Raw genomic sequence first — 50,375 nt, forward strand, 5'->3', positions numbered from 1 at the left:
TTCCCCCTGCTCGTCGTCGTCGCGCTCCTCGTGCAGTCGGTGGCCGAGTCGCGGCTGCTCTACCAGGGCAACTGGATCCTGTTCGCGCTCATCGCGATCAAGTCCCGGATCGTCCTCGTCGGCGACGAACCGGTGTCCGTCGGGGACGGCCCGCGCACCCCGCCGACGCGCCGCGAGTTCCGCTGGGCGTCGACGGACGAGCGCGCGCTCCGCGACTGACCCGCCGATCCGCCGGTCCCCGCAGCGTGACCGACGAGGGCGCAGCACGGCCCGCACCCTCACCGCAGCCGGGCGCAGTCGATCCGGGTCCCCCACGGCGCCGTCTCGACCCGCACCGACGCGAGCGCCGGATCGGCACGGCACGACGCCGCTGCGCGGGCGACCTGCGGAGCCCACTCGGGTCCGTCCGCCCGCCGTGACGGCTGCGGCTCGTGGTCCAGGGCGACCGGCGCTGTCCCGGCGACCGCCGAGCCGACGACCACCGCGACCGCGCACCAGCCGAGGGCGGTCCCGGTGAGCCGCACCGCGCCTCCCGGCCGGGTCGTGACGGGCCGACGAGCGCCGCCCCACGTGATGAGGACGCCCGCTGCCGTCGCGATCGCGGACAGCAGCAGGAGGCCGCTGGCGGCCCCGTAGCGCAGGGGCGGCGCGTCGACCATGCCCGGCGCGGGTCCGGACCACGGCCGGTCCGCCCCGTTCACCCAGAGGGCACCCGCCCACACGACGACCGAGCCGACGGTCAACGCGACGACGAGGACGCGTGCCCGCCACGGCCCGACGGCGACCGCCGCGACGAGGAGCACGCCGACGGCCGCCGCGGGGACGAGCACGACGGCCCAGCCGTGGTCGAGCACGGCACGGACCACCTCGCCGACCCGGGCGTGCAGGAGTCCGCCGAACGGCTGCAGGAACCACCCGGCGACGACGTCGCGCCACGACGCGACACCCGGGTCGAGGCGCCGGGGCGTGACGGCCGACACGGCGACCTGCGCGGCCACGCCGAGCACCGCGACGACCGTGACGGGCAGTGGCCGGAGGCCCACGCGACGCTCACCGACGGGTCCGTCGGGCACCCATGCGAGGAGCAGCAACGGCAGGAAGAGCGCGGTCTGCGGCTCGGTGAGCGTCACCGCCGCGGTGACGGCCGCGAGCCCCACGGCGGACCACCAACGGCGCGGACGGTACGCGAACACCCACGGTGCGAGGGCGAGCAGGTACCAGTGCAGGTTCGCCGCGTTGCCGGCGATCTCGACCGGCGCGAGCGGCAGGAGCGCCGGGACCGCGGCGAGCAGCGCGCGGAGCGGCCAGGGGTGGACCACGTCGCGCGCGAGGACCGAGACGAGCGCGGCCGCCCCGCCGACGACGAGGCAGGACCCCAGGGAGAGCACGACGGCGTAGTGGGCCACCGGGAACACCCAGGCGACGTCGACGAGCAGGCGCGGCACGAGGTGGAGGTAGCCGGCGTACGGCTCGAGGAGGTCGAGGGGGCCGTCCGCGGCACGGTCGCGCCAGAACACCCCGCCGTCCTCGGCCCACACCGTCCGGGCAGCGACGGGCCCGAGACGCCACCAGCCGACGAACGTCACCACGACCCCGACGAGCCCGGCGGCGCCGACCGTCCGGACCGAGCGCCAGCGCTGCACGACTGGATGGTACGGCGATATCGCGTTTCGTGGATGGAGGGCGCGACCAGAGCGGAGCGTGCCCTCGGCCGAGGTACGACAAGATGGACGGGTGACGGACAGCCGGGTGACGAGACGCGTGCTCGCGCGCCGCTACCTCTCGGCCTGGATCGGGTTCTCCGCCGGCGGTCGCTTCAGCCAGGCGCTCGCGACCGTGATCGTCCTCTTCGCGTTCGGGGAACCGACGGTCACGGCGCTCGTCGGTGACGCCGGGACCTGGGCCGTGCTCGTCACCCTCGTCGTGCTCGCCGGCCTCAGCCTGCTGGGGCAGCGCTACCGCATCGAGTGGCACGGCGTGCTCCCCCTGTCCCTGCTGGCGTTCGTCGGGTACTGCGCGCTCAGCGTCCTGTGGAGCGAGTACTCCTGGGTCGCGCTGCGGGGCCTCACCGCCACGGTGTGCTTCGTCGGGCTCGGGCTCTACCTGGCGCTCGGCCGCGACCTCGTGCAGGTCATCCGCGCCTCCGGGGACGCCTTCCGCATCCTGCTCGTCGTCGCCCTCGGTCTCGAGGTCCTCTCCGGGCTGGTGCTCGACGTCCCCTTCCCGGCCTTCGGCATCCGCGGCGACATCGCCTACGGCGGTCCGATCCAGGGCATCGGCGGCACCCGCAACTTCATGGGGTTCATCGCGGCCATGGCACTCGTGACCTTCGTCGTCGAGTTCCTGACGCGGTCGGTCTCCGTCTGGCGGGCGGTCGCGTCCACCGCGCTCGCGGTCATCGCGCTCATGCTCGTGCAGTCCCCCATCACCGGCCTCGCGATGATCGCCCTCGCCGTGACCGCGCTGGCCCTGTGGTCCCTGCGGCACGCCCGACCCGGCGCACGGCCGGTCGTGAACGCCGTGCTCGGTGTGGTGGTGCTCGCGATGCTCGTCGTCGGCGTCGTCGCCCGGCACCGGGTGCTCGCCGAGATCGGCGCGGCCGGCGGCACCGCGACCCGGCTCGACCTCTGGGCGCAGATCCGGGCGCTCACCGCGCAGTTCCCGATCCAGGGCTGGGGCTGGGTGGGGACCTGGCCGCAGGAGGCGGTCGTCCCGTACGTCACCTTCATCGACCCCGCGGGGCAGCGCTTCACGTCCGGGCTCAACGCCTTCGTCGACGCGTGGCTGCAGATCGGGCTCGCGGGCACGATCCTCCTCGGGATCACCGCGCTCCTGGCCTTCGCCCGGGCCTGGGTCACGGCGACGACGTTCCCCGGGGTGGCGTACGTGTGGCCGGCGGCGGTGCTGGTGCTGCTCGCGGTGACGAGCACGGCCGAGAGCTACCTCCTGCACGGGGCCGGGCTGCTGTTCTTCGTGACCGTGCTCGTGGTCGCGGCACGTCGGCGGTCGTGGCGGCGACACCTCCCCCGCGTCTGACGCGGGCGCTGCGGTCCGGCCTGGAGGCGCGGCTCGGCTCCGTCCCGCCGGTGCGGCGCGGCAGGTCCTCGGTCGCGCACGGTCCTTCCCGTCGCGAGCGCGATCACCGGTCAGGACGAGCGTTCCCGGTCGTCCGGGAGGACCAGGGACGCCCGGAACAGCCAGGCGCGCCCGGGACGACCAGGCACGCGGTCGGCGTCGGTCAGGCCGTGCGGCGACGACCGAAGCGCCGCTGGACGCCCCACTGCGTGACGCGGAGCATCGCCTCGACCACGATGCCGCCGCTCATCTTCGAGACCCCGTGCACGCGGTCGCGGAAGCGGATCGGCACCTCGACGATCCGGCCGCCCTGTGCGTCGACCCGGAGCGTCATGTCGACCTGGAAGCAGTAGCCCTTCGAATCGATCGCGTCGAGGTCCATCGCGGCGACCGCTCCGGCGCGGTACACCCGGAAGCCCGCGGTGACGTCGCGCACGCCGATGCCGAGCACGATCCGTGCGTAGGTGTTCGCGCTCCGGCTCAGCACTTCGCGCCGCAGCGGCCAGTCGACGACCGAGCCGCCGGCGACCCACCGTGAGCCGATCGCGAGCAGGACGCGGTCGTCGGCGAGCACGGCGTCGATCATCGCCGGGAGGCGGTCGGCGGGGTGCGACCCGTCGGCGTCCATCTCGACGAGCAACGGGTAGCCACGCTCGAGCCCCCACCGGAAGCCCGCCACGTAGGCGGTGCCGAGTCCCAGCTTGCCCGACCGCTCGAGCAGGTGGACGCGGTCGTCCTCCGCGGCCAGGGCACGGACGACGTCGGCGGTTCCGTCCGGGCTGCCGTCGTCGACCACGAGCACGTGGGCCGACGGCACGGCGGCGACGACGGCGGCCAGGATGGCGCGGACGTTCTCCGCCTCGTCGTACGTCGGGATGACGACGAGGGCGGTCGGGGTCTCGAGCGTCACCGGTTCTGCAGGCGCCGCTTGATCTTGCCCGCGACGGCCCGCGGTCCCTCGGTGCGGAAGTAGTGCACCGCGCGGCCGAGGTCGTGCCGCACGCCGTAGGTCTTCTTCCGGTCCGGCACGCGCACGCGCATCTCGTGCGGGGTGACGGCGGTGCCGGCGTCGCGCACGGACTTGTCGGCGGCACGGATCGGGTTCCGGCAGAACTCGACGAGCGGCTCGAGCACGTTCTCCCACGTGAACTGCTCACGGATCCGGTCGACGTTGCCGATGAACTCGGCGCGGGCCTTCTTGTCGAACAGCGCCGTCTCGAGGGCGTCGGCGAGCCCGGCGACGTCCTGCTCGTGCACCGCGATGCCGAGGCGCTCCGCCGCGACCAGGTCGCCGAAGGAGTCCCCGGCGGTGGTGACGATCGGGAGACGTGCCCACAGGTAGTCGAGGATGCGGGTGCGGAACGAGAACGTGGTCTCGAGGTGCTCGTAGTGCGTGGAGACGCCGGCGTCGGCCTCGAGGAGGTACGCGCCGCGCTCCTCGTAGGGGATCCAGGTGTCGTTGAAGAACACGTTCGTGCCGGTGAGCCCGAGCGCGTCGGCCTCGGCCCGGACCTTCGCGACGATGTCCATCTCGGGCACGTCGGGGTTCGGGTGCTGCACGCCCATGAAGAACAGCTTCACGCTCGGCTTCTTCGCGGCCAGCTGCCCGATCGCCCGGACGAGCGTGATCGGGTCGAACCAGTCGTAGATGCCGCCGCCCCAGACGACGAGCTTGTCGTTCTTGCCGATGCCGGGCACGACCCCCTTGACCCGCTGCACGTCGTGCACGGGCGGGGTCGAGGAGAGGCCGAACGGCACGACACCGATGAGCGAGCGCAGGTCGGGGTCGCGCGAGTACGTGCGGGCGTTCACGCGACCGGAGCCGGCGAGCTGGCCGAGCCAGAACATGCGCTGGCGCTCCGAGGCGCAGATGAAGTAGTCGCCGAGCTCGAGCTGGTGGTTGAGCGTGTCCGAGGCGTCGAGGATCTGCCGGTTCCACTGGTCGACGTCGTCGCTGCGACCCTGCTCCAGCTGCTCGAGGTGCAGCGGGTCGTAGACGTCGACCACCAGGATCTTGCGCGTCGACTCGAGCACCGGGAACAGGCGGAGCGCGTGGCCCTGCACGACGATGACGTCGGCCCAGGCCTCGTGCTCGACCATCTGCCGCGGGTGGCGGTGCGGGACGGTCACGACCTCGTAGGCCGGGTCGACCGGCTCCGAACGGGTCAGGGACACCACGCGGACGTCGTGCTCCTTCGCGAGCTGCTTCGCCATCTGGGTGGCGCGGATCGCCGGACCGGCCATCTTCGCGCCGATCGAGTCCCCCGTGATGATGAGCACGCGGCGCCGGGTGCCCACCTCGAGCACGCCGAGCGAGTGCACGATCTTGTCGTATCCGGCGAGGTAGTTCTCGATCGGGTAGGCCGGCTCGTCGCGGTTGCCGAAGAGCCGCAGGAGCTCGCGGTCGCCGCGGACGCGCGTCGCCTGGACCTGCCGCCGCGACTCGGTCATCGACGGGAGCTGCTCGACGAACTGGTCGACACCGTAGATGCCCGCCATGCTCGTCTTCGGCACCGGGATCGTCGGGACGCTGTCGTCGCCGGGGTTGCGCAGGTCGAGTTCGGTCGAGTCGAGCTCGCCGCGGCCGACCGCACGCCGGACGACGAGGGCGAGCGAGCCGGGCAGCGCGGCCGCGAGCTGCTCGTCGCCGAGGTTCTTGTAGAGCGTGAAGAGCGCGTTCCGCTCGAGCAGGTAGGTCTCGCGGAAGTCGCCGAACTTGTTCATCGACGCGTGGTGCTTGTGGAACGCCACGGACTTCGGCTGGTACCGGAAGCGCCAGCCGAGCAGGTTGAGCCGCCACCCGAGGTCGACGTCCTCGTAGAACATGAAGTAGCGGTCGTCGAACCCGCCGAGCTGCTCGAACAGCTCCGCGCGGATGAACATCGCGGCGCCGGTGCCGAACAGGACGTCGGTCTCGCTCTCCCAGCGCCCGGTGTCCGGCGACCCGGCGAACGGCTTGTAGCCCATGCCGTACCAGGTCATCGCGGCCTCGGTGAAGTCGACGTTGACGCCCTCCCAGTCGAGGACCTTCGACGCCACGGCGCCGATGTCCGCGCCGGACGCGAACGTGGCCATCGCCTCGCGCACCCACCCGGTGTCCGGACGGGCGTCGTTGTTGAGGAACGCGACGACCTCGCCGGAGGACTTCGAGACGCCGAGGTTGCAGCCGCCGGTGAACCCGAGGTTCGCGCCGGCGTCGACGAGCGTGAAGTCGAGGTCCGACGCCTTGAGCCGGCCGAGGTGCTCCGGCCCGGACCCGTTCTCGACGACGATGACCTCGAGCTTGTCCTGCGGCCAGTCCTGCTTGCGGAGCTCCGCGATGCTCGTGAGGGTGTCGTCCGTGCCCTTGTAGTTCACCAGGACGACGGAGACGACTCCGGCCTTGCGCTCGCTCACGCGGTTCCTCCTGCAGCTCCCGCACTCGTCGCGCGGTCGTTCGGCGGCCGACAGCGGGGTGCCCACGGCCGATGACACCCTACAAGGCGCGCCCCGTGACTCCCGGGTCCGAACCTGTGCGTCGTGCAAGATGGACGCCGTGACTGCCGTGATCCCGACGACGCCCATCCCTGCTCCCCTGCGCGACGAGTACGTCGCCATCGCGGCAGGCGAGCACGCCACGGGCCCCCGCGGCACGGTCCGCTTCGCCGTCTCCACCGCCGACCCGGACGAGGGCAAGGGCGACCTCTTCGTCGCGCTCGGCCTGGCCCGTGCGCTCCGCGAGCAGGGCTGGGGCGTCGCGGTGTGGCCGCTCGAGCGGTGGGGCGAGTCGGTGCCGGACGACACCGCGGTCGTGGTCAGCATGATCGAGTCCTTCGTGCCCGGCCACGTCCCGACCGGCACCGCCCTCGTCGCCTGGGTGCGGAACTGGACGGAGCGCTGGGCGGCACTGCCCTACCTCGACGAGTTCGACGCCGTCTGGGCGTCCTCGCCGCTCGCCGCCGAGGCGGTGTCCGCGCAGTACGACGGCCCGGTCGAGGTCGTCCCGATCGGCGTCGACACCGACCTCTTCACCACCGCGCCCGACGAGCCGCGGTCGGACCGGGCGGTCACCACGGTCAACTTCTGGGGCGTCCGCCGCCACGTGCAGGACGTCCTCGCCGAGGTCGTCCCCGCCGAGCCGATCGTCTGGTTCGCGGCGAACGTCGACCACGTCGAGGCCTCGGCCGGGGTCGAGCTTCGTCCGATGGTGTCGTACTTCGCGCTCCCGCAGGTCTACCGCGCGGCGGCCTTCGTGGTCGACGACGTCATCGCGCCCGCCGCCGCCTACGGCACCCTCAACTCGCGCCTGTACGAGTCGCTCGCGGCCGGGGCTCTCCCGGTGACGGACTGCGTCACCGGGCTCGACGCCCTCGGCCTCGCCGACGTGCCGGTCTTCGAGGACGCCGCCGGCCTCGAGCGGGTGCTCGCGATGCCCGCGGCGGAACGGACCGCGCTCGTCGAACGGCTCCGCGCCGTCGTCGTCGAGCGCCACACGTTCCGTGCCCGTGCGGAGCAGGTCGGGCCGTCGCTCGACGCCGCCGTCTCCCGCGTCGCCGGCCGGACCGGGGCCCGGAGCGTCTTCCTGCGCTGGGCCACCGAGCAGCGGGAGGCCCTGCGCCGGGCGGAGCACGACCGCGACGTCCACCTCGCCGGCGTCCACGACATCAACGAGCGGCTGATCGCCTCCGAGCGGAAGGTCGGCGAGTACGACACCGCACGGCGTGCCGCCGAGGCGGAGCGCGACCAGATCGCGGCCCGCTTCGACGGGCTCACCCGCTCCCCCGAGTACCGCCTCCTGCACGGCGCGGGCCGGGTGGCGCGGCGCGCGCTGCGCCGCTGACCGGTCGCCGCCGGCACGGCCGGTGCGGTCGTCCGGCGCGGCCGGTGCGGTCGTCCGGCACGGCCGGTGCGGTCGTCCGGCGCGGCCGGTGCGGTCGTCCGGCACGGCCGGTGCGGTCGTCCGGCACGGCCACACGACGGACGGGAGGCGCGTCACCGGCTGGTGACGCGCCTCCCGTCCGTCACGGGTGACCGTCCCTACTTGACGGTCACCGTCTTGGTGCCGAAGCTCACCCAGGTGCCGCGCGGCAGGTCCTCGTAGTAGACGCGGACGGTGTGCTTGCCCGGGGTCAGCTCGGTCAGCGTGACGGCGAGCCCGACGTCCGAGCCCCAGTCCGGGTGCACCTTCTGCACGTCGGTCCGCACGGCGTTGGCGACCCCGGAGCCGGCGCGCACCCCGTCGACGTGCAGCAGGTACCGCACGGGGTCCCAGCGGTCGGGGTCGATCGCCCAGCCCGCCAGCCGGACCGTGCCGGTCCCGGCGGTCGCCGACTCGTACGCGCCCCGCACGGCGCCGGTCTTGCCGGTGGCGCCGGTCGTGGGCGGGTCGACGACGGTGACCGTCTTCGTGCCGAAGCTCTTCCACGTCCCGCTCGGCTTGTCCTGGAAGTAGACACGGACGGTGTGCGCCCCGGCCGTGAGGCCGGTGAGCTTCACCGACAGGCCGACGTCCGAGCCCCACCCGGGGTGCACGGCCTCGACGTCGGTCCGCACGGCGTTCGCCGTCCCCGTCGCGCCGCGCACGCCGTCGACGTGCAGCAGGTACTGCACCGGGTCCCACACGTCCGGGTCGATCGCCCAACCCCGCAGGGTCGCGCTGTGCACGCCACCGCTGACGGACTCGAACGCACCGGTCACGGTGCCCGAGTTGCCGGTCGTCCCGGTGTGACCGGAGGGCGCGGTCGACGTCGCCGACGTCACGGTGACCGTCTTCGTGCCGAAGCTGACCCACGTGGCGCTCGGGAGGTCCTGGTAGTAGACGCGGACGGTGTGCTTGCCCGCGCTGAGGCCGGTCAGCCGCACCGACAGCCCGACGTCGGAGCCCCAGTCCTTGTTCTTCGCCTCGATGTCGGTCCGGGTGGCGTCGGCGGTGCCGGTCTTGCGGGCGCCGTCGACGTGGAGCAGGTACTTGACCGGGTCCCACACGTCCGGGTCGATCGCCCAGCCCTTCAGCGTGATCGTGCCCGCGCCGCCGGTCGCCGACTCGTAGGCACCGCGGACCGCTCCTGTCCCGCCGGTCTTGCCCGTGCTGGGCGCGGTGACCGAGACGGTCTTCGACGCGACCTTCACGTAGCCGGTGCCGGGCGCGTCCACCACGTACAGCGCCACGGTGTGCGACCCGGGCTGGATGCCGGTGAGCTGCTGCGACCACCCGAGGGTGGTGCCCACGCCCGGGTAGACCGCGGCGACGTCCTTCCGGACGAGCGTCGTCTTCCCGGAGGCACGGCTGGTGCCGTCCACGAGGAGCTTGTACGACGCGGGCTTCGACGAGTCGGGGTCGAGCGCCCAGCCGACCGCGCTGATCGTCCCCGGTCCGCCGGTCGCCGTGTCGATGACGCCCTTCGGGGCCGCGCTCGTGATCGTGCGGGTGTAGCAGCCGAGCAGCGTGTTCGACCCGGACCCCTGGTTGATCGCGTAGGAGCAGACCGAGTGCGCGCCGGGGGCCACGCCGGTCAGCTCGGCCGAGAACCCGTGCTGGGTGTTGCCGGCGCCGAGCGAGCCGGCGAGGTCGGGGCGGGCGACGTTCGCGGTGACCGTCTTCCACCCGGCGCCGTCGATGTAGAAGGCGACGCGGAGGGCGTTGGTGGTGTCGGGGTCGACCGCCCAGCCGGTGACCGTGTACGACGAGGCCGAGGACGCGGTCACGGCGTCGACGTTGCCGTAGGGGCTCCCGTTGCCGGTCGGCGAGCCGAACCAGTCGGTGTACATGCGCCAGAAGTTCCGGTTGCCGTACGCCGAGCAGCTGTCACCCGTGCCGTAGAGGTTGTTCATGGCGGCGGTGTTCGGCGTGTACGGGGTGTAGATGTACAGCCCGGCCGTCGCCTGGTTCTTGATGTAGACCGTCTTCCGACCGCACGCCGAGTTCGGGTTGTACAGGATCGAGTTGTTCCGGCCCGCCTGGTACGCCCACGAGGTCGGCGACGCCTGGTACCGCTTGAACTGCAGCGCTGCCGCGTAGACCTGCTGCCCGAACCCGTAGTAGGCCGGGTCGCACGGGGCGGTGTCCGGGCACGCGAAGCCGGTGGCGTGCAGGTACATGTAGCTCGTCGGGCTCGACGTCGTGACGATGCCCTGCTCCTTCTGCAGCAGGACGAGCAGGACCTTCTGGCTGATGCCGCACGCCGAACCGACCTGCGCGATCATCGTCGCCGCCGTCTTCGTGCCGCTCGCGATCGCCGCGCACCGCCCGGAGACGGCCGGGATCGCGCTCATCGCCTGCGAGAAGTCCTTGAGGCACTTCGGGCCCCCGGAGGCCTGGCGGCACCCGGGAGCGACGCTGTTCAGGAACGACTGCACGCTCGACGCGCTCATGGCCGAGCCGTCGTAGAAGTTCGCGTCGCTGATGATGTTGCCCGGATCGAACGCACTCGCCGTCGCCGCGGAGGCGCTCTCGGTGGTCGTCTGCTCGGCGAGGACGGTGCCGAACGTCAGGCCGCTGACGGCGACCGCGAGGGCCGCGACGAGGGCGAGTGACGTGCGGAGCGGTCGCCGACGCGTCCCGCGGTCTCGGATGCTGGTCATCACGGCACCTCCGCCGTCATCGGGTCGGACGTGGTCGACGCGGACCCGACCGAGTACTGCAGGGTGACCGACCAGGTGCCCGAGGACACCTGTGCGGCGGGGAAGGAGACCTGTGCGCAGTTCACCGAGCTGGCGCTCGCCTGCGCGGCGGACTCCGCGGTCCGGGTCGTGCCGCCCTTCTTCGCGGTGAAGGTGCACGTGCCCGAGGTGTTTGTGGTGCCCGAGACGAGTCCACCGGCCTGCAGGGTCTTCGTCCCGGCGTCCCAGCCGGCGAACGTGACGACGGCGGTCGCGGGGAACGCGGAGGGGTCGGCGTCCGGCTGCACGGTCTCGCCGGTGCCGGGGAAGGCGCCGGGGGTGTCGTCGTCCGCGGGGTCGGTCGCCTCCGAGGCGGGAGCCTCCGACGCACCGGACTCCGTGCCGGCCGCCGACGTCGGTGTCGGGGAGGACGCGGACGACGACGACGCGCCCGTGGTGCGGGTGGCCGACGGGGTGGGGTCGCCGTCGCCGCCGGAGCAACCGGACACGAGGAGACTGAGCGCACCGACCACCGCGAACGCAGCGATCGGCCGTGATGCGAAGGGCATGCTGACGGGCCGTCCTGTGGGTGTTGACAAGGGTCCGGGTTGCGCCAACGGTAACCCGAAACTGGAGGTTGAGGGTTGATATCGCCGATATTCACCCCCACACGGGGTGCACGACGGCTGTCGGGGAGCGTGCAGCGGACCGCGACGCCGGACGGGTGCGCCCCAGCCGGTGTGCGAGGGCCGGCGAGTATGCTGTCCCGGTCCCGAACCCCACGAACGAAGAGACGAATGGTCGATCAGAACCGCATGGCCGCGCTCGCCGCCGAGCCCCTCGTCGTGGTCGGTGCCCCGACGAGCGCGATCCGGGGGACGTGGCGCGAGCTGCGTGACGTGTTCCGGCAGCGCGAGATGCTCGGCATGCTCGTCCGACGCGACCTCAAGGCCCGGTACAAGGACTCGGCGCTCGGGTTCGTGTGGACGCTCGTGCGACCGCTCACCCAGCTCCTCATCTACTACTTCGTCATCGGCAAGGTCCTCGGTGCCGCCCACGGCATCGACAACTTCGCGATCTACGTCTTCACCGGCCTGTCCGCCTACACCCTCTTCAGCGAGATCGTCGCCGGGTCGACCGGGTCGATCGTCGGCAACAGCGGTCTGATCAAGAAGGTCTACGTCCCCCGCGAGGTCTTCCCGCTCGCGAGCGTGGGCGCCGCGCTCGTGAACTTCGCGATCCAGTTCGGCATCCTGCTGGTGGCGACGCTCGTGCTCGGGCAGTTCCCGCTGCACGAGGGGCTCGTGTACCTCGTCCCGTCACTCGCCGTCATCGTCGTGTTCGGAGCGGCGATCGGCCTGGTGCTCGCGGCGCTCAACGTCTACCTGCGCGACGTGCAGTTCGTCATCGACGTCGGGCTCATGGTGCTCCTGTGGGGTTCCCCGATCGTCTACTCGTACTCGATGGTCGTGAAGGAGCTCACCGCGCCGTGGCTCCTGACGATCTACACGAACAACCCCCTGACCCTCGCCGTCCTCGGTCTCCAGAACGCCATCTGGCTGCACGACCCCGCGGCGGTCGTCTACCCGGACCACCTCATGCTCCGCCTCGGCATCGCCCTGGTCGTCGGCCTGGTCTGCCTCGTCGGAGCGCAGCGCGTCTTCTCGCGCCTGCAGGGCAACTTCGCGCAGGAGCTCTAGACCCATGGCCATCAGCACCCCCGTCACCCCGACGACCACGACCCCGGCCGCCGAGCGCCCGGACGTCATCGTCGTGGACCACGTCCGCAAGCGCTTCACCGTGCGCAAGGACAACACGATCCGCGAGCGCATCGTCACCCTCGGCCGCGCCGGTCGGAAGCACCGTCAGGACTTCTGGGCGCTCGACGACGTCAGCGTGACGATCCAGGCCGGGACCACCGTCGGGCTCATCGGCCAGAACGGGTCCGGCAAGTCCACACTCCTCAAGGCGATCGGCGGCATCATCCAGCCGACCTCGGGCACCGTGTCCCGACGCGGGCGGCTGGCGGCCCTGCTCGAGCTCGGCGCCGGGTTCCACCCGGACCTCTCCGGTCGCGAGAACGTCTACCTGAACGCGGCGCTCCTCGGGCTGAGCCGCAAGGAGACCGAGTCGCGGTTCGACGACATCCTGGCGTTCTCCGGCATCGGCGACTTCATCGACACCCAGGTGAAGTTCTACAGCTCCGGCATGTACGTGCGGCTCGCCTTCGCCGTCGCGGTGCACACCGACCCGGACGTGCTCCTCGTCGACGAGGTGCTCGCGGTCGGCGACGAGGCCTTCCAGCGCAAGTGCCTCGACCGCATCCGCACGTTCCAGGAGCAGGGCAAGACGATCATCATCGTCACGCACTCGCTCAGCCAGGTGCAGGAGATGTGCGACCGCGTCGTCCTCCTCAACAAGGGCACGGTCCTGCACGACGGCGAGGCGGTCGAGGCGGTCAGCAAGTTCCGCGACGTGCTCGAGGAGCGCCGCTCGGGCGAGCTGAGCGCCGACGTCCAGGTCGGGCGGGGCACGGTCCTCGGCGCGACCGTGCACGCGGAGGGCAAGGAGCGCCGCGAGGACGTCCTCCCCGGCGACGACCTCGTGGTCGACATGGAGTTCGAGCACCTCGACGGGGTCTCCGACTGGGAGGCCGCGGTCCAGATCAACAACACCGCGGGCCAGGTCGTCTACGGCACCACCACCGGCATCATGGGCGTCCACCTGACACCGCTGCACGGTCGCCGGAAGCTCCGCCTGCGGATCACGGACGCGAAGTTCGGCACCGGGAAGTACTTCATCAACGTGTCGATGATGGACTCCGCCGGCCGGCACCTGCACGACCTGCCCGAGTGCGACTCCTTCGAGGTGCCGTCGTTCGGCGACGCGGTCGGCACGGTCTACGCCAAGCCGTCCCTCGAAGAGCTCGACTGAGCGTGTCGGGACGGACCGATCCCGCGGGCGCCGCGTCGACCGCGGTCGTGATCGTCAACTGGGAGCGTGCCGACCTGACGATCCGTGCTGCGCGGGCGGTGCTCGACGACCCGTCCTCGGCCGCCCAGGTCGTCGTCGTGGACAACGGCTCGTCCGACGACTCCGTCCGGGCCCTCTGCGCCGCGCTGACCGACGCGACCGTCGTGGAGCGGGCCGACAACGGCGGCTTCGCGGCGGGTGCGAACACCGGGATCCGGGCCTCCGACGCCGAGGTCGTCGTCCTCCTCAACAACGACGCGGCGCCCGCGCCGGGGTTCGTCGCCGCGCTCCGCGACCACCTCGCGCACGCCGGTCCGGAGGTGGCGGCCGTGACGGGCCGCATCGTGCTCGCCGGACGCTGGACGCGCCTCCCGGCCGGGTCGCGGCCCGCACCCGACCAGCGCACGCTCCGGGACCACGCCGGCCGGTCGTGGACGCCGTCGCCGGACGGCGACGTCCGGCTCAACTCGACCGGCGTCCTGGTCGACCGCGACGGCAACGGCGCCGACCGCGACTGGTTCGCTCCGGCCGACCACGCGGCCGACGTCGACGTCTTCGGCTTCTCCGGGGGCGCGTCGGCGCTCCGCCGGGTCGCGCTCGACGACGTGGGCCTCCTCGACGAGTCGCTGTTCATGTACTACGAGGACACCGAGTACGCCTGGCGGCTCCGCCGCCGCGGATGGCGCGTCGAGCACGCGGCGGACGCCGTCGTCGAGCACGACCACTCGGCGTCGTCCGGGGTGCAGAGCGACCTGTTCGTGTTCCGGAACGCACGGAACCGCGTCCTCGTGGCGCTCTGGCACGCACCGTGGCCGACGGTGCTGCGGGCCGTGGCACGGACGCTGGTGCGCGGCCTCCGCGGTCTCGCGTCCACCGCGGACCGCCGGGAGGCGCGGCTCGTCCTGGCAGCGCTGGCGGACGTCGCGGGACACCTCCCCCGGCACCTCGCGCACCGGCTCGCGGAGGACCGCCGCGCGAGCGTGCCGCGCCGGGCCGTGGACCCGGGCGCATGAGCCACGAGCGCTATCCTGGACCCTCCCCCGACGACGGCCCCGGCCGAGACGACGGCCTCGGCCGAAAGGAACCACGCGTGCCGCACACCTCCGTCCTGATCGACGGGACGGCCGTACCGCGGAACCTCGGCGGCGTCGGACGCTACGTCGAGGGCGTCGTGTCCCACCTGACGGAGCCCGGCCTCGACGTGCACCTCGTCGTCCGCCCCGGCCACGTCGCACACTTCCGGACGATCGCGCCGACCGTCACCGTGCACGCCGCACCGGCCTGGACCGACTCGGTGCCCCTGCGCCTCGCGTGGGAGCAGACCGGACTCCCGGCGCTCGCCCGCCGCCTGCGTGTCGACGTGCTGCACTCGCCGCACTACACGTTCCCGGTCGCCTGGCGCGGCGGCTCGGTGGTCACGCTGCACGACGCGACGTTCTTCTCGAACCCGGAGTGGCACTCCAGGCTGAAGCGCACGTTCTTCACCTGGTGGAGCCGCCGCTCGCTCCGCACCCGTCCGGTCGTCATCGTGCCGAGCGCCGCGACGGCGACCGAGGCGGCCCGGGTCGTGCGGGGCATCCGCGCCGACGTCCGCGTGGCACCGCTCGGCGTCGACCGCTCCGTGTTCCACGCGCCGTCGACGGCCGAGGTCGAGGATGCCCGGATCGCCGCGACCCTCCACGAGGGCGCCCCGTGGATCGCGTTCCTCGGGACGATCGAGCCCCGGAAGAACGTCACGGCGCTGCTCGACGCGTACGCCGCGGTGCGGACGGCACGTGACGCGACCGGGTCCGCGACGCCGTGGCTCGTGCTCTCCGGGGCGCGCGGGTGGGACGCGGCCGCGATCGAACGGCTCGACGCCCTGCAGGAGACCGACCACGTCGTCGAGGCAGGCTACCTCCCGATCGAGGACCTCGCCGGGTTCCTCGGCGGCGCCGAGTTCGTCGTGTACCCGTCGCTCGGCGAGGGCTTCGGCCTGCCGGTGGTCGAGGCGATGGCCGCCGGCGCCTGCGTCGTGACCACCCGGCGGCTCTCGCTGCCCGAGGTCGGGGGCGACGCCGCGGTCTACACCGAACCGGACGCCGTCGACCTCGCCGCCACGATGGCCCGCCTGCTCGACGACGCCGAGCTGGTCTCGTCGCACCGGTCGGCCGCACTCCGACGTGCCGCCGACTTCACGTGGGACGCCACCGCAGCGGTGCACGCCGACGCCTACCGGGAGGTCGCCCGGTGACCGACACCCCCCGCGTGGCCGTCCTCACCGTCACGTACAACACGGGCGAGACGATCCGCCCCTTCCTCGCGAGCATCGCGGCCGCGTCGACGTCACCGGTCGCGGTGGTCATCGCCGACAACGGCTCGACCGACCTCGACGCGCTGCGGGCCGTCGGCGAGTCCTACGGGGCCACCGTGGTGTCCTCCGGGGGCAACCTCGGCTACGGCGGCGGGATCGACGCGGCGCTCGCAGCGCTCGACGACGTGCTGCCCGACATCCGCCCCGACTTCCTGCTCGTCACGAACCCCGACGTCGTGCTCGGCCCCGGGTCGATCGACGAGCTCGTCCGCGCTGCCGACCGACTGCCCGACGGCGGTGCGTTCGGGCCGCGGATCCTCGACGAGCAGGGCGAGACCTACCCGTCGGCACGGCAGCTGCCGTCGCTCCGCACCGGCCTCGGCCACGCCGCGTTCTCGCGGTTCTGGCCGGCGAACCCTTGGAGCCAGCGGTACTGGTCCACGACCGAGGTCGTCGAGCGCGAGGCCGGCTGGCTGTCGGGCGCGTGCTTCCTCATCCGGACGTCCCTGTTCCGGCAGCTCGGCGGCTTCGACGAGTCGTACTTCATGTACTTCGAGGACGTCGACCTCGGGCAGCGCGTCGGGCGTGCGGGGAAGGCGAACGTGTACGTGCCGGCCGCCGTGGTCACGCACACCGGGGCGCACTCGACGTCGTCGAACCGGCGCCGCATGGAGATCGAGCACCACCGGAGCGCGTACCGGTACCTGTCGCGGAAGTACCGGGCGTGGTGGCTGTGGCCGCTCCGGGTGGCGCTGCGTGCCGGGCTGTCGCTCCGTGCCCGCTGGGTGACCCGCAAGTAGCACCCGGTGCGCCGCGGCGGCCGGCGCGTCCCCCGTCCGCACGACCCTGCGCCGCGTTCTGCGTCCGCACGACGCCACGGTGCATTCTGCGTCCGCACAACCGAAGTCACCCGGAACCGCGTCGAGACGTGGTTCGGGGTGACTTCGGTTGTGCGCCGACGCGCCGAACCGGGAGTGCCTCGGCGGGCGGTGCCCCGAACCCGGGCCCCGCGCGCGGAGACCTCAGCCGAACAGCCGGGTGCGCTCGGCCCGGGCGGCGTCGAGCAGCACGCGGGCCCGAGCGTCGAACGAGTGCTCGGCGGCGATGCGGCTCGCGATCACCGCACGCTCCGACGCCGACGGCCACGGGTGCTCCGGTGCGAGCAGGCGCTCGAGCTCGTCGCGGGAACCGGCGACGGCCAGGGTGGGCACCGCGAGGACGTCGGCGAGCCCCTCGACCGGGTCGGTCACGACGACCCCGCCGGCGGCGAGCACGTCGAACACCCGGTTGGACACGAACCCTCCCGTCGCCATGCCCGGCCAGTGGTCGTTGAGCACGACCCGTGCGGACGCGTACGCCCGTGCGACCTCGGCACGCGACAGCCCCGGCTCGCCGAGCAGGTCCGACGGCACGATGTCCGTCCACCCCGGTCCGTGCACCCGGAGGTCGGCGCCGAGCGACACCGCGTCGGCGACGACCGGGCGGTCGGCCCCCCGCGTCGACCCGACGAAGACCACGTGGCCGGCATCTGGGTCCGTCGCGGACCGGTTCCCCGGGTGGAACACCGACGGATCGGTGGCCTGGAGCAGCGGGGTGACGGTGAGGCCGCTCCGCGCCGAGGCAGCCGCGGCCCAGGCGGGGCCGGCGGCGAAGGCACGGTCGAACGACCGGAGTTCGGTGTCAGCGACGTCGTCCGGGTGGCTGATGACCCAGAGCAGGTTCACCGACGCCGGGTTCGGCGGCACCCGGTCGAGCCCCCGGACGACGAGGGTGACGTCGTCGGCACCGTCGTCGCCGCGGACGTGGGCATCGCGCCGGTCGACCCGGACGCGCTGTCCGAGCCGCTCGAGCGCCGCCGCGAGCTCCCCGGCGAAGTGCACGTCGCCCCAGCCGTCGCCCTCGGATCCGGCCGGTGCGGCGATCTTGACGGACCAGGTCAGCCGGTCACCCGTCGTCCGGGAACGCGCCGCCGGCGTCACGGGGCGCGCGCCCCACGGCGGCAGCGGCGGCCCCGCCACGACGTCGGCGCCGGGTCGAGCGGACGGCCGGTCGCGCCAGCCGGCGACCACGTCCACCACGGCGGCGTCGACCGTGCGACCGGGTTCGACGGTGCGCACGACGGGCCCGACGGCCCGGCTGCGCACGGCTGTCTCCGCATGGTGCGCCGCGTCGGCGGTCCAGGAGGTCAGCACGGTGCGTTCGTCCGGGAGGCACGGGGCCGGGACCACCGCCCCCTGCGGCATCGAGACCACCGGTTGGTCCGCCCCGAGGAGGAGGTCGTCCGACGACGCGGCACGGTCGTCCGACCACGGCAGCGCCCCGGGCCGCACCAGGAGCGCACCGTTCCGGTGCTCCCCGGCGGCGGTCCGCACGACGGCCTGGACCGGACAGCCGACGTCGCGCGCGAGGGCGCGCAGGCCGTCGGCGTCGATCTGCACCGAGGTGTCGACGAGCACGAGCGTGCGGCCGACGCCCCCTGCGACGCCGGCGTTGATCGCCGACCCCAGTCCGTCCAGCTCCTGCCGACGCACCCACGGGAGCGCCGCGTCGAAGGCACCGCGCGGCGAGGCGTCCGCCACGTACGACAGCGCGCGGACGTCGGCGTCCGGTCCGAACGCCGACCGGGCAGCGGCGACCAGCCGCGGCACCTCCGCGTGCCGGTCGGAGCGCGTGGTGACGAGCACCGTCACCGGTGCGTCCAGGTGAGGGAGGTCGCCGTCCCAGCCGGTCACGCGGACGACGTCGGGCGGCGTCGCAGCCGCGCCACGGGCCTCCCGGCCGACGGGAGCGACCCCGTCGACACCGCGACGCGTCCGACGGAAGAGGCCCACGAGCGGCTCAGGAGGCGAGCAGGCGCTGCAGGTACACGCCGTACCCGCCCTTGACCAGCGGCGCGGCGAGCTCGGCGAGCTGCGCGTCGTCGATCCAGCCGTTGCGCCAGGCGATCTCCTCGATGCAGCCGATCTTGAAGCCCTGCCGGTCCTCGATCACCTTGACGTACTCCGACGCCTGCATCATCGACTCGAACGTGCCCGTGTCGAGCCAGGCCGTGCCGCGGTCGAGGACCTGCACACCGAGCTCGCCCGCCTCGAGGTAGCGCTCGTTCACGGTCGAGATCTCGAGCTCGCCGCGCGCGCTCGGCTCGATCGTCTTCGCGATCTCGATGACCTTGTTGTCGTAGAAGTACAGGCCGGGAACGGCGTAGTTCGACTTCGGCTGCGCCGGCTTCTCCTCGATGGAGACCGCGGTGAAGTCGTCGTCGAACTCGACCACGCCGTACGCGGTCGGGTCGGCCACGTGGTACGCGAAGATCGTGGCGCCCTGCACCGCGGTGTTCTTGCGGAGGTTCGTGCCGAGGCCGGTGCCGTGGAAGATGTTGTCGCCGAGGACGAGGGCGACGCTGTCGTCGCCGATGAAGTCCTCGCCGATGACGAACGCCTGTGCGAGCCCGTCCGGGCTCGGCTGCACCGCGTACTGGATGTCCATGCCGAGCGCCGAGCCGTCACCGAGCAGGGCCTTGAACTGCTCGTTGTACTCCGGCGTCGTGATGACGAGGACCTCACGGATGCCGGCCATCATGAGCGTCGACAGCGGGTAGTAGACCATCGGCTTGTCGTAGATCGGCATGAGCTGCTTGCTGATGCCCTTGGTGATCGGCCAGAGGCGCGTGCCGGAACCGCCGGCGAGGATGATGCCCTTCATCGGGTCTCCCTTACTTCTTCGTCCGGAGCGACTCGGTGTAGGCGACCGCTTCCTCGTAGGTCGGCAGGAGCCCCTGCTCCGCGGCCTGCTCGAGCGTCGGCGCCGCGGTGTCCTTCTCGGAGAGCACCGGCTCGCCGAGGCCCTCGGGCAGCGTCAGGCCGACCGTCGGGTCGAGGATCGTGATCCCCTTCTCGCGCTGCGGGTCGTAGTGGGCGCTGACGAGGTAGTTCACCGTCGAGCGGTCCTCGAGGGCGACGATGGCGTGGCCGAGGCCCTCCGACAGGTAGACGGCCTTGCGGTCGACGTCGTCGATGCGGACCGAGTCCCACTGGCCGAACGTGGGCGAACCGACCCGGATGTCCACGATGTAGTCGATGAACGCCCCACGGACGGCGGTGACGTACTTCGCCTGGCTCGGCGCCACGAGGGCGTAGTGGATGCCCCGGGCGACACCGGCCGAGGAGATCGACATGTTCACCTGGCGGAGGTCGAGCGGGTGCCCGACGGTCTCCTCGAGGACGTCCGCGCGGTACGCCTCGAGGAACGCGCCTCGGGCGTCGCCGTGCTGCACGGGCGTGAACTCCCACGCGCCGGGGATCTTGAGTTCGCGGATCTGCACCACGGCAGCCTAGCAAGGCGACTGGTACACCACGTTTCGCCACGACCTCGCAGGATCGCATTAGGCTGTTGAGGCCTCGCGCACCCGCCAGACATCGAAACGAGACCTGCATCCCCGTGAAGTTGTTCGTCCAGATCCCATGCCTCAACGAGGAGAACACCCTCGCCAGCGTCATCGACTCCATCCCGAAGGAGATCGACGGCATCGACGAGATCGAGATCCTCGTCATCAACGACGGCAGCACGGACCGCACCGTCGAGGTCGCGAAGGAGCACGGTGTCAAGCACTTCGTGCACCACACCACGAACATGGGCCTCGCCCGCTCGTTCCGCGACGGCGTCGACTACGCGCTGCTGCACGGCGCCGACATCGTCGTGAACACCGACGGCGACAACCAGTACCCGCAGTCGCAGATCGCCGAGCTCGTGCAGCCGATCCTCCGGAAGGAAGCCGAGATCGTCATCGGCGACCGGCAGACCCGCACGATCGAGCACTTCTCCGGGTTCAAGAAGCTCATGCAGCGCTTCGGCTCGTGGGTGGCGTCGCGCGCGGCCGGGCTCGACCTGCCCGACGCAGCGAGCGGCTTCCGCGCGTACTCGAAGTACTCGCTCATCCGGCTGAACATCGTGACCCGGTTCAGCTACTGCATGGAGACGATCGTCCAGGCCGGCTACAAGCGCCTCGCGATCGCCTCCGTCCCGATCACGACGAACCCGAAGACGCGTGAGTCGCGGCTGTTCAGCAACATCTGGCAGCACATGTTCCAGTCGGGCTCCGCCATCGCCCGCGTGTACCTCATGTACCGCCCGATGGCGCTGTTCGCCTGGGTCGCCGCCGTCCTCGGCGCGCTGGGCCTCTGGCCGCTCATCCGCTACCTGGTGCTCCTCGCGATGCACACCGACGGCAACCACCTGCAGTCGATCATCCTCGGCGTCGTCCTGCTCATCACCGCGGTGCTCGCGGTCGTGATCGGGGTCGTCGCCGACCTCACGCGGTTGAACCGCACGCTGGCCGAGGAGCAGCTCGACCTGCAGAAACTGCAGCGCTACGGTGACTGACGCGGGGACGCCGGTGCGGGGGGTGGGCCGCGCCGAACGCCTCGTGGTGCTCGCGGTCACCATCGCCTTCGCCGCAGTGCTCGCGGTGTGGGCGTTCGGGACCACCACCTTCAAGGCCCCCGACGAGCCGACCCACGTCGACGCGGTCGTGCACGTCGCGATCGGCGACGGGTGGGCGCCGCCGGGCACGCTGCCGTACCTCAACGCGACCGAGTCCGCGCAGCACGACAACCTCCGCGAGCGCTCCGCGCAGCACCCGACCTGGGGTGCGCTGCTCGACGAGTACCCCGGTGACCACGTCGGCAGCGTCGACCAGATGACGCAACACCCGCCGACGTACTACGTCATCGCCGCGGGCGTCCTGCACCTCGTGCACTTCGAGGACCTCCGGTGGGACCACGCCGTGCTGCCCCTCCGCCTGTTCGACGCCCTCCTGGCGCTGCCGCTCCCGTTCCTGGCGTGGGCGACGGTCCGTCGGCTCACCCGGTCACCACGGGCGGCCGTGGTCGGGGCCGCCGCGGTGCTCGCGATCCCGGAGCTCGCAGCCATCGGCGCCTCGGTGACGAACGACGCCCTCATGCTCCCGCTCGCCGGGCTCCTCGTGTACCTCGTCACGCGGCTGCTCACCGGTGACCACCGCGTCCGGCTCCTGGTCGGCATCGCCGTCGCCCTCGGCGCGATGCTGCTCGTGAAGGGCACGGCGCTGCCGGCGGTCCCGTTCGTGGGCATCGCGGTGGTGACCGCCGGACTCCACCGGGGCGTCGTGCTCCGGAACGTCATCAGGGCCTTCGGCACCCTCGCACTCGCGGCGCTGGTCGGTGCGTGGTGGTGGCTCCACAACCTCATCGTGTACCGGCAGATCCAGCCCGACGGCATGGCGTCCTACGCCCGACCGGACAAGCCGTTCCCGGCCGGCACCGGCCCCTCGCCGGAGGTCTTCCTGCGCGACTACTGGAACGGTGTCACCCGGACCTTCTGGGGCAGCGTCGGCAGTCTCGCGCAGTTCCAGGTCGCGCAGGCCCTCATCGACGCGCTGACCGTGCTCTCGCTCGCCGGCATCGCGGTCTGGGCCTTCCGACGCGGCCCCTCGCTCCGCCCGGCGATCGTCCTCGCGGCCTACCCGGTGATCCTCATCGCCCTGCACATGCAGAGCGGGTGGGGCGGCTACGTCAGGAACACCATCGTGGCGGGCACGCAGGGCCGCTACTACTACCCGACCCTCATCGCGCTCATCGCGCTGAGCGCGCTCGCGTGGCCGCGCGCCACCGTCACCGCGCGCGGCCGGACGCGGCTCGCCGTCGGGATGGCGATCGCCGCGTGCGCCATCGCCCTGTACGGCGTCCTCTACGTCGTGCGGGCCTTCGGCGCCGACGGCGCGTGGTGGATCACCCGGTCGAACCTCACCCGCTACGACGTCGTCGGGCTCGTGGGCGGGGGCTGGATCGCGACGCTGGTCGTCCTCGCGGGGCTGCTGCTCGCCGCGACGGCCGTGCTCCTGGTCCGGTGGCTCCGCGGGACGGCGCCGGAGCGCAGGGGGACGTCGCCGGTCACGCCGGAGCGCACGTCCTCCGCTCCGCACTCGGAGGCTCGCGCGTGACCGCCCGCCGCGAGTGGACGATCCTCGCCGGGGTCACCGCCGCCTGGATCGGGTTCCTGCTGCTCTTCGCCTTCGTCACGCCGGCCTTCGGCGCCCCGGACGAGCCGGCGTACGTCGACGCGGCCTTCCGGACGGCGCTCGGCCTCGGCTGGCCGCCACCGGGATCGATGCACTACCTCGACGCGGTCCGCCAGGTCGTCGAGCACCCGGTGCCGGCCGCCGACCGGGTCACCGTGTCGGCGTTGCTCGCGCAGTCCCCCGGCGACTCCGCGGCGATCGACCAGATGTCGCAGCACCCGCCGACGTACTTCCTCGTCGCCGCCGCCGTGCTCCGTGCGATCGGTTGGGGGTCGCACAGCTGGGGCACGGCGGTCCTGGCGCTCCGGCTCCTCGACGTGGTCGTCGTCGCCGCGCTGCCCGTGCTCGTCTGGGCGACGGTGCGTCGTGCGACCCGGTCGCCGCGGACCGCCCTCGTCGCGCCGTTCCTCCTGTTCGCCGTGCCGCAGCTCGCGCAGGTCACGTCGGGCGTCACGGTCTGGGCGCCGATGGTGCTCTTCGGCGCCGTCACGGTCTGGCTCGCGGTGCGCGTCCTGACCGGGGACCGCTCGCGGTGGACCGCCGCGGGGCTCGCGGTCAGCGTGACGGCGATGTCCACGTTGACGGCCCTCGGCCTCGTCGCGATCCCCTTCGCCGTCGTCGTGGTGCTGCTCGGACGGAGCCGTTCGCTGCGGGCGCGGCTCGTCCACGCCGCGGTCGTGTTCCTGGTGCCGGTCGTGGCCACGGGGTGGTGGTGGGTCCGCACCCTGGTCCGCAGCGGCACCCTCGTGCCCGACGCGCTCCGCGCTGCGACCACGGTGGTCCCCTACCCCGAAGGCGGTCCGAACCCGGGGGCGTTCGCGGGGCGGCAGTGGGACGGCCTGACGAACTCGTTCTTCGGCCTCCTCGGGGCGGACCAGTGGGTGCTGCCACCCGCGCTGGTCGACTCGATGACGGTCCTCGCGCTCACCGTGCTGGCGTGGTCGTACGCCCGTCGCGGCACCGGTCGGGGGCTCACCACGACGCTCCTCGTGTGGCCGGCGCTCGTGCTCGTCGCGACCCTCGCCTACAGCTGGCGCAACTACCTCGGCACCCACCAGGGCAACGGACTGCAGGGTCGTTTCCTCTTCGTGGCCGTGGTCGCGCTCATCGCCGCGCAGGCGATCGCGTGGCGAGCGCTCGTCGTGCGCCCGGTCCTGCGCCAGCGGCTCGCCCGCGTGGCCGTCGTGGCCGCCCTCGTGATCGGCGCGTACGGGTTCGGCGTGCTCTACCGCGGCGGGTGGGAGGACGTCCAGTTCCGCGTGACCGTGGGGGGTCTCGACCGCATGGGTGGCGCGTCGCTCGGCGGGACCGCGCCCGTCGCCCTCGCCGCGATCCTGTTCCTCGCCGCAGGGGTCTGGTCGGTCGTCGCCGTCTGGCGGCTGTCGGCCGTCCGCACGGCCGGGCCGGTAGACTCCTCGCCGCGCGCACCGTCCGCACCGATCGAGACCGTCGACGACCGTCCGCAGCGATCGACCCCCGACACACAGGAATGAGACCCCAGTGAAGATCCTCGTCACCGGAGGGGCCGGCTTCATCGGCTCGAACTTCGTCCGCCGCACGCTGGAGGACGCGTACCCGGGCCTCGAGGGTGCCGAGGTCGTCGTGTACGACGCGCTCACCTACTCGGGCAACGAGGCGAACCTCGCTCCCGTCGCCGACTCGCCGCGCTACACCTTCGTGCACGGGGACATCCGCGACGCCGAGAAGCTCGACGAGGTCGTCCCGTCCGTCGACGCGATCGTGCACTTCGCCGCCGAGTCCCACGTCGACCGCTCGGTCCGCGACTCGGGCATCTTCGTCGAGACGAACGTCGTCGGCACCCAGCGCCTGCTCGACGCGGCGCTGCGCCACGGCACCGAGCGCTTCGTGCACGTCTCCACGGACGAGGTCTACGGCTCGATCAGCGAGGGCTCGTGGACCGAGGACCGCCCGCTCGAGCCGAACTCGCCGTACTCGGCGTCGAAGGCCGGCAGCGACCTCCTCGCGCGCAGCTACCACCGCACGCACGGCATGAACCTCTCGATCACGCGCTGCTCGAACAACTACGGGCCGTACCACTTCCCCGAGAAGGTCATCCCGCTGTTCGTGACCAACCTCATCGACGGCGAGCACGTCCCGCTCTACGGCGAGGGCAACAACGTCCGTGACTGGCTCCACGTCGACGACCACTGCCGCGGCATCGCGCTCGTGCTGGTCAAGGGCCGCGCGGGCGAGGTCTACAACATCGGCGGCGGCACCGAGCTGACGAACAAGGAGCTCACGCAGCTCCTGCTCGACGCGACCGGCAAGGACTGGTCGTTCGTCGACCGCGTCGCGGACCGGCTCGGCCACGACCTCCGCTACTCGGTGGACATCACGAAGATCCGCGAGGAGCTCGGGTACGAGCCGCAGGTACCGTTCGAGCAGGGGCTCGCGGACGTCGTGCAGTGGTACCGCGACAACCGCTCGTGGTGGGAGCCGCTCAAGGAGCGCGCGGCGCTCAGCTGAGCGGCGAACACGACCTCGACGGGACGCACGACACCATGACGCGATACCTCATCACCGGCGCCGCCGGCATGCTCGGCCAGGACCTCCAGCACGCGCTGGCGGGCCGTGCCGTGACGGCCCTCGGCCGCGCCGACCTGGACATCGCCGACGCCGAAGCGGTCGACGCGGCGGTCTCCGGCCACGACGTCGTCATCAACTCGGCGGCGTACACGAAGGTCGACGACGCCGAGACGCACGAGGACGACGCGTACGCCGTGAACGCCACCGGTCCGAAGCTCCTCGCCGAAGCCGCGGTCCGCCACGGCGCGAAGCTCCTGACGGTGTCCACCGACTACGTGTTCGACGGCCACGGCACGTCGCCGTACCCGGAGGACGCCCCGACGGACCCGATCAACGCCTACGGCCGGTCGAAGGCTGCGGGCGAGGCGTTCGTCCGTGAGATCGCACCGGACAGCTCGTACGTGGTGCGCACCGCCTGGATCTACGGCGCGCACGGCCCGAACTTCGCGGCCACGATGCTCCGGCTCGCCGCGTCGCACGACACGGTCAGCGTCGTCACGGACCAGGTCGGGCAGCCCACCTGGACCGGCGACCTCGCAGCGCGCATCGTCGAGCTCGTGGACGGCGACGCCCCCGCGGGCACCTACCACGGCACCAACGCCGGGCAGGGCTCGTGGTTCGACTTCACGCGCGCCATCTACACCGAGGTCGGCCTCGACCCCGAGCGGGTCCTGCCCACCGACAGCACCGCGTTCGTGCGGCCCGCCCCGCGGCCCGCCTACAGCGTGCTGGGGCACGACGGCTGGTCCCGCGCCGGGCTCGCGCCCATGCGCGACTGGCGCGAGGCGCTGCACGCCGCCGTCCAGGCGGGCGCCCTCCAGGCCTGATCCGCCGCGCGACCAGACGACGGCCTGGAGGCTCCCCACCGGTCCGGTGCGGAGCCTCCAGGCCGTCACGGGGTCCTCCCCGTCCCCCCTGGTAGGGTCGGCCAGCCGGGTCACGGCACCACGACCACGACGAGGAGCACACCAGCATGACCACTCTCCACGTCGTCGTCGACCAGGTGGTCGCACCGGTCCCCGGCGGCATCGGCCGGTACGCCGAGGAGCTGACCCGCCACCTCGTCGCCACCGCGCCGGAGGGCTGCGAGGTCGCAGCGGTCGTCTCGGCGGTCGGGAACGACGACCTCCGCCGCCTCGAGACCCTGCTCCCCGGCCTCTCCGAGCTCCAGCGCCTGGCGCTCCCCCGCCGCGAGCTCTCGCTCGCCTGGCAGGGCGGCATCGTCGGTGGGCTCGCGAAGGAGATGGTCCACGCGCCCAGCGTCCTGGCCCCGCTCGTCAAGCACGACCGCGTCCAGTTCCCCGGGCGCCAGAGCGTCGTGACGGTGCACGACACGGTGCCCTGGACACACCCGGAGACTCTGACGCCCCGCGGCGTCCACTTCCACCGCGCGATGGTGAAGCGCGCGTTCAAGTACGCCGACGCCGTGGTCGTGCCGACGCACGCGGTCGCGTCGGCGCTCAACGAGGTCTACCGGTTCGACGACCGGCTCCGGGTGATCGGCGGCGCGCCGAGCGGTCGGCTCCGGACGCCGGTCGACGCCGACCTCCGCGCGGAGCGGCTCGGCCTCCCCGAGCGCTACGTGCTCGCCGTCGGGACGCTCGAGCCCCGGAAGGGCCTCGCCCACCTCATCGCGGCGATGGCGCACCCGGACGCCCCGCAGGACGTCCCGCTCGTCATCGCGGGTCCGGACGGTTGGGGCGACGTGGACGTCTACGGCACCGCCGAGCGGGCCGGGCTCGCGCGCGACCGGGTCAAGGTGCTCGGCCGTGTGGACGACGCGGACCTCGCGGTCGCCTACGACCGGGCGACGGTGTTCGTCTTCCCGAGCCTCGCGGAGGGCTTCGGCCTCCCCGTGATCGAGGCGATGAGCTTCGGCACGCCGGTGATCCACTCGGACGACGCCGCGGTGAGCGAGGTCGCGTCGGACGCCGGCGTGACCGTCGCCCGTGACCCGCGCGACTCGTACCCCGAGCGGCTGGCCCAGGCCGTCTACCAGGTCGTGAACGACCCGCTCCTCGCATCCCACCTGGCGGTCGCCGGGCCCGACAGAGCGCGGATGTTCGACTGGAACGACGCAGCCTTGGAGACCTGGCAGTTGCACGCGGACCTCTGACGGCGAAGCCCCAGGCGGCGGCTCCGACCCGCTGTTAGCGTTCCGGGGACCACCCTCGAGTCCCGACGGGAACGCCATGTCCGCACCACCCCCGGCCGTCGACGACCGGCCCGCCGTCGACACGGCAGCCGATCGTCCGACCGTCGACCCACGACGGACCGCGCTCGCTGCGGCGCTCGTCGGGGTGTTCGCGTTCGCGATGTCCGTCACCGGCTCGTGGATCCCGTCGGCATGGGCCGACGAAGCGGCGACCATGAGCGCAGCACGACGCTCCCTGCCCGAGCTCTGGCACATGGTGCACCACGTGGACGCAGTGCACGGCCTCTACTACGCGATGATGCACGTCTGGTTCGAGGTCGTGCCGTACTCCGTCTTCACGCTGCGGCTCCCGAGCGCGATCGCGGTCGGCCTCGCCGCTGCCGTCACCGTCCTGCTCGGCGCCCGCCTCGTCGGCCCGTGGACGGGCATCGTCGCGGGAGTCGTGTACGCGGTGCTCCCCCGGGTCACCTGGGCCGGCAGCGAGGGGCGGTCCTACGCGGCGACCACGCTGTTCGCCGTCGTGCTGAGCCTCGTGCTCGTGGTCGCCGTGCGGCACACGGCGGAGCGGCGTCGACGGGCCTGGGTCTGGTGGCTGCTCTACGGGGTCGCCGTGCTGTGCTGCGGGCTGCTCTTCGTCGACATGCTGCTCCTGGTCGTCGCACACGGGGTCACGCTGCTCGTCGGGATCCTGCTCGGTGGTGGTCCGGGCGGACGTCGGTCGCACGTGCGCACGGCGCTCTGGTGGCTCGTCCCGACGGTCGTCGCCGGAGCCCTGCTGTTGCCGTTCGTCCGCCTGGCCTCGGGCGAGGCGGACCAGCAGCTCTACTACATGGGGCGGATGGGCTGGGGCTTCGGCATCGTCAAGCTCGTCTTCCTGCAACAGTTCTTCGCCGGGACCAAGGCGATGGCTGCGGTGGCGTGGCTCCTGGTCGCGGTCGGGGCCGTCGGCGCCGTGGTCGTGCCGCGGCTGCGCGACCGGATCCCCGCGGTCGCGCTCACCCTGCCGGCCGTGTTCCTGCCGCCCGCGGTCGTCTACGTGGCGTCCGTGCTCGTGCGGCCGCTGTTCAACCCGCGGTACTTCACCTTCGAGACGCCGCTGGTCGCGATCGCGATCGCACTCGGCCTGACGGTCCTCCCGTGGCGCCGGACCGCGGTCCTCGGTCTCGCGCTGCTCGTGCTGCTCGCCGTCCCGCAGTGGGGCGCGCAGCGCATCCCGACCGCGAAGGACGCGTCGACGTGGGGCCCCGCCTCGGCACTCCTGGAGCGTGAACGTGCGGCCGAGCCCGCCGGCACCCGCGACGGCGTGGTCTACGGTCCGCTGCCGTCGCACGTCAACCGGACCACCGAGTTCGTGGCGGCCTCGTACCCCCGCGCGTTCCGGGGCATGCGCGACCTCACCCTCGAGCGGAGCGCGGTCGACATCGGTCAGCTGTGGGCCCAGCGACGACCCGCGAGCGGGCCGTTGTCCGGCCTGACCCGCGTCGACCGCGTCTGGTTCGTCGGGGAACCGACGGCGGACGAGCCGCGGCTCCTGCAGCGACGGCTCACGGCGGCCGGGTGGCGGATGGTCGGGCAGTGGCGCGAGGGCGCGTTCCGGCTCATCGACTTCGCCCGACGCTGAGCGCCAGCGCCGCGCCGCGCGTTCCGCGCCGCGCGTTCCGCACCGCGCGTTCCGCACCGCGCGTCAGAGCGACTCGCGGAGCCGCGCCGCCTTCTCCTCGACGAGCCGCTCGAGCCCGTCCGCGTGGGCCGCGAGCCGGGCCGCGACCTCCGGGTCGGCGGAGCCGATGATCCGCGCCGCCAGGAGTCCGGCGTTCGCCGCGCCGTTGATCGCCATCGTCGCGACCGGGATGCCCGCGGGCATCTGCACGATCGACAGGAGGGAGTCGAGACCGTCGAGGCGCGCGAGCTGCACGGGCACGCCGATGACCGGCAGGGTGGTCATCGACGCGACCATGCCGGGCAGGTGGGCCGCGCCGCCCGCTCCCGCGATGACCACACGGATGCCGCGACCCGCGGCGGCGCGGGCGAACCGGGTCATCTTGTCCGGGGTGCGGTGCGCCGAGACGACGTCCGCCTCGAACGGGATGCCGAGCTCGGACAGCTGGTCGGCGGCGGCGCGCATCGTCGGCCAGTCCGAGTCCGACCCCATGATGATCGAGACGAGCGGCTGGACGGGGGCTGCGGTGTCGGTCACGCGTCGAGCCTAGCCGAGCAGCACCCGCCGCCACCCGTCGCCGTCGGTGCCGATCGTGCGCTCGCCGGCGACCCACGACGCCGCGCCCGGGTCGGCCGTGCCGCGGTCCACGGCCGCGACGACCGCGGCTCGCCAGGCGGACGGGTCGTCCGGCACGGCGACGACACCGTGGGCGGCGGCCTCGGCGTAGGAGGGCCTGTCCGACACCACCGCGGGCAGCCCGAGCGCCACGTACTCGAGCGCCTTGAGGTCGCTCTTCGCCCGGTTGAACTCCTCGTCGCGCAGGGGCGCCACGCCCGCACGCCACCGCTGCCGGTGGTCGACGAGCCAGCGGGCGAACGCCGGGTAGTGGCCGTCCGGTACCTCGACCCGGCGGTACCAGTCCGCGTCGTCCTCGGCGACACCGATCACCTCGAGGCGTACCGGACGGCCGTCCGACGCGACGAGGTCGGTGAAGACGTCCCGCAGGAGTTCCAGGTCGGCGGCGTGCGTGAGCGTCCCCATGTACAGCACACGATGCTCGTCGGCGGGGAGGTGGCCGGTGTCCACGACGAGTCCTGGTGCCCACAGCGTCGGGTCGAGGGCGTTCCGGACGACGACGACCTCGCGGGCGATCGGTCGCACGACCTCGGCGAGCTCGGTCGTGCTCACGACCACGACGTCGGCACCCCGGACCAGCGCGTCGATGGAGGCGAGTCGGTCGGGGTCGTACTCGGCGCGGGCCAGTCGCTCCCGGCCGGACGCCGTGAAGAAGTCGTCGTCGACCTCTGCGACGACCCGGACACCGCGGGCGTGCGCCGCGTCGAGGAACGGCCCGACCGACGCTCGCGGGAGGATGTCCCGCTGCACGAGCACGACCGCGTACGTGGTGTCGTCGGTGCCGTCGACGAATCCCGCCGGGTCGACCTGCCGGACGGTCGCGGTCCCCGCGGCGGCGAGGTGCTCGGTACGGCGGACCACCCGGACGTGCGCGGACGCGGGGTGGGCGCCGTGCGCGCCGGCGACGACGTACCCGACGACCGGGAGCGGCGCGGAGCCGGACCCCGTGGCGGGTGCCGTGCGGGTCAGGGAGCGACGGAGGCGGCGGGCGGCCCGGCGGACGAGATCACGCGGCATGGGACCATCCTCCCGTACCTCAGCGCACGCGGACGGTGCGGCACCCCAGCGAGCGGTCCCCTCCGGAGCCGACGCCGAGGGCCGTGAGGCACACCGACCGACTGCCCGACGCCACGGTCACCGTGCCGGAGAGTCCGTGCGCGGGCCCGGCCCCGTGCGCGCGGTCGACGTCCGTGCGGCGTGCGTCGGCGACGAGCGTGCCGACGGTGCGACCGCCGGCGGTGACGCGCACGCGGAGCGCGCGGGAGGTGTCGTCGCGGTCGAACGTCCAGCCGCGGACGGCCACGCGTCGGTGGCTCGGCGACGTCACGGCGTCGAGGCGCCCGGTCGGTGCGACCGCGGGCACGGTGACGGTCCGGCACGGATCGGCGGTGGAGTCCGCGCCGGCACCGACGTTCCGTGCGACCGCGCAGACCCGGTGCTTCCCCGGCGTGGTCGGGACCACCCCGGCGTACCCGTGTTCCCGTCCGACACCCCACTGCGCCGCGACGTCCGTCCGGGTGGCGTCCGCGGTGAGGGTCGCAGCGGTGCGGCCGTCGACCGTGACCGCGACCGACAGCGCGGTGTCCGGCTCGTCCCCGTCGAAGGCCCACCCGGTGACGGCGACGCCCGCCGAGGCGGTCGCCACGCGCTCGAGCGATCCGTACGGGTCCGCGCGGTAGGCCCGTGCCGGCTGCGCTGCCGCCGCACCGAGCTGGGCCTTCGCCACGAGGGTCTGCGCGAACGACGAGAACCACGTTCCCGCTGCCGGTCCGCCGTTGCACGTGCCGTCGCTGGCCCCCGGCGTCTTGACCCAGAGCAGTGCGTCGAGGGCGGTGCCGTCGGACACCACACGCGGCGAGGTCCCGAGGCCGGCGCCTGGTCCGTTGCACCAGGTCCCGCGCCAGCCCTGCCCGTTCCTGGAGGTGTCGATCACGTAGTGCGCTCCCCCGGTCGCCGCGGACAGCTTCTCGGCGTAGGCCTGCTCCTGCGTGGTCGGGTAGTAGTTCGCGACGTTCGTGAAGAACCCGCGGGCCTCGGCGACACCCGCGCGGCGCAGGCGGTCGGCCATCGTCGCGACCGGCTGCCAGTTGGAGTTCCCCGCGTCGAGGTACGACGGCACCCCGGCGGCCGTGAACGCGGCGACGGAGCGGCTGAGGATGCGGTAGCGCTGCGCGTCGAGCGTCGCGTCGCACTTGGCGTTGCTGAGCATCGCCAGGGAGTCCGGTTCGACGACGACGGCCGCCCGGTGTCCGGCGAGCCGCCCGGCGATCTGGTCGACCCACGCGTCGTACGCGGTCTCGTCGAGTCCGCCGGCGGAGTACCCGCCGCAGTCGCGGTCCGGGATCGCGTAGGTCACGAATACCGGGGTGGTGCCGGCCTGCTCCGCTGCGGCGACCGCGCGGTCGATCGTCGTCGTGAGGGTCGTCCCACGCGTCCAGTCGCCGAGCCAGATCGCCACCGGGTACCGGGCGATCGTCGCCGCCGCGGCGGCGCCGGCCGGGTCGCTCGTCCGCAGCGCGTCGGCGGCCTTCGCCGCCTCGCTGGTCGCGGACCGGTACGGCCCGCCCGCGAACAGGCTCGTCGACACCGCCGCGCGGATCGCGGCGGCTCCGGTGGCCGCGTCGGCCGACGGTGCGGCGACGACGACGCCGGTGAGGACGGTGGTGACGACTGCGGCGGCGCCGAGGACGGCGAGGCTGCGCATGCGGGCTCCCTGACTGGACGGACCGACCCCTGACCGGTCGGAGCGTCCATGACAACACGTGCTGCCCAGCCGGCGACACTCGCCAGATCGGGTGGCACCCGAGGGAGTGTCGGCACAAGTGCGGACAACGGCCGGGAGGCCCGTGGCGGCGCCGCCACGGGCCTCCCGGCCGTCCTGTCACGCGTCCTGCGCGTCAGTCGTCGAAGTGCGCGGCAGCAGCGCGTGCCCGGTAGACGACGTCGTCGACGTCGTCGCCGACCACGGTCACGTGGCCGATCTTCCGACCCGGCCGCGGCGCCTTGCCGTAGAAGTGGTACTTGGCCTCCGGGAAGGCGGCCAGCGCGCCCGGGTACCGCGCGGCGAGGTCGCCGTCCGCCGGGCCGCCGAGCACGTTGATCATGACGGCCGACGGTGCGTGCATGCCGGTGGCGCCGAGCGGCAGGTCGAGCACGGCGCGGAGGTGCTGCTCGAACTGGCTGGTGGTCGCCCCGTCGATGGTCCAGTGACCGGTGTTGTGCGGGCGCATGGCGAGCTCGTTGATGAGGATGCGCTCGTCCGCGGTCTGGAAGAGCTCGACCGCGAGCACGCCCGTCACGCCGAGCTCCTCGGCGATCCGCACGGCGATCGACTCGGTCAGGTCGGCGATCCGGCCCGCGCTGTCCGGCGCGGGTGCGAGCACCTCGGCGCAGACACCGTCCTGCTGCACGGTCTCCACGAGCGGCCACGCCACGACCTCCCCCGAGGGGCGGCGCGCGACGGACTGCGCGAGCTCGCGGGTGAACGGGACGAGTTCCTCGACGAGGAGCGCCTGTCCGCCGCCGGCCTCCGCGATCGCGGTGAACCAGTCGTCGGCGCCGGACGCATCGCTCACGACCCGGACGCCCTTGCCGTCGTAGCCGCCGCGCGCCGTCTTCACGACCGCGCGGCCGCCGTGGTCGTCGAGGAAGGCGCGGAGCTCGTCCTGGTCGTGCACCGCGGCCCAGTCGGGCACGGGCAGCCCGAGCTCGGACAGCCGGCGCCGCATCGTGATCTTGTCCTGCGCGACCGCGAGCGGCTCGGGACCGGGACGCACCGGGACGCCGGCGTCGACGAGCGCCCGGAGGACGTCCTGCGGAACGTGCTCGTGGTCGAAGGTGACGACGTCGACGTCCCGCGCGAAGGCGAGGACCGTCCCGGCGTCGTGGTAGTCGCCCTCCGCGGTGGCCGCGATCCCCGCCGACATGGCGGGTCCCTCGGCCAGGACCCGGATGTCGATGCCCAGTTCCAGTGCGGCCGGCACCATCATGCGTGCCAGCTGACCCCCACCGATGACCCCGACGCGCAACGCCATGCTGTGTGTTCCTTCCGTCGCTCACACCGAACGGTCTGAGCGCGCTGTCTAGAATCGTCCTCCGAAGTCGCCACGAGGTGCGACCCGTGACAACTCTACGGACCCTGGAGACACCGTGCGCCGACTCATCGCCCAGCTCGCTCGCTTCGGGGCGGTCGGCGCTGTGGGGTTCGTCGTCGACGCCGCGGTGTTCAACCTGCTGCGCGCAACGGTGCTCGCACCGGACGAGGTGCACTCCGGGCCGTTCTGGGCGAAGGTCGTCTCGACGATCGTCGCCATCTTCGTCAACTGGATGGGCAACCGCTACTGGACGTTCCGGGAGCAGCGTCGTGCCACGGCCACCCGCGAGGGCATCGAGTTCGTCGTCGTCTCCCTCGGCGGCATGGTGATCGCGCTGGCCACCCTCGGGGTGTCGCACTACGCGATGGGCCTCACCTCGGTCGTCTCCGACAACATCGCGAACATCGTCGGACTCGTGCTCGGCACGGTCTTCCGCTTCTGGCTCTACAAGGTGTGGGTGTACCACCCCGAGCGCACCGCCGCGCCGGTCCAGGAGCCCGTCCGCACCGAGGTCGCCCCCTAACATCGCCGCTGTGACCACTGAACCGCAGCCCCCCGTCGTCGCGCGCTGGGAGCGGGTGGCCATCGCGGTCGTGACGGCCACCTTCGGCCTGTGGCTCGTCGCCTGGGCGCTCCTGGTGCCGGTGTTCGAAGCGCCGGACGAGACCGCCCACATCGACGCGACCGTGCACGTCGCGCTCGGCGATGCGTGGGCTGCTCCCGGCGACCTCCGGGTGACCCGTGCCGTGCTCATCGCGAAGCAGCAACAGGCGACGCAGCCGTCGGACGAGTGGGCGACCGTGACCGAACTGCTGCAGACCTTCCCCGGGCCGTCGACCACGGTCAACCAGATGACGCAGCACCCGCCGACCGCGTACCTCGTCGGGGCCGCGGTGCTCCGGGCCGTGCACTACGGCGACCTCCGGTGGGACCACGCGTTCCTGGCCCTCCGGCTCGCGGACGTCGCCATGGTGACGGCCCTGCCGCTCCTCGCCTGGTCCGCGGTCCGCCGGGTGACACGCTCCCCCCGCGCCGCGCTCGTCGGCGGGCTCGCGGTCTTCGCGTCGCCCGAGCTCGCGTCGATCGGGTCGTCGGTGTCGAACGACGCCCCCGTGCTGCTGCTGGCGGGCGTCACCGTCTGGCTCGCGACCCGGATGCTCACCGGGGACCTCCGGTGGCGGACGGCGATCGGGCTCGCGGTCGCGCTCGGGGCACTCGTCTGGGTCAAGGGCACCGGTCTGCCCGCCGTGCCCTTCGTCGGCGTCGTCGTGCTGTTCTCCGGGGTCGGGCTCCTCGGCTGGGGTGCGCGGGCGCTCCGGACCGTCGTCGTGCTCGGCGTCTCGGGAGCGATCGGTGCCTGGTGGTGGCTGCACAACCTCGTCGCCTACGGCCGCGTCCAACCGAACGGGTACACCGCGATGCGGCCGCCGAAGGACTTCCCACCGGGCGAGCACCCCACGCTCGGACACTTCCTCGACGTGAGCTGGGGCACCCTCACCCGAACGTTCTGGGGCAGCTTCGGCGGCCGGGCCCAGGTCACCATCGGCGACCTGCTGACCGCCGTCATCACGCTCGTCGCGCTCGTCGTCCTCCTGGGCTGGGCCTTCCGACGCGGTCCGGAGCTGCGGACGCTCACCTGCCTCGCGGTGTTCCCGGCGCTCCTCATCGCCATCCAGAACCGGACGAGCGCGCACTCGTATCTGACCACCACGGAAGTCGCCGCCACCCAGGGCCGGTACTACTTCCCCGCGATCGTCTGTCTCATCGTGCTGAGTGCGGTCGCCTGGCGCCGCCTGCTGCCCAGCGGGCGGTTCCGCGGGGTCGCCGTGACCGGGCTCGCCGTCGTGCTGCCCGCGATCGGCGTGTACGGGTTCGCGGTCGCGGCCGCGTGGTTCTGGAACGCAGCGGTCTTCCCCGTCACCGGGCGAGGACTGCTGCGCTACTCCGAGGTCGGGCCGGTGCCGCCCGTGGTGCTCGCCGTGGTGGTCGTGCTGGTGGGCGTGGGGCTCGTGGCGTCGGTGGTACAGGTCGTCCGTGCCGGTGCCCGTCAGCCGGAGCCCGTCCCGGCGTCGACCGGCGCGTAGGGCATCGGGCCGTCCCCGGCGCGGAACGGGCGTGGCGGAGCCGAGCCCCGCCGACCAGCGCGGACCGTCGGGCCGGCCGGCCCCGTGTCAGGCCGCGTGTCAGGCCGCGTGCGCCCCGTCGTGCACGACCGACGCATCGTCGGTCGGCGTCCGCCGCCGGAACCACGTCGGCACGGCCGCGCAGAGCAGGAACAGCGCGTCGACCGCCAGGCTCCAGACCCGCGTCACGACGACCACGACGAGCGCGATCGACGGCGGCATGACGAGGCTGAGGAGGAGCGCCTGCACGCCCTCGCGGACCCCGAGGCCACCCGGCGCGAACACCGCGAGCATGCTGATCGCCGAGGCCATGCTGGCCGCACCGATCACGAACGCCGCGTCCGTGCCCTTGAGCGACGGGTACACCGCGAGCGTGATGAAGTAGTACGCCGAGCCGGAGAGGATCGCGCCGGCGACGTAGAGGCCGGCACCCCCGAGCACGGTGCCGAGGCTCGGTCGGACGTCGTCCTCGAGCGGCTTGCGGCGGAGGATCCGGAGGGCCAGCCCGATCAGGAACACGAACACCTGCGGGATGAGGCAGACCACGCAGCCGACGAACGCCGCGACCATGAGCGCGATGAGCCACGGGTCGAGGTCGTGCGTCCGCGGGTCGACGAGCAGCAGGACGAGCGCGAGGGCGAGCGTCGCGGCGATCTGCAGGGCGCCCTCGAGGAGCCCGCTCACGCCGAGGCGCGCCTTCGAGACGCCGTGCTTCGACGCGAAGTACACCTTGCCGATGATCCACGTCGCCGCACCCGGGATGTACCGCCCCATCCACGACTTGGCGTAGACGTACGTGAGCGTGACGCCGCTGCCCTTCAGACCGGTCGCACCGAGGCGGCGGAGCAGGTAGAACCAGATGCCGACGCCCCAGTACCGGAAACCGACGCTGATCACCGTCGCGACGGCCACCCAGCCCCAGTTCCACTCGACGTCGGCGAGCTGGCTCCAGTCGACGCTGCGGACGTAGAGCACCAGGAAGACGACGAGCAGCACGTAGAAGACGATCGGCACCACCTTGCCGAGCACGCGTCGCCGCTTCGACGGACGCTTCCCCTCGACCTCGGGGGTGTCACTGCTGGTGGTTCCTGACAATCGTTTCTCCTGACGGCGCTGACCCACGGACGATCTGGCCCGTCCGGCCCGCTGACGATGCGGTGCGCGGACGATGCGGCCCGACGACGGCGTCGCACCACGGACTGCTCCGGGCCCAGCGACATGGTAGCCGGGCCGGGATGGTGACGCCCCGACCCGGTCAGCCGTCCAGGCGGATGACCTGGATGCGGCAGGGCTGCGCCGCGTCGCTCGAGCTGTCGCCGGTGCAGGCGATATCGGCCCCGAAGGTCCCGACCACCTTCCCGGCCATCGAGTAGTCGCGCGCTGGGGCGGACGCCGGGTCGAACTGCACGAAGTAGCGGATGCCCTCGTCTGCGTAGACCTTCAGCATCGCCTCGGAGTGGTAGGTGTAGCCCTGCCCGGAGCGTCCGAACGCGCGCGTCCCGGTGAGGAACGCGATGGACGCGAGCGAGCGCGAGTTCGTGCCGATGATGGACGAGCCCGCGGGGAGCGCGCCGCTCGACTTCATCTGGTCGGCGAGCGCGACCAGCGGCGGGACGTCGACCGGACCGGTCACCTGCAGCGGGTCGGTGCGGTTCACGGACGGGTAGAACGGCGCGGGCGAGCCGAACCAGTTCTGGGTGTACGAGGCGACGGGCACGACGGCGATCGCCACGCACGCGACGACGGTCCGGATGACGCCGCGTCGCCGCACGAGCCGCCACACCGCCGGCAGCATCAGCGCGCCGATCATCGCGGTGAGGTAGAAGAGCGGCCAGTAGTACCGCGCGTTCCCGCCACCGCTCGACGACGACGTGATCATCCCGTAGCCGATGAAGTACACGAGGGTGGACGCCGCGACGATGCACGTGAACGCGTACCGACGGAACCGGACGACGCCGATGACGAGCGCGGCCGCGAAGAGGAGCGCGATCGGGGCGGCGAACGGCGCGAACGTGCTGATCTTCTGCAGGTAGTACGGGAAGGCGAGGAGGCGCTGCTCGACGTAGTAGGTCCCGCGGGCGACGAGCGAGCTCGACTTCGTGACGGTCGGCTCGGTCTGGGGCCGTGACACCGGCGGGACGGCGTCGGGATCGGGGTTGTCCTGCACGCCCTTCTCGAAGACGCTCGGGGTGAAGTCCTCGTTCGCCGTGGTCGCGTGCTCGTTCGGCGGTACCGGGAGCCAGGGCCAGTCGGTCGAGCGGCCGGCGTCGTCGAACTTCGACCCGACGTTCACCGACAGCGAGGAGCCGAGCGTGACCTCGCCGTACTTCACGGTGAGGGCACCGACCCACGGCGCGATCACGACGGCGAAGGCGACGACGGCCGCGACCGGGACCGGCCACCAGTGCCGGACGGGCTCGCGGCGACGACGGGCGGACCACACGCGGAGCAGGAGCCACAGCACCACCGACCCGAGCGCCACCGGGAGCAGGAAGAGCTTGACGAAGTACCCGATCGCCGCGACGGCACCGAGCACGATGCCCGAGGCGATCCGAGACCGACGACTGCCGTGCAGGGCCTGGTCCGCCCAGCGGAGCGACCACAGGAACCCGAACATCCACGCGACGACGAGCAGGTCCGGCGTCTGCACCGACACCGCGCTCATCAGTGCGGGGATCGCCGTGACCATGAAGAGCACGGCCGGCACGGTGCGGTGGTTCTGCGACCAGACGAGCCACCCGCCGATGCCGAGCACCACGGCGACCGCCAGGGTGTTGACCACGGCGAACGCCGTCTGCGGACCCGCCCCCACCGCGATGATCGGCGCCATGAGCCACGAGACCATCGGGGACCAGTACGCGTTGACCGCGTCGCCGAACCACCCGTGCGCGTACTCGCGCGCGATCCCCATGTAGGAGATGCCGTCGACGTTCGTGACGCCGAGACGGTTGTGGTACGCCACGGACGCGCTGAGGCCGACCCCGACGAGCAGGAGGACGCCGAGCCCGATCGGGACGAGCACCTTCCGGAGGTGCAGGGACGAGCGAGCCGCCCGGCGCCCGCTGGTCGTCGCGGGGGCATCCTCGGCGGCGTGGGTCGTCAGGGTCACGTCCTCCATCATTGCATCCCTCCGCACACCCGAGGGCCGCTCACCATGCCGGTGCACGGCATCCGCGTCCGTGCACGGCCGCCCGAGCAGCCGACACGCGCTCACCATCCCGTGTGTGCGAGACTGCTCAGGTCCAGCCCGCCGAACACGAGGATCGATCTTGCCCAGCGCACCCCGGCCGAGCACCCGACTCGAGTTCCCCTACCTCGACGGCCTCCGCGGGCTCGCTGCCCTGGCCGTCGTGGTCTACCACGCGTACCTCTTCACCGGGGTGACCGGCACCGGGCCGACGCAGATCCCTTGGCTCCGCCCGATCATCGGCTGGGGCTACCTCGGCGTGCCCGTCTTCATCGTGCTCTCGGGCTACGTGCTCATGCTGCCCGTGATGACCCGGTTCGACCGGTACCGCATCCCCGGCGGCTTCTGGAAGTACATCTGGCGTCGGGCCCGCCGGATCATCCCGCCCTACTGGGCCGCGCTCGTGCTGTTCGCGCTGATGATCCGGTTCATCCCGGTCCTGCACAACCCGGGCGGCACCCAGTGGGACACGAAGCTGCCGATGGGCTGGGGCACCTTCCTGACGCACTTCTTCCTCGTGCACGACTTCTTCCCGCAGTACATCGGCAAGATCGCCGGACCGATGTGGAGCGTCGCGGTCGAGTGGCAGATCTACTTCCTGATGCCGCTCGTCATCCTCCCGCTGTGGCGGCTCATCGGCGGGTGGGCGACCACCTCCGGACTCGTGCTCATCGGCATGTGGATGGGCAGCGAGTCGAAGTACTCGTGGATGCACCCGTGGTTCGTCGGGCTCTTCGCCGTCGGCATGCTCGCGGCCGAGATCACCGTCCGCGCCCGGGACGCCCACGCCTCCGGCACGCTCCGCATCCGGACGAAGCCCCGCTGGCAGGAGGGCGCCTTCATCGTGGTGCTGCTGCTCGGCATCGCCGTGCTGTTCTTCTCGCACCGTGACTACTACCAGCACCAGACCTGGCCGTCCGAGGTCGTGACCGGTGTCTTCACGGGGGTCCTCCTTACCTGGCTCGGCCGCTCCGCCGTGACCGGCCACCACACCTGGCTCGCGCGCTTCTTCGCGTGGCGGCCCTTCGTCCTGGCCGGACTCGTCTCCTACTCGGTGTACCTGTTCCACAGTCCGCTGCTCGGCTTCGGCAACCTCCTGCTGCTGCCGTTCGGCTTCTCGCCGAAGCTGCAGTTCCTGCTCATGATCGTGGTCGTGGTGCCCCTGACGCTCGGCGTCTGTGTGGGCATGTGGTGGCTCGTCGAGCGGAACTTCCTGAACCGCCGACAGCAGCACGCACGGGTCGAGGTCAACGGCAACGGCCCCATCCCGGACGTCGAGCCGATGCAGCCGGAGAGCGCAGCAGCCTCGCGCTGATCGCTGCGGCCCTCCCGACGCGCCGGGTAGCATCGCTCGGACGCGACGGGTGCACAGCACGCACCCGAGGCCGCTTCGACAGGGAGGACGCCGCCGCATGCGCGCATCCAGCAAGAGGATCTTCGGTCTCGGAGCCGCCGCGGCGGTGGCCGCGGCGCTCACGATCGGGAGCAGTCCCGCGACCGCGGAGACGTCGGCGACACCAGCCCCCGCGTCCGCGGGGACGCCCACGACCGCCGGGTCAGGGTCGTTGTCGATCGCCGAGATGGACCAGACCGGGAACCACGTCATGGGGGCCGGCATCGCCCGGAACGCCGGCGAGACCGAGATCGTCACGTCCGTGCCTGGGGCGGTGACGACGCAGCAGGGGGACCTCAGCGCGACCGCCCAGGCCGCCTCCGCCGGTCCCCCGCCCGGCCGGATCCAGGGCTTCGACATCAGCGCGTGGCAGCCGAGCGTGAACTTCCTCGCGGCCTACCGCGCAGGCGCCCGCTTCGTCTACGTCAAGGCCACCGAGGGCACGAGCTACGTCAGCTCGACGTACAAGCAGCAGTACGCCACGGCGAAGCAGCGGAACCTCTACCGCGGCGGGTACGTCTACGCGCAGCCGAGCCAGGCGAGCGGCGCCGCCACCGCGAACTACTTCTTCGCGCACGGCGGGCAGTGGAGCGCGGACGGCAAGACACTGCCTCCGCTGCTCGACATCGAGTACGGCTCCGCGTCCCAGGGCACCTGCTACGGCAAGTCGTGGTCGCAGATGCGCAGCTGGATCAAGGACTTCTCGAACACCGTGTACCAGAAGACGAAGCGGTACCCGGCGATCTACACCACGACCGACTGGTGGAAGCGCTGCACGAACAACAGCAACCAGTTCTCGAAGAACCCGCTGTTCGTGGCGCTCTACCCGGTGCACGACTTCACGACGCCGGGCACGCTCGGTCGGAGCTGGTCGAAGTGGACGTTCTGGCAGTGGTCCGCGAGCGGGACGCTCCCCGGCGACCAGGACGTCTACCGCAACTCCGCGGACTACCTCGAGCGCTTCGCGTCCAAGACCGGGTGACGCCCGTCGCCGTCCCGGCGTGACCAGCAGACGGACGGGAGGCACGGTGCCAGCCGGCACCGTGCCTCCCGTCCGTCCCGGCGCACGTCGCGACGTGCCGCAGCGGTCAGCGCGTGTGGCTCGTCGCCTCCGCGAAGTCGGCGTCGAGCGCCGTCGCCATCGTGGCGACCCCCTCGGCGAGCCGGGCGCGGATCGCCTCGTGCTGGCCGTCGAGGTCCTCCAGGAGGGCGGTGACGTCGTCGACGAAGGTCGGCTCGAGTGCCGACTCGATCGGCTTGGAGTAGGCCTGCTGCCCCATCTGCTCGAAGAACAGTCGGCCCTTGTCGACGTAGTAGAGGACCGCGGCGGGGACCCCGGCGATCGTCGCGACGATCGCGGAGTGGAGTCGGCTGGCGAGGAACAGGCGGCTGCGGGACATGAGGCCCGCGTACTCGGACGGCGAGAAGGCGTCGGCCTCGACGACGTGCGTCCGGTCGCCGTGCTGCATGAGCGCGATCACCTCGCGGGCGAACGCGGCGTCACCCTCGGACGCCTCCATGTGCATCGGGTAGAAGACGACGTCGGCGTCCCAGCGCTCGACCTGGCGGTCGGCGAGGTCGGCGAGCGCCTGACGGTAGGTGACGAGCCGTTCGCTGTCCACACCGGTCTGCCGGAAGCGCTTCGGCAGGAAGCGGAACGGGATCCACCCGCTGCGCTTGTAGTGGAACCAGCGGCGCACCCCGAAGCCGATCGAGCCCTCGAGGCGGTCGGCGGTGAGGCCGGTCGTGGCCTCGAGGCGGGCGAGCACGTCGGCGTCGGGCTGCTGCACCGTGCCGACGACGGCCGGGTCGAAGGAGGACACGACGGGCGTCCGGACACCCCAGGCGAGGAGCTTCTCGCGGGACTCGTCGTCGCGCACGGCGAACGAGCGGCAGAGGTCGACGGTCGCGCGGATGAGCCGCTTGCTGATGCCGGCGGAGGTCGGGCCGATGCCCTGGAACGCGCCGACGAGGTTCCGGTTCACCGTGCGGACGAGCAGCATCTTGCCGAACCAGTACACGAGGCCGAGCTTGTTCGTGTAGTCCTTGAGGATCTCGCCGCCGCCCCACAGGACGAGGTCGGCGCCGCGCGCGGCCCGCAGCAGCGCGAACAGGTCGCCGATGCCGGTGCTGTACGGCGACACCGGCAGGAACCGGATGCCGAACCACGCGGCGTCGCGGTCGGGGTACTGCGACAGCGAGACGATCTCGGCGTCGGGCCAGCGTCGACGGACGAGCTCGACGTTGCCGGCGAGGATCGCTCGGTCGCCTCGGTTGTGGGGCGAATCGCTATTGTGGATCAGTACGCGCACGAGTGGAGAGCCTACCGGTCCCACGCAGCACGCCCCGTGGAAAGGCCGACTTGTCCGACACCTCCCGCCCCCGTCTGCTCGTCCTCGGATCGACCTTCCCGGCCCGGCCGGACGACGGGGTCCCGGCCTTCGTGCTCGACCTGGCGCACCAGGAGGCCACCGAGTTCGACACGCTCGTCCTGACACCCCGGGTCCCCGACGGTGCCGCACGCGAGCGCATCGGCGACGTGCAGGTCCGCCGGTTCCCGTACTTCCCGAAGGCCTTCGAGGACCTGGCCGACGGCGCGATCCTCGACAACCTCAAGGAGAAGCGCAGCCGCCTGGTGCAGGTGCCGGCGCTCGTCCTCGCCCAGTACCGCGCCGTCCGCGCTGCGGTCCGGTCCGGGCGGCCGGACGTCATCCACGCCCACTGGGCGATCCCGCAGGGCCTCGTGGCGACGCTCGCGGCGCCGGGGGTCCCCCTCGTGGTCACCACGCACGGCGGCGACATCTACGCGCTCCGCGCCGCACCCCTGGTCCGGCTGAAGCGCTGGATCTTCGGTCGCGCCGCGCACGTCACGACGGTCAACTCCGAGATGCGGGACCGTCTGACCGAGTGGGGCGTCCCGGCCGACCGGTCGACGGTGATCCCGATGGGCGTCGACCTGGGTCCGGCACGGGACGCCCGTGCGCGGGTCGCCGCCGAGGAGCACCACGTGGTCGCCGTCGGCCGTCTGGTCGAGAAGAAGGGCTTCGGCAACCTGCTCGAGGCCCTCCGCGGCATCGGCGACGACGTGCCGTGGCGCCTCACGATCGTCGGCGACGGGCCCTGGCGCGGTCGGCTCGAGCAGCAGGCTGCGGGCCTCCCCGTCACGTTCACCGGGCAGCGCGGCCGGACCGAGGTGCTCGAGACGCTGGCCTCCGCGACCGTCGTGGCGGTGCCGTCGATCCCGGCCGCGAACGGTGACCAGGAGGGCCTCCCGGTCACCCTGCTCGAGGCAGCGGCGGTCGGCGCGGCGATCGTCGCGAGCGACCTGCCGGGCATCCGCGACGTCGTGCACGACGACGACTCCGGGCTGCTCGTGGCGCCCGGCGACGTGCCCGCCCTCGGTGCGGCGCTCCGTCGGGTGCTCACCGACGCCGAGGCGCGCGACCGGTACCGCGAGCGCGCGGTCGAGTCGGCGGCGGAGTTCTCGACCGAGCGGATCGGCGAGCGCTACCGGGCCGTGCTGCGCGGCGCGATCAGCTGACCACCGTCGCGCCCCGCCGGACCGGCGTCCGACGCTGAGCGGTCGTCGCGGTCGTCCGTGTCTGCGCGCCCGTCTCGGGCGTCCCGGTCGCGACGCAGTCCGGCGAGGTCGCCGGCCACGAACAGGGCGATCGTCGCGGCGGTCAGCACACCCGCGAGCACCGTGGCCGCGAGCACGAGCTTCGCGGAGTGCGGCACGAGCGTCGCTCCCTCGAAGTGCAGCAGCGACCAGATCGGCACCAGGGACAGCAGCGTCCACGCCGGGACGAGCACCACGGCCGCGTGCCGCGACGCCCGCAGCCCGGCCGCGAGCGCGATGGCGATCGGAGCCCAGACGGACAGCGTGTAGCGGTTGATCGGCGCGCCCCCACCGGCCATGTACCGGATCTCGACCAGGACGAAGAGCACGACGACCGTCACGAGCATGGCGACGACGAGCGTCCGCGGCCAGCCGTCGCCCGGAGCGCTCGAACGCCCCGGGTTCTGTCCCCGGCGGGTGGCGATCCGGCGCACCAGCAGCACGACGACGGACACCGCGAGCAGCAGGACCGGTGCCAGCAGGAGGATCCACGGCACTGCGTCGCGGAGGTCGAGCGCGCCGCGGTAGAGCGCGAAGAGCTGCTTCCAGAACGCCGGCTTGGTGGCGACCTCCTGGTCCGTGAAGTGCGGTCGTGGCACCCACCCCGGCCACGCCTTTGGCCGGCCGCTGAAGGACCCGGCGACGATGGTGTTGCGCACCCAGAACCACCCGGAGGCCGCAGCGGCCGCCACCACGGGCACGAGCGCGACGACGACGCGGGCCCACAGGCCCTGCAGTCGGCCGAGCCGCACGGTCCGGGCGAGCAGGAACGCCACCGCGACGGCCACCAGCCAGAGCGCGAAGGAGAGCCGTGTCGTCATGCCCGCAGCCGCCACGAGGGCTCCGCACACGAGCAGGCGCGGCGTGACCCCGGACCGCAGGGCGGCTCCGGCCACTCCGCAGGCGAGGGCGCCGAGCAGCGCGGCGAGCGAGTCGTTGTAGACCACGCCGGCCTGCACGACGAGCACCGCGGTGAACCCCGAGACGACGGCGACGGTCGCCGGCAGTCGTCGAACCTCCGGGAAGCAGCGCGAGGCCGCCCAGGCAGCAGCCGGCACGATGCCCGCGACGATGACCGCGTTGACGATCCGCGCCGCGACGACCGCCTGCACCGGGTGGCCCGCGTCGACGAGCGGGCCGACGAGCGGCGCGAGCAGGACGTAGTAGAGCGGTGGGTGCTGGGCGACCCACTGGACCGGCGGGTGGTGGCCGAACCCGGGCTGGAACCGCACCCCGTCCATCAGCACGGGCAGCTGGCCGTGCCACACCCGGAGGGTGTAGTCGACGTGCGCCGACTCGTCCGTGCTGCTGAGCGGCTCGGTCGACGCGATCCGGGCGACCGCGGCGACGAGCACGAACAGGGTGGCCGCGAGCACGACCGGGGTGGCCCAGTCGTGCCCGCGGACGCCGTCGAGCAGGAGGCGCCGCACCCGGACGGTCACGGAGAGCCTCAGCGCCCCATGCCGCGGTACGTGAACCCGGCCGCCGTCCAGGCGTCGCGGTCGAGGCAGTTGCGTCCGTCGACCACGACCGGGCTGGCGACCAGGCCGGCGACCTCGGACGCGTCGAGCTCGCGGAACTCGTTCCACTCGGTCAGCACCAGGACGAGCTCGGCACCGCGGAGCGCGTCGGCGGCGGTCTCGGTGTAGTCGAGCTCGGGACGGACGCGGCGGGCGGTCACGACGGCCTCGGGGTCGTACGCCGCGACGTGGGCGCCGAGGCCCTCGAGTCGGCCGGCGATGTCGAGCGACGGCGAGTCGCGGACGTCGTCGGAGTTCGGCTTGAACGCCAGGCCGAGCACCGCGACCCGCTTGCCCGCGACGTCACCGCCGAGGAGCTCCTGCGCCAGCGTGACGACGTGGTCCCGGCGGCGGAGGTTGATCGCGTCGACGTCGGCGAGGAAGGCGAGCGAGTCCGGCACGCCGAGCTCGGACGCACGCGCCTGGAAGGCACGGATGTCCTTCGGCAGGCACCCGCCGCCGAAGCCGAGGCCGGCGTTGAGGAACTTCCGGCCGATGCGGGCGTCGTGCCCGATCGCGTCGGCGAGGGCGGTGACGTCCGCACCGACGACCTCGGCGATCTCGGCCATCGCGTTGATGAAGGAGATCTTGGTCGCGAGGAACGCGTTCGCGCTGACCTTCACGAGCTCGGCGGTGGGCAGGTCGACGACCAGGCGCGGGGTGCCCTCGGCGAGCGCCGATGCGTAGACCTCGTCGAGGACGGCGGTGGCCCGCTCGCCCTGCTCGCCGGCGGGAACGCCGTAGACCAGGCGGTCGGGCGAGATGGTGTCCTGCACGGCGAAGCCCTCACGGAGGAACTCGGGGTTCCAGACCAGCGTGGCGCCCGGCACGGCAGCCTCGACCTCGCCTGCGAGCCGCGCTGCGGTGCCGACGGGGACCGTGGACTTGCCGACGACGTAGGCGTCCGCGGAGAGGTGCGGGACGAGGGACGCCACAGCGGCGTCCACGTACGTGAGGTCGGCGGCGCCGGTCGGGCCCTGCGGCGTGCCGACGGCGAGGAAGTGCACCGTGGCGTCGGCGACCTCGGCCATGTCGGTCGTGAAGCGGATGCGGCCCGAGGCGAGCGCCTCGGTCAGGATCTCCGGCAGACCGGGCTCGAAGAAGGGGGCCTCGCCCGCGGCGAGGCGCTCGATCTTGCCGGGGTCGACGTCCACCGCGACGACGTCGTGCCCGAGCTTGGCCATGGAGGCGGCGTGCACGGCACCGAGGTAACCGCAGCCGATGACAGAGATACGCACGGGAAGACGGTACAGGTTCCTGCACGGCTTCACACCGAAGGCCGGGCGCGCGGCACGTCGCAGCACCCCGGCGCGCGCCAGCGGTGGGCGGGCGTCGGCTCAGCCGCGGACGTCGCCCCACGGCGGCCGCTCGGCCCCGCCGCCCACGATCTCGTCCCAGTCCGGCTCGCGGTGCCGCCGGCGCGCCTCGTGGGCCTCCACCAGGTCGTGCAGCACGGCGACGACGAGGTCGGCGTGCGGGACGTCGGCGAGCACCGCCACGGGGTCGTCACCCGGGAACACGAGCACGTCCCCGGAGCGGAACACCCCCTGCAGGCCGCGCCGGCGCACGGTCACGTCGTACCCGCGGGCGTGCAGGAGCTCCCGCCGGGTCCGTGTGCCGAGTCCGTGCACGACCACGAGCCGCCGGGTGGTGACGACGTAGCGCTGGGACATCCACCGGACGAGCGGGACCACCCCGCCGACAACGAGCAGCAGCAGCACGACGACCGCCACCACCACGTTCAGCCAGGCCAGCTGTGCCCGGAAGACGCCGAACCCGAAGCCGCCGGCCGCGGTCACGAGCACCACGAACACGGCGGGGCGGACGAGCCGCCGTGCGTGCGGCCGGAGCCGGGCGACGACGCGCTCGGGCGGCGGCTCGGCGGTCATGCCCTCATGCATAGCGCAGGTGCGTGACGTCGCCCACCGCGACGCCCCTGGTGGCACCGTCCCGGTGCCGGATCGTGATCCGGCCGTCGTCGTCGATGCCGACCGCGTCGGCCTCCTCCACCGTGCCGTCGGGCAGCTCGAGTCGGATCCGGCGACCGATCGTGCCGCACGCTGCACGGACGTCGGACCGGACCGCCTCGGCGGCCGCACCGCCCGTGGCGAGGGCGACCACCGCCTCCAGGACGGCACCCCGGAAAGCGACGATCACCGCGTCGGCGAGGTCGGGTGCGGTCCCCGTGACGCCGGCGACGGCGAGCGAGGTCGAGGTCGGGGTCGGGAGTGCGTCGGCGGGGATCGTGAGGTTGACCCCGGCACCGACCACGACGCTGCCGTCGGCGGCGACCTGGCAGAGGATGCCGCTCACCTTGCGTTCGTCGAGGTGGACGTCGTTCGGCCACTTGACCTCGACCACCGGCCGGGAGGCGCGGGTCGTCCCCGGCGCGCCGGGCACCAGGGCGTCCACCGCGTCGCGCAACGCACGGCCCGCGACGAGCGGCAACCAGCCGCGCGACCGGTCGTCCAGGTCCGCGCGGACGAGCAGGCTCGCCGCGAGCGTCTGCCCGGCGGGCGCCGACCACGAGCGGTCGAGGCGGCCGCGGCCGGCGGTCTGGTCGAGCGTCGCCACGACACTGCCGTGCGCCAGGTCCGACGCGACCGCGAGGAGGTCCGCGTTGGTCGAGCCGGTCGTGGGCGGCACGACGAGCGTCGCACCGTCCGCCTCGACCTCGGCACGGGTGAGCGGGAACGACGACGCGGGTGTGGACATGCACGCAATCTACGGGCAGGAACCGTGGACGACCTCCAACCGTGGGCGTCCGGGGCCGCCGGTATGGTGAGCGGGTGACTCAAGGTGACACCCCCGATCTCTCGACGACCGCCGGCCGGCTCGCCGACCTCCGCGACCGGTACCACGAAGCCGTGACCGCCGCGGGCGAGGCAGCCATCGCGAAGCAGCACGCGAAGGGCAAGGGCACCGCCCGGGAGCGCATCGAGCAGCTCCTCGACGACAACTCGTTCGTCGAGTTCGACGAGTTCGTCCGGCACCGCACGACCGCGTTCGGCATGGACGCCAAGCGCCCCTACGGCGACGCGGTCGTCACGGGCGTGGGCACGATCCACGGCCGGAACGTCGCGGTGTACGCGCAGGACTTCACCGTGTTCGGCGGGTCCCTCGGCGAGGTCGCCGGCGAGAAGATCATCAAGGTCATGCAGCACGCGCTGAAGACGGGCGTGCCGATCATCGGCATCCTCGACTCCGGTGGCGCACGCATCCAGGAGGGCGTGGTCGCGCTCGGCAAGTACGGCGAGATCTTCCGCCTGAACACCCAGGCGTCGGGCGTCATCCCCCAGATCTCGATCGTCATGGGCCCGGCGGCCGGCGGCGCGGTGTACTCCCCCGCCCTCACCGACTTCGTCATCATGGTCGACAAGACGAGCCACATGTTCGTCACCGGTCCGGACGTCATCAAGACCGTCACGGGCGAGGACGTCGGCTTCGAGGAGCTCGGCGGCGCGCAGACCCACAACCAGGTGTCCGGCGTCGCGCACTACCTCGCGGAGGACGAGACCGACGCGCTCGACTACGCCCGGTCGCTCATCGGGTTCCTCCCGGACAACAACCTCGCCGACGCCCCGGCCTACGACGTCGCCCCGGAGCTCGAGACGACCGACGCGGACCACGAGCTCGACGTCGTCATCCCGGACTCGACGAACCAGCCGTACGACGTGACGACGATCATCGAGCACGTCGTGGACGACGGCGAGTTCCTCGAGGTCCAGCCGCTCTTCGCGCCGAACATCCTGATCGGCTTCGGCCGGGTCGAGGGCCGCACGGTCGGCATCATCGCGAACCAGCCGCAGGCGATGGCCGGCACGCTCAACATCGACGCCGGTGAGAAGGCCGCCCGCTTCGTGCGGTTCTGCGACGCGTTCGGCATCCCGATCCTGACGCTCGTCGACGTGCCCGGCTACCTCCCCGGCACCGACCAGGAGTGGACCGGTGTCATCCGCCGCGGCGCCAAGCTCCTGTACGCGTACGCCGAGGCGACCGTCCCGCTCGTCACCGTCATCACCCGCAAGGCGTACGGCGGTGCGTACATCGTGATGGGGTCGAAGCAGCTCGGCGCGGACATCAACCTCGCGTGGCCGACCGCCGAGATCGCGGTCATGGGTGGCCAGGGAGCCGTCAACATCCTCTACCGCTCGGAGATCAAGCGGGCGGAAGAGGCCGGCGAGGACGTCGCCGCGGTCCGCACGAAGCTCGCGAACGAGTACACCTACAACGTCGCGTCGCCGTACCTCGCGGCGGAGCGCGGTGAGCTCGACGGCATCATCCAGCCGCACGCCACCCGCGTCTCGGTGATCAAGGCGCTCCGTGCCCTCCGCGGCAAGCGCGCCTCGCTGCCGCCCAAGAAGCACGGGAACATCCCGCTGTGACCGACGCGGTCGACCCGTCGAGCACGGGAACATCACCGTCACACGGGGTGACCGACCCGGTCGACCCGTCGAGCACGGGAACA

General features: G+C 72.5%; 40 protein-coding genes (1 of these 40 only partly in view). 21 read left to right on the forward strand and 19 right to left on the reverse strand.

The window, feature by feature from the left end:
* Positions 1-219 carry the final stretch of an O-antigen ligase family protein gene (locus tag IEY20_RS14365; protein WP_175328708.1) on the forward strand. The gene continues 1,179 nt to the left of window position 1, outside the view, so the window shows 219 of its 1,398 coding nt (coding positions 1,180-1,398); its start codon lies off the left edge, out of view; its stop codon occupies positions 217-219.
* A 59-nt stretch (positions 220-278) separates the two neighbouring features.
* Here IEY20_RS14365 and IEY20_RS14370 read toward each other — a convergent pair whose 3' ends face one another.
* Complete coding sequence (locus IEY20_RS14370) at positions 279-1,643, reverse strand: hypothetical protein (protein WP_175328709.1); 1,365 nt, start codon at positions 1,641-1,643, stop codon at positions 279-281.
* Positions 1,644-1,734: 91 nt separating this feature from the next.
* On the opposite strand from IEY20_RS14370, the gene IEY20_RS14375 reads away from it, so the two are divergent.
* Positions 1,735-3,036 (forward strand): O-antigen ligase family protein, encoded by a 1,302-nt coding sequence (locus IEY20_RS14375; RefSeq protein ID WP_175328710.1) that lies wholly within the window; start codon positions 1,735-1,737, stop codon positions 3,034-3,036.
* Positions 3,037-3,238: 202 nt separating this feature from the next.
* On the opposite strand, the gene IEY20_RS14380 is transcribed toward IEY20_RS14375, so the two are convergent.
* Together IEY20_RS14380 and IEY20_RS14385 are read right to left on the reverse strand one after the other, a co-directional pair.
* Positions 3,239-3,985 carry a polyprenol monophosphomannose synthase gene (locus IEY20_RS14380; protein WP_022903786.1) on the reverse strand — a complete coding sequence of 249 codons (747 nt, stop codon included), beginning with the start codon at positions 3,983-3,985 and terminating at the stop codon, positions 3,239-3,241.
* Positions 3,982-6,471, reverse strand: a complete 2,490-nt coding sequence (locus tag IEY20_RS14385; RefSeq protein WP_175328711.1) for a glycosyltransferase — start codon at positions 6,469-6,471, stop codon at positions 3,982-3,984. Before IEY20_RS14385 ends, IEY20_RS14380 begins: the two co-directional genes overlap by 4 nt.
* A gap of 139 nt (positions 6,472-6,610) precedes the next feature.
* Here IEY20_RS14385 and IEY20_RS14390 point away from each other — a divergent pair, with 139 nt between their 5' ends.
* Positions 6,611-7,894, forward strand: coding sequence for a glycosyltransferase family protein (locus IEY20_RS14390; RefSeq protein ID WP_175328712.1), 1,284 nt, complete (start codon positions 6,611-6,613; stop codon positions 7,892-7,894).
* Positions 7,895-8,091: 197 nt separating this feature from the next.
* Here IEY20_RS14390 and IEY20_RS14395 read toward each other — a convergent pair whose 3' ends face one another.
* Entirely contained in the window at positions 8,092-10,635 is a 2,544-nt protein-coding gene (locus IEY20_RS14395) for a hypothetical protein (RefSeq protein ID WP_175328713.1), read from the reverse strand.
* Complete coding sequence (locus IEY20_RS14400; protein WP_175328714.1) at positions 10,635-11,222, reverse strand: hypothetical protein; 588 nt, start codon at positions 11,220-11,222, stop codon at positions 10,635-10,637. The genes IEY20_RS14395 and IEY20_RS14400 overlap by 1 nt, the downstream gene beginning before the upstream one ends.
* Positions 11,223-11,450: 228 nt before the next feature.
* Here IEY20_RS14400 and IEY20_RS14405 point away from each other — a divergent pair, with 228 nt between their 5' ends.
* From IEY20_RS14405 to IEY20_RS14425, 5 genes are all read left to right on the forward strand, one after another.
* Positions 11,451-12,353, forward strand: coding sequence for an ABC transporter permease (locus IEY20_RS14405; protein WP_175328715.1), 903 nt, complete (start codon positions 11,451-11,453; stop codon positions 12,351-12,353).
* Between the two features lie 4 nt (positions 12,354-12,357).
* On the forward strand, positions 12,358-13,587 hold the full coding sequence (locus IEY20_RS14410; protein WP_022904976.1) for an ABC transporter ATP-binding protein: 1,230 nt from the start codon (positions 12,358-12,360) through the stop codon (positions 13,585-13,587).
* A 2-nt stretch (positions 13,588-13,589) separates the two neighbouring features.
* Positions 13,590-14,639, forward strand: a complete 1,050-nt coding sequence (locus IEY20_RS14415) for a glycosyltransferase family 2 protein (protein ID WP_175328716.1) — start codon at positions 13,590-13,592, stop codon at positions 14,637-14,639.
* Between the two features lie 77 nt (positions 14,640-14,716).
* Entirely contained in the window at positions 14,717-15,859 is a 1,143-nt protein-coding gene (locus IEY20_RS14420) for a glycosyltransferase family 4 protein (protein ID WP_229728076.1), read from the forward strand.
* Complete coding sequence (locus IEY20_RS14425; protein ID WP_175328718.1) at positions 15,856-16,719, forward strand: glycosyltransferase family 2 protein; 864 nt, start codon at positions 15,856-15,858, stop codon at positions 16,717-16,719. The genes IEY20_RS14420 and IEY20_RS14425 overlap by 4 nt, the downstream gene beginning before the upstream one ends.
* 222 nt (positions 16,720-16,941) lie before the next feature.
* Here the strand turns inward: IEY20_RS14425 and IEY20_RS14430 are convergent, their stop codons facing one another.
* From IEY20_RS14430 to IEY20_RS14440, 3 genes are all read right to left on the reverse strand, one after another.
* Entirely contained in the window at positions 16,942-18,651 is a 1,710-nt protein-coding gene (locus tag IEY20_RS14430; protein WP_188889256.1) for a glycosyltransferase family protein, read from the reverse strand.
* Between the two features lie 106 nt (positions 18,652-18,757).
* Entirely contained in the window at positions 18,758-19,621 is an 864-nt protein-coding gene (rfbA, locus tag IEY20_RS14435; protein ID WP_022904981.1) for a glucose-1-phosphate thymidylyltransferase RfbA, read from the reverse strand.
* A 10-nt stretch (positions 19,622-19,631) separates the two neighbouring features.
* A complete protein-coding gene (locus tag IEY20_RS14440; protein ID WP_031274433.1) occupies positions 19,632-20,240 on the reverse strand; it encodes a dTDP-4-dehydrorhamnose 3,5-epimerase family protein in 609 nt (202 codons plus the stop codon).
* A gap of 116 nt (positions 20,241-20,356) precedes the next feature.
* Here IEY20_RS14440 and IEY20_RS14445 point away from each other — a divergent pair, with 116 nt between their 5' ends.
* From IEY20_RS14445 to IEY20_RS14475, 7 genes are all read left to right on the forward strand, one after another.
* Positions 20,357-21,298, forward strand: coding sequence for a glycosyltransferase family 2 protein (locus IEY20_RS14445; RefSeq protein WP_022904983.1), 942 nt, complete (start codon positions 20,357-20,359; stop codon positions 21,296-21,298).
* Positions 21,291-22,895 carry a glycosyltransferase family 39 protein gene (locus IEY20_RS14450; protein ID WP_175328720.1) on the forward strand — a complete coding sequence of 535 codons (1,605 nt, stop codon included), beginning with the start codon at positions 21,291-21,293 and terminating at the stop codon, positions 22,893-22,895. Before IEY20_RS14445 ends, IEY20_RS14450 begins: the two co-directional genes overlap by 8 nt.
* Positions 22,892-24,466: a glycosyltransferase family 39 protein gene (locus IEY20_RS14455; protein ID WP_175328721.1), complete on the forward strand. Its 1,575-nt coding sequence runs from the start codon at positions 22,892-22,894 to the stop codon at positions 24,464-24,466. Before IEY20_RS14450 ends, IEY20_RS14455 begins: the two co-directional genes overlap by 4 nt.
* Positions 24,467-24,473: 7 nt before the next feature.
* Positions 24,474-25,460 (forward strand): dTDP-glucose 4,6-dehydratase, encoded by a 987-nt coding sequence (rfbB, locus tag IEY20_RS14460; protein ID WP_175328722.1) that lies wholly within the window; start codon positions 24,474-24,476, stop codon positions 25,458-25,460.
* A gap of 35 nt (positions 25,461-25,495) precedes the next feature.
* Positions 25,496-26,347, forward strand: a complete 852-nt coding sequence (rfbD, locus tag IEY20_RS14465) for a dTDP-4-dehydrorhamnose reductase (RefSeq protein ID WP_175328723.1) — start codon at positions 25,496-25,498, stop codon at positions 26,345-26,347.
* Positions 26,348-26,493: 146 nt separating this feature from the next.
* Positions 26,494-27,636, forward strand: coding sequence for a glycosyltransferase family 4 protein (locus IEY20_RS14470; RefSeq protein WP_175328724.1), 1,143 nt, complete (start codon positions 26,494-26,496; stop codon positions 27,634-27,636).
* 76 nt (positions 27,637-27,712) lie between these two features.
* Positions 27,713-29,296, forward strand: a complete 1,584-nt coding sequence (locus tag IEY20_RS14475) for a glycosyltransferase family 39 protein (protein WP_175328725.1) — start codon at positions 27,713-27,715, stop codon at positions 29,294-29,296.
* Between the two features lie 63 nt (positions 29,297-29,359).
* On the opposite strand, the gene purE is transcribed toward IEY20_RS14475, so the two are convergent.
* The 4 genes from purE to IEY20_RS14495 form a co-directional block, all read right to left on the reverse strand.
* On the reverse strand, positions 29,360-29,872 hold the full coding sequence (gene purE, locus IEY20_RS14480; protein ID WP_204620538.1) for a 5-(carboxyamino)imidazole ribonucleotide mutase: 513 nt from the start codon (positions 29,870-29,872) through the stop codon (positions 29,360-29,362).
* A gap of 9 nt (positions 29,873-29,881) precedes the next feature.
* A complete protein-coding gene (locus IEY20_RS14485; RefSeq protein WP_175328726.1) occupies positions 29,882-30,988 on the reverse strand; it encodes a glycosyltransferase in 1,107 nt (368 codons plus the stop codon).
* 19 nt (positions 30,989-31,007) lie between these two features.
* Positions 31,008-32,675 carry a glycoside hydrolase family 6 protein gene (locus IEY20_RS14490; protein WP_175328727.1) on the reverse strand — a complete coding sequence of 556 codons (1,668 nt, stop codon included), beginning with the start codon at positions 32,673-32,675 and terminating at the stop codon, positions 31,008-31,010.
* 193 nt (positions 32,676-32,868) lie between these two features.
* Positions 32,869-34,005: a 5-(carboxyamino)imidazole ribonucleotide synthase gene (locus tag IEY20_RS14495; protein WP_175328728.1), complete on the reverse strand. Its 1,137-nt coding sequence runs from the start codon at positions 34,003-34,005 to the stop codon at positions 32,869-32,871.
* Positions 34,006-34,120: 115 nt separating this feature from the next.
* Here IEY20_RS14495 and IEY20_RS14500 point away from each other — a divergent pair, with 115 nt between their 5' ends.
* Positions 34,121-34,588, forward strand: coding sequence for a GtrA family protein (locus tag IEY20_RS14500; protein ID WP_175328729.1), 468 nt, complete (start codon positions 34,121-34,123; stop codon positions 34,586-34,588).
* 10 nt (positions 34,589-34,598) lie between these two features.
* Positions 34,599-36,149 carry a DUF2142 domain-containing protein gene (locus IEY20_RS14505; RefSeq protein ID WP_175328730.1) on the forward strand — a complete coding sequence of 517 codons (1,551 nt, stop codon included), beginning with the start codon at positions 34,599-34,601 and terminating at the stop codon, positions 36,147-36,149.
* A 99-nt stretch (positions 36,150-36,248) separates the two neighbouring features.
* On the opposite strand, the gene IEY20_RS14510 is transcribed toward IEY20_RS14505, so the two are convergent.
* A complete protein-coding gene (locus IEY20_RS14510; protein ID WP_175328731.1) occupies positions 36,249-37,283 on the reverse strand; it encodes a lysylphosphatidylglycerol synthase domain-containing protein in 1,035 nt (344 codons plus the stop codon).
* 160 nt (positions 37,284-37,443) lie between these two features.
* The gene (locus IEY20_RS14515; protein WP_175328732.1) at positions 37,444-39,297 is read right to left on the reverse strand and encodes a glycosyltransferase family protein; all 1,854 of its coding nucleotides are present in this window, start codon (positions 39,295-39,297) and stop codon (positions 37,444-37,446) included.
* Between the two features lie 160 nt (positions 39,298-39,457).
* On the opposite strand from IEY20_RS14515, the gene IEY20_RS14520 reads away from it, so the two are divergent.
* Positions 39,458-40,690, forward strand: a complete 1,233-nt coding sequence (locus IEY20_RS14520; protein WP_175328733.1) for an acyltransferase family protein — start codon at positions 39,458-39,460, stop codon at positions 40,688-40,690.
* A 97-nt stretch (positions 40,691-40,787) separates the two neighbouring features.
* A complete protein-coding gene (locus IEY20_RS14525) occupies positions 40,788-41,750 on the forward strand; it encodes a GH25 family lysozyme (RefSeq protein WP_022902649.1) in 963 nt (320 codons plus the stop codon).
* A 106-nt stretch (positions 41,751-41,856) separates the two neighbouring features.
* Here IEY20_RS14525 and IEY20_RS14530 read toward each other — a convergent pair whose 3' ends face one another.
* Positions 41,857-43,080, reverse strand: a complete 1,224-nt coding sequence (locus IEY20_RS14530; RefSeq protein WP_175329385.1) for a polysaccharide pyruvyl transferase family protein — start codon at positions 43,078-43,080, stop codon at positions 41,857-41,859.
* Between the two features lie 50 nt (positions 43,081-43,130).
* On the opposite strand from IEY20_RS14530, the gene IEY20_RS14535 reads away from it, so the two are divergent.
* Positions 43,131-44,309, forward strand: coding sequence for a glycosyltransferase (locus IEY20_RS14535; protein WP_175329386.1), 1,179 nt, complete (start codon positions 43,131-43,133; stop codon positions 44,307-44,309).
* Here IEY20_RS14535 and IEY20_RS14540 read toward each other — a convergent pair.
* From IEY20_RS14540 to IEY20_RS14555, 4 genes are all read right to left on the reverse strand, one after another.
* Positions 44,276-45,829, reverse strand: coding sequence for a hypothetical protein (locus IEY20_RS14540; protein WP_175329387.1), 1,554 nt, complete (start codon positions 45,827-45,829; stop codon positions 44,276-44,278). The genes IEY20_RS14535 and IEY20_RS14540 overlap by 34 nt on opposite strands.
* Before the next feature lie 8 nt (positions 45,830-45,837).
* Positions 45,838-47,145: a UDP-glucose dehydrogenase family protein gene (locus IEY20_RS14545; protein WP_175329388.1), complete on the reverse strand. Its 1,308-nt coding sequence runs from the start codon at positions 47,143-47,145 to the stop codon at positions 45,838-45,840.
* A gap of 99 nt (positions 47,146-47,244) precedes the next feature.
* Positions 47,245-47,796, reverse strand: coding sequence for a PH domain-containing protein (locus tag IEY20_RS14550; RefSeq protein WP_022902656.1), 552 nt, complete (start codon positions 47,794-47,796; stop codon positions 47,245-47,247).
* Between the two features lie 4 nt (positions 47,797-47,800).
* A complete protein-coding gene (locus IEY20_RS14555; protein ID WP_175329389.1) occupies positions 47,801-48,622 on the reverse strand; it encodes a biotin--[acetyl-CoA-carboxylase] ligase in 822 nt (273 codons plus the stop codon).
* Between the two features lie 74 nt (positions 48,623-48,696).
* On the opposite strand from IEY20_RS14555, the gene IEY20_RS14560 reads away from it, so the two are divergent.
* Positions 48,697-50,292 carry an acyl-CoA carboxylase subunit beta gene (locus IEY20_RS14560; RefSeq protein WP_022902658.1) on the forward strand — a complete coding sequence of 532 codons (1,596 nt, stop codon included), beginning with the start codon at positions 48,697-48,699 and terminating at the stop codon, positions 50,290-50,292.
* Positions 50,293-50,375 lie beyond the last annotated feature (83 nt).

This window comes from Curtobacterium luteum, from assembly GCF_014646995.1.
GTDB lineage: Bacteria > Actinomycetota > Actinomycetes > Actinomycetales > Microbacteriaceae > Curtobacterium > Curtobacterium luteum.

Excerpts from the sequence above, each read along its gene's own strand:
- IEY20_RS14395 (WP_175328713.1), bottom strand. The coding sequence starts at position 10,635 with ATGACCAGCATCCGAGACCGCGGGACGCGTCGGCGACCGCTCCGCACG.
- IEY20_RS14400 (WP_175328714.1), bottom strand. The coding sequence starts at position 11,222 with ATGCCCTTCGCATCACGGCCGATCGCTGCGTTCGCGGTGGTCGGTGCG.
- IEY20_RS14405 (WP_175328715.1), top strand. The coding sequence starts at position 11,451 with ATGGTCGATCAGAACCGCATGGCCGCGCTCGCCGCCGAGCCCCTCGTC.
- IEY20_RS14410 (WP_022904976.1), top strand. The coding sequence starts at position 12,358 with ATGGCCATCAGCACCCCCGTCACCCCGACGACCACGACCCCGGCCGCC.
- rfbA (WP_022904981.1), bottom strand. The coding sequence starts at position 19,621 with ATGAAGGGCATCATCCTCGCCGGCGGTTCCGGCACGCGCCTCTGGCCG.
- rfbD (WP_175328723.1), top strand. The coding sequence starts at position 25,496 with ATGACGCGATACCTCATCACCGGCGCCGCCGGCATGCTCGGCCAGGAC.
- IEY20_RS14470 (WP_175328724.1), top strand. The coding sequence starts at position 26,494 with ATGACCACTCTCCACGTCGTCGTCGACCAGGTGGTCGCACCGGTCCCC.
- IEY20_RS14475 (WP_175328725.1), top strand. The coding sequence starts at position 27,713 with ATGTCCGCACCACCCCCGGCCGTCGACGACCGGCCCGCCGTCGACACG.
- IEY20_RS14485 (WP_175328726.1), bottom strand. The coding sequence starts at position 30,988 with ATGCCGCGTGATCTCGTCCGCCGGGCCGCCCGCCGCCTCCGTCGCTCC.
- IEY20_RS14490 (WP_175328727.1), bottom strand. The coding sequence starts at position 32,675 with ATGCGCAGCCTCGCCGTCCTCGGCGCCGCCGCAGTCGTCACCACCGTC.
- IEY20_RS14495 (WP_175328728.1), bottom strand. The coding sequence starts at position 34,005 with ATGGCGTTGCGCGTCGGGGTCATCGGTGGGGGTCAGCTGGCACGCATG.
- IEY20_RS14525 (WP_022902649.1), top strand. The coding sequence starts at position 40,788 with ATGCGCGCATCCAGCAAGAGGATCTTCGGTCTCGGAGCCGCCGCGGCG.
- IEY20_RS14550 (WP_022902656.1), bottom strand. The coding sequence starts at position 47,796 with ATGACCGCCGAGCCGCCGCCCGAGCGCGTCGTCGCCCGGCTCCGGCCG.
- IEY20_RS14555 (WP_175329389.1), bottom strand. The coding sequence starts at position 48,622 with ATGTCCACACCCGCGTCGTCGTTCCCGCTCACCCGTGCCGAGGTCGAG.